Source organism: Streptomyces avicenniae (assembly GCF_000719135.1).
In the GTDB taxonomy this organism is placed as follows: Bacteria; Actinomycetota; Actinomycetes; order Streptomycetales; family Streptomycetaceae; genus Streptomyces; species Streptomyces avicenniae.
Genome location: NZ_JOEK01000001.1, coordinates 394,274 through 450,542, shown reverse-complemented (window position 1 = coordinate 450,542; position 56,269 = coordinate 394,274). Strand labels below are relative to the sequence as shown.

The following is a 56,269-nucleotide window of genomic DNA, read 5'->3' as shown; positions in this document are numbered from 1 at the left end:
GATCCACCCGTACATGGCTCAGCCACCCCTTCGATCACCACAGGATGCCCCAAGCGTACGACGCGCCGGTGCGGGGCCGGAGGCGATCGTCGTCATTCCGCGGGCTCGGCGTACCGGAGGCCGACGCCGCCCTCCCAGGCGGGCGCGGTGACGGACGCGTGCTCGGCCACCTCCCAGCCGAGGCCGTAGGCGGCGACGTACTGCTGGTAGGTGTCGAGGGCGGGGGACGCGTCGAGGGCGGCGCGCAGCGCGTCGGTGCCGCCGACCGCGGTGACCGTGTACGGCGGGGAGTAGAGGCGGCCCTGGAGGATCAGGGTGTTGCCGACGCAGCGGACGGCGCTGGTGGATATCAGGCGCTGGTCCATGACCTGGACCGCCTCGGCGCCCCCGGCCCACAGGGCGTTGACGACGGCCTGGAGGTCCTGCTGGTGGATCACCAGGTCGTTGGGCGAGGGGTCGGGCACCCCGGGGACGAGCGGACCGCCGTCGGCGGGCGCGTCGGTGAGGGTGACGGTGAGGCCGGGGCCGGTGACGGAGGTCAGCCCTGCGGCGGCCTCCTGCTCCGCGAGCCGGGCGAGGGCGGCGGCCTCCGCCGGGTCGTCGTCCGCCGCGGCGTCGCGCCGGGCGAGGGCCTCGACCTCGGCGCGGAGACGGGCGGTGGCGGACTCCAGCGTCTCGTTGTCCCGGGCGCGTTCCCTGATGAGATCGGACATCTGGAGCAGGGAGTCGTCGGTGCGGATGTTGTTGCCGCCCGAGACCTGGAAGCTGGACCAGAATATGAGCCCGGCGAGCGCGAAGACCCCTGTCGTGCGCAGCCGCGCCGGTCGCAACCGGATGCTGTTCACCGTACCCCTGGTCTCCTTAAACAGCGGTGGACGCACTACGCTAACGGACGTGTCCCGTGCTACGCGCTGAGAAGCGCATCGACAGGAGAGCGCTCGTGCCGAAGTCCAGGATTCGCAGGAAGAAGGACGACACCTACGCCCCGCCGGAGAAACGGCAGGTGACGACGAAGCTCGACATGGGCGGTCGTCGGTGGGTCGCCCCTCTGATGCTGGCGATGTTCGTGATCGGGCTCGCCTGGATCGTGGTGTACTACGTGACCCAGGCCGACCTGCCGGTCGAGGCGCTGGGGAACTGGAACATCGTGGTGGGCTTCGGATTCATCGCCCTGGGGTTCGTCGTCTCGACGCAGTGGAAATGACGCCCCGGCGGTGAGGCCGCCCGGCCGCGTCAAGTTATCCACCGAACATCACACGATCTGTGGATAACTGGTGGACGGGGGAACGCCCGTGCGGGCATCGGAAGATGTCCGCACCCCCGTTCGCCTGCGGATATGTGGACCGGTCGCGGTCCGGCCCGTGCTCTCCACACTGTGCACAGGGAGCCGCGCGGCCTGTGGATAAACTCCCGCCGCGACCGCCCGCCCAGGGCCCGCCCCTAGCCGCCGACCAGCTCCGACGTACGCAGCGCGAGGGTGGCGACGAGCACGGCGGTCATCAGCAGGCAGGTACCGGCCTGGACCAGGAGCCTGTTCCGGCGCGGCGCGTGGACCAGTCCGAAGGCGATGATCACACCGGCCACCAGGCCGCCGATGTGCGCCTGCCAGGAGATGTTCGGCAGCGTGAACGTGATCGCCATGTTGAGGCCGAGGAGCACGAGGATCGGCCGCATGTCGTACCGCATGCGCCGCGCGAGCACGGCGGTCGCGCCGAAGAGGCCGAAGATCGCGCCCGAGGCGCCCAGGGTCAGCGTGGTCTCGTCGGCCAGGACGTAGCACAGCGTGCTGCCCGCCAGCGCGGAGAGCACGTACAGGGCGAGAAAACGTATCCGGCCGAGTGCCGCCTCAAGCGGCGGGCCGAGGAACCACAGGCCCAGCATGTTGGACGCGATGTGCCACAGCTGCTCGTGCAGGAACGCCGAGGTCAGCAGCCGGTACCACTCGCCGTCCGCGACGCCGACCTCTTCGCCGGTCAGCGGGTTGAACGCGTGGCCCAGCATGCCGAGATCGACGACCATCGCGTCGCCCCGGGAGAGCACCGCGAAGAACATCCCCACGTTGAGGGCGATCAGCGCGACGGTGACGAGCCGCGGGTTCGCCGCGAGGGTGCCGCCCGCGAGGGTACGGGGGCGCGTGGCGCGGGTCGCACGCGTGGCCGCCGAGCCGCGGACGCACTCGGGGCACTGGTAGCCGACCGCCGCCGGGATCATGCACGACGGGCAGATGGGACGGTCGCACCGGGTGCAGCGCACGCCGGTCTCCTGGTCCTGGTGCCGGTAGCACCGCGCCAGCGCCGGCTGCTGCGGCGGCTGGCCGTAGGACTGCGCCATCGTCTCCGTCTCCCCTCGGTGACCGTCACCACCGACCGTACAGGCACGGGGAGCGTTCCGGTCCCCTGCGGCGAGGACGCACAGAGGACCGGAAAGGTTCCCGTCAGCCCTTCTGGGAGACGACGACCGACTCGATGACCACGTCCTCGACCGGCCGGTCGGTGCCGCGGTCGGTCGCGGTGGCCGCGATGGCGTCCACGACCTGCTGCGACGCCGGGTCGGTGACCTCGCCGAAGATGGTGTGCTTCCCGGTCAGCCAGGCGGTCGGCGAGACCGTGATGAAGAACTGCGACCCGTTGGTGCCGGGACCCGCGTTGGCCATCGCCAGCAGGTAGGGGCGGGTGAAGGCCAGATCCGGGTGGATCTCGTCCTGGAACTTGTACCCGGGACCACCGGTGCCGTTGCCCAGCGGGTCCCCGCCCTGGATCATGAAGCCGCTGATCACACGGTGGAACACGGTGCCGTCGTACAGCTTCTCGGTCAGGCGCTCCCCGGTGGCGGGGTGCACCCACTCGCGCGAGCCCTCCGCCAGCTCGACGAAGTTCTTGACCGTCTTCGGCGCGTGGTTCGGGAAGAGCCGGACCTCGATGTCGCCGCGGTTGGTCTTCAGGGTGGCATGAAGTTGCTCGGCCACGATCTACCTTCCGTCTACGTCAGTGACGGTCCCCGATCCTGCCACGACGGCACGACACGCGGTGACCCCGGATGGCCGTTACGCGTGCTGGATCGCATCGCAGCAGGAATGATTTCCGCACGAGTGGACAAACGCCACACGGTAAGCGCATGGAGGAGGAACAGTGAGTCACAACGGGAAGTCAGGTGTGCGCCATGCCACTGACATGGTGACCCCCTACGCCCTGGCGGCGAAGGACAACGCCGTGCACTACGCGCAGCAGGCGGGAGCCTATGTGGCACCGGCGGCCAGGAAGGCCGCCAGCCAGGCGAAGCAGCAGTACGCCTCCCAGGTGGTGCCGCGGATGGTCCGCGCGAAGGCGGCGGCGGGTCCCGCCCGTGAGGAAGCGGCGGTCCGCTCGCAGGCCGCCTTCGCCGCGCTGCGGGGCGACGTCTCGGCGCGTGACATCCGCGCGGCGGTACGCCGCAAGCGGCGCCGGGCGCGGACCGGCCGGGCGATCCGCAAGATGGGGATGATCGGCCTGGTGGCGGGCGGCGCCTACGCCGCCTGGAAGTGGTGGAGCGGGCAGAACAGCCCCGACTGGATGGACGAACCGGCCGATGCCACCGAGGTGCCGGAGAACAGCGAGCACTGAGTCGGCGTGCGCTGCCGGGCAGGGCGGTGGGGTGCGCGGGTGTACGACGGAGCGTGGGGCGCGAACCGGCTGATCGGTTCGCGCCCCACGCTCTGTGCTGTTACGGCTGGCCTGGTCGGCCGGGTCAGTCGCCCCCGCCGCCGTTGAAGAGGCCGCCGCCCTCGTCGTCGCCGCCACCGCCGCCGTTGTCCCCGCCGCCCGGGTCACCCGGGGGTGTGGGCTCCTGGAGCTGGAGGATGATGGCGGTGCCCTCCGGGACCTCCTGGCCCGGCGGGATGGACTGGCCGGCGACGACGGCCGTCGGGGTCTCCGCGCCGACCACCGTGATCTGGAGGCCCTCCAGCATCTGCCGGGCCGTCGCGATCGGCTGGTTGGTCAGGTCGGGCACCTGGATCTGCTCCGGCTGCGGGGCGGTGGCGACCGTCAGCGTGACCTGGCCGCCCGGCTGGATCGGGTCGCCCACGCCGGGATCGACGCCGATGACCGTGCCCTCCGGGTAGTCCCCGGTCTCCTGGGGCCGCTGGGCCGCCGAGAGGCCGTCCTGCTCCAGGCGGATGACCGCCTGGTCGTACTGCATGTTCATGACGTCGGGCACGGAGATGGTGTCGGGCTCCACCGCGACCGTGAGCGTCACGGTCTCGCCCGGGGCGACCATCGTGCCACCCTCGGGATCCTGCTCCAGGACGGTGCCGGGATCCGCGTCGCTGCCGTCGTCCTCCTCACGATCGACCGAGAGGCCCAGTTCCTCAAGCTCCGCCTCGGCGTCCTCGAACGAGGCGTCCGTCACGTCGGGGACCTCGATCTCGGCCGGGCCCGAGGAGAGGATCAGCGCGACCGTCGATCCCTCGTCGGCCCGGCTGCCTATCGGCGGGTCCGTGTCGCAGACGGTGCCCTCCTCGACGCCCTCCGTCTCGCAGACCTCGGTCCTGCTCGTGCCCAGCTCGAAGCCCGCGTCCGTCAGCGCCCGCCCGGCGTCCTCCTCGGACTGGCCCTGCACGTCGGGGATCGGGATGCGCTCCGTGCCCCCGGTGTTGGTCAGGACGCGGCCGATGAAGATCGCGCCGACCAGCACCAGGATGCCCGCGACGACCAGCAGGATCGTCGAGGTGTTGCGGCGGCGCTGGCGGCGGTCCGCCCGCCCCCCGTAGTCGTCGTAGTCGCCGTACCCGCCGTTGTCACCGGCGGGGGGCATCATGGACGTGCCCGGGTCGGTGGGGCGCAGGGCCGTGGTGGGCCGGTCGTCGTAGCCGTAGGGCACGGAGCCGTAGCCCGCCGCCGCGCCGACCGGGCGGCCGTCGAGGTACGCCTCGATGTCGGCGCGCATCTCGTCGGCGGACTGGTAGCGGTAGTCCGGGTCCTTGACGAGGGCCTTCAGCACGATGGCGTCGGTGTCCGGGGTGATCTCCGGGTCGAAGACGCTGGGCGGCTGCGGCTCCTCGCGTACGTGCTGGTACGCGACGGCCACCGGGGAGTCGCCGATGAACGGGGGCCTGACCGTGAGCAGCTCGTACAGCAGGCAGCCGGTCGAGTACAGGTCGGAGCGGGCGTCCACCGTCTCGCCCTTGGCCTGCTCGGGCGAGAGGTACTGCGCGGTGCCGATGACGGCGGCCGTCTGCGTCATGGTCATGCCCGCGTCGCCCATGGCGCGCGCGATGCCGAAGTCCATCACCTTCACCTGACCGGTGCGGGTGAGCATGACGTTCGCGGGCTTGATGTCGCGGTGGACGATCCCGTTGCGGTGCGAGTACTCCAGGGCCTGGAGGATGCCGATGCACATCTCCATGGTGCGTTCCGGCAGGAGCTTGCGGCCTGAGTGGAGCAGCTCGCGCAGCGTCGAGCCGTCCACGTACTCCATGACGATGTAGGGGATCGAGATCCCCTCGACGTAGTCCTCGCCCGTGTCGTAGACCGCGACGATCGCCGGGTGGTTCAGGGACGCCGCGGACTGTGCCTCGCGGCGGAAGCGGGCCTGGAACGTGGGGTCACGGGCGAGATCGACACGCAGCGTCTTGACGGCCACGGTACGGCCGAGGCGTGTGTCGTGTGCCAGGTAGACCTCGGCCATGCCCCCGCGGCCGAGCACCTGGCCCAGCTCGTACCGCCCGCCGAGGCGACGCGGCTCTTCCATGTTTCCAGCCCTCTCCGTTCGGTCCCGGTCCGCACCCCCTGGCCGGCCCGTGGGGCGAGGGGACCAAGCCCTGGCTTACGGTACCCGCCGGGCGTCGGCCCGCCGGACGGCGGTGGGCGGCCGATACGCAACCGGTATCGCCGCCCGCCGCGACCGGCCGCGAGGGCCGGTTCTCGTGTATGACGTGTGAGGGCCGACCGTGGTTGCCGGCCCTCGGAGTTCATCCGCCGTTCCCCCGGGGGCGGGCGGCGGTGCCCGGGTCAGTTGGCGCTGTCGAGGACCGCCTGCATCACGTCGTGCGCGATCGGGGCGGCCAGGCCGCTGCCGGAGATCTCGTTCCGCTCGACCTCGGCGTCCTCGACGACGACGGCCACGGCGACGGGCGACTCGTCGTCCAGCATCGCGTAGGAGATGAACCAGGCGTACGGGTTCTCCGAGTTGTTCTCGCCACGCTGCGCGGTGCCGGTCTTGCCGCCGACCCGGACGCCGTCGATCGCCGCGGCGGGACCCGACGGGCCCTCCTCCACGACGCTCTCCATCGCGGACTGGAGCTGCTGCGCCGTCTCCCGCGACATCGGGCGGCTCATCTCCTCCGGCTCGTGCTGCTCGACCACGTTGAGGTTCGGCGCGACGAGCCGATCGACCATGTACGGCTCCATGAGCGAACCGTTGTTGGCGACCGAGGCGGCGACCATGGCCATCTGGAGGGGCGTGGCCCGGTTGGACGCCTGGCCGAACCCGGCCTGGGCGTTCTGCGGGCGGTTGTCCTCGGGGTAGACGCTCTCCTCGACCCGGATCGGGACCTGGAGGTCCTGGCCCTGGTTGTAGCCGAAGGACTCGGCGGTGTCGATCATCTCCTCGTTGCCCACCTCGTCGCTGAGCGCGGCGAAGACGGTGTTGCAGGAGTCGATGAGGGCGACGCGGAGGGTGGCGTTCTCGCAGCGGCCGTCCAGCTGGTTGTCCACGCGCTCGCCGTTGGTGTCCGGCAGGTCGTACGGCGTGGGGGTGTCGGTCTCCGTGTCCACGTCGTCCACGACGCCGTTCTCCAGCGCCGCGGCGGCCGTGACGATCTTGAACGTGGAGCCGGGCGGGTAGGTCGCCCGCAGCGCCCGGTTGAGCGTCGGGTCGTCCGGGTTGTTCTCCCGCAGCAGGGCGTTCCACGCCTCGCCGTCGTTGCTGCCCGCGATGGTGGACGGGTCGTAGGACGGGGTGGACGCGAGGGCGAGGATCGCGCCGGTGCGCGGGTCGATGGCGGCCACGGCGCCCCTCGCGTCGCCGAGCCCCTCGACGGCGGCGCGCTGCGCGGCGGTGTTGAGGGTCGTCACGACGTTGCCGCCGCGCTGGTCCTCGCCGGTCAGCATGTCGATCGTGTTGTTGAAGAACAGGCGGTCGTCGTCGCCGGTGAGGAAGTCGTCCTCGACGCCCTCCAGCATCGTGCTGCCGTAGACCTGGGACGAGAAGCCGGTGACCGACGCCCACAGCTCGCCGTCGGTGTACGTGCGCTTGTAGCGGAAGTCCGTGTCGTCCGTCTCGGTGGAGCCGGTGATCGGCTCGCCGTCCACGATGATGTCGCCCCGCGGGTGGGCGAACCGCTCGATCAGGACCCGGCGGTTGTCGCTGTGGTTCTGGAGCTCGTCGGCCTGGACGAACTGGACCCAGTTGGCGCGCGCGAGCAGCGCGACGATCAGGAGGCCGCAGAAGACGGCGACCCTGCGCATCGGTTTGTTCATGCTCGGACCACCTGAGTCTCTTCCGCGTCGAGGGAGGGTGCCGGGGCGGGCGCGGGCCTGCGAGCAGTGTCGCTGATGCGCAGTAGGAGGGCGATAAGCGCCCAGTTCGCGATCACCGAGGAACCGCCCTGTGCCAGGAACGGCATGGTCATACCGGTCAGCGGGATCACGCCGAGCACGCCGCCCGCCACGACGAAGGTCTGGAGGGCGAAGACGGCGGTGAGGCCCATCGCCAGCAGCTTGCCGAACGGGTCGCGCGCCGCGAGGGCGGTGCGGAAGCCCCGCTCGATCAGCAGCGCGTACAGCAGGATGACCGCCATCAGACCGGCGAGGCCCAGCTCCTCGCCGACGGTGGCGAGGATGTAGTCGCTCTTGGGGGCGATGCCCTGGATCAGCCGGGTGTAGCCCTGGCCGAGCCCGGAACCGAGCAGACCGCCCGAGCCGAAGGAGAAGACGACCTGCGCGGTCTCGGTGACGTACCCCGGCTCGTACTCCAGGGGGTTCAGCCACTGGTCCACGCGCTCGCCGACATGGCTGTTGAAGCTCGCCACGAAGACCGCGCCGCCCGCCGACAGCAGCAGGCCGAAGACGATCCAGCTCGTCCGCTCCGTCGCCACGTACAGCATGATCACGAAGACGCCGAAGAACAGCAGCGAGGTGCCCAGGTCGGTCTCGAAGACCAGGATCATGAGGCTGATGCCCCAGATGACCAGGATCGGCCCGAGGTCACGGCCACGCGGCAGGTACAGGCCGAGCACGCGGCGGCTGGCGAGCGCGAGCGCGTCACGCTTCACCATCAGGTAGCCCGCGAAGAAGACGGCGATCACGATCTTGGCGAACTCGGCGGGCTGGAGCGAGCCGATGCCCGGCAGCGAGACCCAGATGCGGGCACCGTTCACCTGGCGGCCGATCCCCGGGATCAGCGGCATGACCAGCAGGAACAGCGCCACGACCATGGAGATGTACGTGTAGCGCTGGAGGATGCGGTGGTCCTTCAGGAACAGCAGCACCGCGAGGAACAGCGCGACGCCGACGGCTGACCACAGCAGCTGGTTCGGCGCCATCGGCCCGCCCAGCGCGGGCGTCGTGATCGTCGGCTCCTGGTCGAGGCGCCAGATGAGGACGAGCCCCAGGCCGTTCAGCAGCACCGCGATCGGCAGCATCAGCGGGTCCGCGTACGGCGCCCAGCGGCGCACCACCAGGTGCGTCACGCCCGCCAGCAGGCCGAGGCCGAGGCCGTAGCCCGCCATGCCCGCCGGGAGGCTGCCGTCCTTGGCCAGCCCGACGTTGGCGTACGCGAGGACGGGGACGAGCACGGCGAACACGAGCATCGCCAGCTCGGTGTTCCGGCGGCTCGGGAGGCCGCCGGTGGAGACTGTGGTGTTGCTCGTGCTGCTCATGGCCTGGTCTCTGAGTCGGCTCGGGGGCGGGGCGCTATGCCGAGGTGCACTGGCGGGCCAGCTCCTGCTGTCGCGGGGTGAGGGACGGCGTCGCCGGGGCGTTGTCGGTGGAGTCGTCCGGCTTGCCCGACTCGGCGGCGCGCTGGTCGGCGAGCAGCTGGCACGCCTCCGCCTGCTCGGCCAGCTCGGCGATGGTGTCCTCGGCGTCGCCGAGGCCGTTCGCCGAGATGCTGCCCTCCAGCTGGCTGCGCTGGTAGGGCGGCAGCAACTCCAACTCGATCTCCGGGTGGTCCCGCTGCACGCTGTTCAGGCTGAGCGGGCCGATGCTCTGGCTGAGCCCCTGGTAGAGCGCGACGTGGTCGCCGTTCGTCCCGACGTAGTACTGCGTCTGCGTCCAGCGGTACCCGGCGTACGCGCCGCCGCCGACGACCGCGAGGATCAGCAGGATCAGCGCGGTCCGCTTGAGCGCGCGGCGGCCCTGCGGGCGCTGGGAGACGTACTCGTCGTCGGTGAACGCGCCGAAGACGCCGGTCGCCGGGTCCTGGCCCGGCTGTGGCGGCGCGGGCTGCGGGCGTGCCAGCTCCGCGGCGCGGGAGGCGGGGGTCTGCGGCGTCTCGTGCGTGCGCTGCGCCTGGGCCTCGGCGACGGCGCCGACGATCTGCGGGGCGTCGTGCAGCTGGCGGGCGAGGGTGTCGCCGACCTGGGTGTCCATGTCGAGGACGTCCGCGACGATGCAGGTGATGTTGTCGGGCCCGCCGCCGCGCAGGGCCAGCTCGATCAGCTCGCGGACCGTGTCCTCCGGCGGGTGGAACGCGTCGAGGGTGTCCCGCATCGTCTCCGCGCTGACGACGCCGGACAGGCCGTCGGAACAGAGCAGGTAGCGGTCCCCCGCGCGCACCTCGCGGATCGACAGGTCGGCCTCGATGTGGTCGGCACTGCCCAGCGCGCGCATCAGCAGGGAGCGCTGCGGGTGGGTGGTGGCCTCCTCCTCGGTGATGCGGCCCTCGTCCACCAGCCGCTGCACCCAGGTGTGGTCCTGCGTGATCTGCGTCAGCTCGCCGCCGCGCAGGAGGTACGCGCGGGAGTCGCCGACGTGCACCAGGCCGAGGCGCTGGCCGGTCCACAGCAGCGCCGTGAGCGTGGTGCCCATGCCGTCGAGGCGCGGGTCCTCGGCGACCATCGAGCGCAGCTGGTGGTTCGCGCGCTGCACGGAGGCGTCGAGCGAGGTGAGGATGTCGGAGCCGGGGATGTCGTCGTCGAGCTGCACGAGGGTGGAGATGACCTCGCTGCTGGCGACCTCGCCGGCCGCCTGTCCCCCCATGCCGTCGGCGATGGCGAGCAGGCGGGGCCCGGCGTAGCCCGAGTCCTCGTTGTGCTCGCGGATCATCCCGGTGTGGGAGCCGGCCGCGAATCTCAGTGACAGGCTCATGCGCGCCTTTCCCACCCTCCGGTCGTCATGGGTCGGACCTACTTCCGCAGCTCGATGACCGTCTTGCCGATGCGGATCGGCGCGCCGGGCGGGATGGGGACGGGGGTGGTCAGCCGACCCCGGTCCAGGTAGGTGCCGTTGGTCGAGCCGAGGTCCTCGACGATCCACTGGCCGTCACGGTCGGGGTAGATCCTGGCGTGGCGACCCGAGGCGTAGTCGTCGTCCAGCACGATCGTCGAGTCGTGTGCCCGGCCGAGCGTAATCGTCTGCCCCTGGAGGGCGACAGTGGTTCCGGTGAGGGAGCCTTCGGTGATCACGAGTTTCGTCGGGGCGCCGCGGCGGGTCTTGCCGCGGCCACGGTCCTGGGCCGGGGGCCGTCCGCGTTCCGCCCTGCGCTGCGGCGCGGGCTGCTGGTCCGCCCGGCGGGCGACGGGCCGCTGGGTGACCCGGGTGCCGAACAGGTCGCTGCGGATGACCTGCACGGCGACGATCACGAACAGCCACAGGACGGCCAGGAACCCCAGCCTCATGACCGTCAGGGTCAGCTCTGACATTGCCCCCGCTTACCCTTCGGCTTGCCGGTAGATGACGGTGGTGCTGCCCACGACGATGCGCGAGCCGTCGCGGAGCGTAGCGCGTTTGGTGTGCTGGCCGTCCACCACGATCCCGTTCGTGGAACCGAGGTCCCGTACGGCGGGCGGGTCCGTGGCTTGGATCTCGCAGTGCCGACGGGAGACGCCGGGGTCGTCGATGCGCACGTCGGCCTCGGTGCTGCGGCCGATGACGAGGGTGGGGCGCGCGATCTGGTGCCGTGCCCCGTTGATCTCGATCCAGCGGCGTACCCGTCCACGCGCGGGCTGCTGGCCGTACGAGGGGGCGGCGGGCGGCGGGGACGACGCGGGGCGCGGCGGGTAGCCGGCGGGGTCGGGGGGCGGCGCGTACCCGGGCGTCTGGACGCCGCCCGGCCTGCTGTCGTAGCCGGGGCCAGCCGAGGCGGCCAGCGTCCGGCTGCGGATGCGGTACAGGCCGGTGTCGAGTGACTCGGCCTTCTCCAGGTGGACCTTGATGTCGCCCATGAACGTGTACCGCTGCTGCGCCGCGTAGTCGCGGACCATCCCGGCGAGTTCGTCGCCGAGGCGCCCGGCGAAGGGCGCGAGGCGCTGGTAGTCGCCGGTGCTCAGCTCGACGATGAAGTCGTTGGGGACGACCGTGCGGTCCCGGTTCCAGATCGTCGCGTTGTTGTCGCACTCACGTTGCAGGGCACCGGCGATCTCCACCGGCTGCACCTCGGACTTGAAGACCTTCGCGAAGGTGCCGTTGACGAGGCCTTCCAGACGCTGCTCGAAGCGCTTCAGTACTCCCATGTGTGCACCTCCTCCTCCGATGTCCCGGCGCGCGCCTGAAGTGGTAGTGCTTACTGATCGTATCCACGCGCGGGACGATCAGGTGGTTCCCCGGCACGCACCGCCCCACCCCCGGATCGTAGGGGGGAGCAAGCAACAGTGTCGCGCATGTGGGGAGGGAATGCGGAGGGGGCGGAGCGAACGCGGGCGGTGGGACGGGGGCCGGGCCACGAGGGTGAGACGGCTCCCCGATGCGTGTTAGCCTTCTGGATGTCGGCGGCTCGCCGGTCACTTGGACCGGAGGACGAGCAGCCGGTGGTGCACATGCGCGGGTGGCGGAATAGGCAGACGCGCTGGATTCAGGTTCCAGTGCCCGAAAGGGCGTGGGGGTTCAACTCCCCCCTCGCGCACCACAGTTGAGGGCCTTTGCTCCGGAGACGGGGCGAGGGCCCTTTTGCATGCCGTGGGTTGGGCGGCGGGGCTCGCGGCCGGTGTCCTGTCGCGCGGGCGGCGGGTGTGAGGCGTTTCACCTCGGGGCCGTGCCGCGGGGGACGGCCGCTGTGCGGCGGTGCGCGGCGGGTGTCGGCCGTCGTGGAGGGTGGCCGGGCCGTGGTGGGGGCGCCGGGGATTCCCCGAAATACTGTTCATATGAAAATCCCAGAATGACCTTGTGTGTCCGGGGCCGCGCGTTTTACGTGATTTCGCTTTTGTTCTCTGTCATGGTTTTCAACGCCTGCCGATAAAGGGTTTGGAGTGGGACCATGAAGCGCATCGTGCTGTACCTCCTTTCGGTTTTCGCGCTGGTGTTCGCGGGAGTGCCGACGGCCGCCGCTGCGGCCGGTGACGGGGATCCGCCGTTCGCCGAGCGCTACCGCGCCGTGCAGCACGGCGGCTTCGCCAGGGCCGCGAACGCCGTGATCACCTGCGGCACCACCGCCTCCGAGGGGGCGCCGGACTGCGCGCGTGCCCAGGACGGCGAGACCGCGCGTTCCGGTCAGTACGTGATGGCGTACATCGACACGGACAGCGACGCCAACACGTACAACTCCAGCAGCGCGGAACTCCGTATTCCGGCCGGGGCGCGGGTCACCTACGCCCGGCTGTACTGGAGCGCGAATCTCCGGGTCGGCGAGCTGAAGCCGTCCGCCGACAACGGCAGGGTCCTGATCGCCGAGCCCGGCGGCCGGTACAAGGAACTCCTCGCCGACTCCCCGGTCCAGGAACACGACACCGGCGCGGCGCTCGTCTTCTCCGCCTCGGCCGACGTCACCGACCTCGTCCGCTCCTCCCGCTCCGGCTCCTGGACGGTCGGCCAGATCAACACCGCGGGCGGCCACTCGCCCGAGGGCGGCTGGGGCGGGTGGACGCTCGTCGCCGCCTACGAGCACCCCGACGAGCCGCTGCGCGAGCTGGTCCTGTGGGACGGCCTGGGGGCGGTCGGCCAGGGCCGCGAGCTGAGCCTCGCCGCGGACGGGCTGGACATCCCCGCGGGGGCCGACGGCAGGCTCGGCCTCGTCGCCGGGGGCGGCGACCGGGGCGTGGACGGCGACCAGGTCACGGTCCGCGTGCCGGGCGGCCCCACCGTCGCGCTCGGCGACGCGGCGAACCCCACGGGGGACGTCCTGAACGGGACGGTCAGCGACCTCGGCGACCCGAGGACCGCCAGGACCCCCGCGTACGTCCACACCCTCGGCTACGACGCCGACGTCCTCGACCTCTCGCACGCCCTCCGCGACGGCGCCGACGGTCTCGGCATCGGGTTCGGCGGCGGCCGGGACGGCTACCACGTGGGCGCCGTCTTCCTTCAGGCCGCCGTCCGGCCCTGAACGGGAGAGGACGCGTGTCCACATCGAACGCCGCGCGCGGCATCCCGCGCGCGCTGACCGTCGCGCACCTCGTCCAGCCGGTCGAGGGCGGCGTGGCCCGGGTCGTCACGGATCTCGTGCGGGCGCAGACGGAGGCCGGGCTGCGGGCGGTCGTCCTGTGCCCGTCGGGCGGGCCGCTCACCCGGGCCGCCGAGGCGGCGGGGGCCGAGACGCGGCTGTGGCTGGCCGGGCGGAAGCCGGGGGCCGACCTGCCCTGGGAGGTCTTCTGCGCCGCCCGCCTCCTGCGGCGGCTGCGGCCCGACGTCGTGCACCTGCACAGCGCCAAGGCGGGGCTCGCGGGGCGGCTGGCGGTGCGCGGGCGGGTGCCGACCGTCCACCAGCCGCACGCCTGGTCGTTCCAGGCCGTCGGCGGGCCCACGGCGGCGTGGGCGCGGCGCTGGGAGCGTCACGCCGCCCGCTGGACGGCCCGCCTGCTGTGCGTCAGCGAGGCCGAGCGGGAGACGGGGCTGCGGGCCGGTATCGACGGCCGCTACGCCGTCGTGCCGAACGGCATCGAGACCGACCGCTATCCGCACGCGGGCGGCGTCGCCCGTCGGCAGGCGCGGGCGGCGCTGTCCGCCGTCCACGCGCTGCCGCAGCGCGTGCCGCTCGTCGTCTGCGTGGGGCGGCTGACCCGGCAGAAGGGCCAGGACCTGCTGCTGCGGGCCTGGCCCGAGGTCGCCGCGCGCGTGCCGGGCGCCAGGCTCGCGCTCATCGGCGACGGGCCGGAACGGGACGCGCTGCGCCGCGCCGCCGGGCCAGGCGTCCTGGTGGCCGGGCACTCCGACGACGTCCTGCCCTGGTACGTGGCGGCCGACGTGGTCGTCCAGCCGTCGCGCTGGGAGGGCATGGCACTGGCGCCGCTGGAGGCGATGGCCGTGGGGCGGCCCGTGGTCGTCACCGATGTGGGAGGGGCGCGCGAGTGCCTGCCGGACGGGCACCAGGCGCGCTGTCTCGTGCCGCCGGAGGACCCGGGCGCCTTGGCGGGGGCGCTGGCGGCGCTGCTCGGCGACGCGCATCTACGGCGTGTGCTCGGCGACGAGGCCGCGGCACACGTGCGGGCCGCGCATGACGTACGGCGCACGGCCGCCGCGTGCGTGCGGCTCTACCGCGAGCTGACCACGGTGGTCCCGCCGCGGGCGCCGGAGGCGAAGGAGTACACGCGGCGATGACCATCGAAGGCACGGCCCAGAGCCCGGCCGCCGTCATCAGGCCGCCGCGCGTGCCACAGGCAGCGCCCGTGGCGGTGGGCCGGGGGCGGCGTGACAGGCGCGGGAGCGCGTCGCGCGCGGGCCGCAGGCTGGCCGTCGCCGACGTGTGCGCGGTGGTGGGGACGGCGTGCTGGGCGCTGCCCGGTGGGCTGCCCGGTAGCGGCGCGCGGGCGCTGATCGCCCTGGTACTCGGGACGGCGCTGCTGCTGGCCCTGAACGCCGCCGCCGCGCTGTACCGCCCCCTGCTGGGCGTCGGGGTGCTCGACGAATGCCCCAGGCTGTTCGCGCACTGCGTCGTCTCCTGGTGCGTCGCCGACGCCGTGACGGGCGCCGCCCTTCCGCTCACCGCACTCCTCGCGCTGGTGGTGGGGCAGGGTGTGTCGATCGCCGTCTCCCGTACCGTGGCGCACGCCGCGCACCGGCGGTCCGTACGGCGTCGGCCTCGCTCCGCGCTGATCGTGGGCACGGGCCCGCTGGGGCAGCGCGTCGCCGCAGGGCTCGTGCAGCAGCCCGCGTACGGGCTGCGCCCCGTGGGGCTCGTCGGTCCTGTACCGCGCAGACTGCCCACCGCCGCCCCACTGCCCGTGCTGGCGGCGCCGGGCGACATCGTCCGCGCTGTCATCCAGAACACTGTGCGCGACGCAGTGTTCATGACTTCTCCACGCCCCGATCTGCTGCGGCTCTTCTGGGCGCGCGGCTGCGTGGTCTGGCAGGTGTGCACCGATCCCGTGACGGCGCGCGGTGCTTCGGGAAACCTCTTGGGCTTCCCCTGCCACCGCATCGACCCCCCGCGCGGGCACGCGGTGGCGCGGCCGGTGAAGCGCGCGCTGGACCTCGCCGTCGCCGCGTCCGCGCTCGCCCTGACGGCGCCGCTGATGGCCACGTGCGCGCTCGCCGTGCGGCTCACGGACGGGCCAGGCGTCCTGTTCCGGCAGGAGCGCGTGGGGCTGGACGGCCGCTCCTTCGTGATGCTGAAGTTCCGCACCCTGCGGCCCGCGGACGAGCGGGAGGCCGCGACCCGCTGGTCCATCGCCGACGACCCCCGCGTCTCGCCCGTGGGGCGGCTGCTGCGGCGCAGTTCGCTGGACGAGCTCCCGCAGTTGTGGAACGTGCTGCGCGGCGACATGAGCCTCGTCGGCCCCAGGCCGGAACGGCCCCACTTCGTCGAGCGCTTCAGCCGCGCGTACCCCGGCTACGCCGACCGGCACCGGATGCCCGCGGGCATCACCGGGCTCGCACAGGTCAGCGGCGCGCGGGGCGCCGCGTCGTCCATCGAGGACCGCACCCGTTTCGACAACTTCTACATCGAGACCTGGTCGCTGTGGCAGGACGTGCGGATCATGCTGCGCACCGCCGCCGAGTGCTGCCGGTTCGGAGGCAGCTGATGGCGACGCTCCTGCGGAGCACGGCCCCCGCCGCGGCCCGCCTCGGGGCGCACCGGCGGCTCGCGCCGCTGCTGGCGACCGTGCTGCTGCTGGCGGTGCCTGGGGGGCGCTGGGACGTCGGCGGCGGGCAGGTGGCGCTCGCCGACCTCGCGTCGCTCGTGCTGGTCGGCTCGTGTGCGGCGCTGCTGCTGCGCGGGGACGGGCCACGGCTCGGGCGGGTGGCGGGGGTGGTGCTCGGGGTGCCGACCGTGGCGTTCGCCGTGGTCACGCTCGCTTCCGGGGACCCGGGCGGGAGCGTGCCCGGTTTCCTGCGGCTGCTCCAGACGTTCGTGCTGGTGCCGCTCGCCGTGCTGGTGCTGCTGCGTGACGCGCGGGACGTACGGGCCGTGGCGTGGGCGATCGTGCTGGTCGCGCTGATGCAGGGCGGGGTGGGGACGTGGCAGTACGCCACGGGCGGTGGGGCGTCCTACATGGGGCAGAACGTGCGGGCCGTCGGGACGTTCGGCCCGCAGAACGTGATGAGCATGGCGACGGTCGTGGCGTACGGGCTCGTCGCCGCCCTGTGCCTCGCGCTGGCGCCCGCGCCCGGTGCGTCGCGCAGGTGGCGTGGCGTGGCGCTGGCCTGCGCGGGCGGGCTGGCCGTGCCGCTCATGGTGTCGTTCAGCCGAGGCGCCTGGCTGGCGACGGCCGTCGCGGTGCTCGTGGTGGTGCTGCTCGCCGCGTTCCTCGGCGGGCGGCTCGTGCGGCGCGTGCTGCTGGCCGCGCTGGGCGCGGGGCTGCTGCTCGGTGGCGGCGCGGCGCTCGGCTCCGGCATGGTCGGTGAACGGCTCAGCAGCATCGGCGAGGTGACGGACACTCCTGACCAGTCGGTGATCGACCGGTACGCGATGTGGGACGCCGCGCTGGGGATGTGGCGGGACGAGCCGTGGACCGGCGTCGGGCCGAAAGGTTTCGCCGGGCTGCGTGACACGCACGCGTCGGTCGCGCTGTCGGGCGGCAGCGACACGGCGGGCGCCGGGCAGGAGTTCGCCCGGCAGGAACTGCTGTCGCCGCACAACATGTACCTGCTGGTCCTGAGCGAGCAGGGCCTCCTCGGCGCCACCGCGCTGATCGGCTCCTGGGCGGCGCTGCTCGCGGCCGGTACCGCGCGGCTGCGGCGCCGGGGGATCGCGGCGGGCGGGCTGCTCGGGACGGGGCTGCTGGTGTGGCAGCTGGTCCACTTCCTGTACGGCGACATCGGGGGCCCGACGACGGTGCTGACCGCCGTCGCGTTCGGTCTGGCCGCGTGGTGGGCGGTCGGCCCCGCGGAGCGGGACGTCCGGGCATGACCCGCCTGCTGGACGCGCCCGCGCGGGAGACGCCGCCGGACGCGCCGACACGGGCGGAACGGTTCGTCGCCCGCGCCGCGGCCGTCACCGCGCTGCTGACGGCCGCCGGGGCGCTCTGCGGCCTGCTGCGTGACCAGATCCTCGCCCACCTCTTCGGGGCGGGGCGGGCGACCGACGCGTTCCTCGTCGCCTGGACCGTCCCCGAGTTCGCCGCGACCCTCCTGATCGAGGAGGCGATGGCCCTGGTGCTCGTGCCCGCGTTCAGCCTCGCGCTGGCGCGGGGCGGCGGCGCGGTGCGCGGAGTCGTGGCGGCGACGTTCCCCCGGCTGCTCGCGGTCCTGACCTGCGGCTGCGTCGCGCTGCTGGCCGGGGCGCCGCTGCTCGTACGGCTGCTGGCGCCGGGGCTCGACGACCCCGCGCTCGCCGTGGACTGCACACGACTGACGGCGGCGAGCGTCCTGACGTTCGGCGTCGCCGGGTACTTCAGCGCCGCGCTGCGCGCCCACCGCCGCTTCCTGCCCCCGGCCGCGATCTACGTCGCGTACAACGCCGGGATCATCACCACGGCGCTCGCGCTCCACGGCCTGTGGGGTGTGCGGGCGGCGGCGGCCGGGGTGGCCGTCGGGGGCGCGCTGATGGCCCTCACGCAACTGCCGTTCTTCCTACGGGTGGTGCCCCGCAGGCGCGCTGCGCAGCCGGTACGTGGGGACGCCGTCCCCGTCGCGCTCGCCGTGATCGCGCCGGTCGCCCTCTTCGCCGTGGGGCGCCAGGCGCAGGTCCTGGCCGAGCGCTTCCTCGCGTCCGACCTGCCCGCAGGGGCCATCTCGCACCTCAACTACGCGCAGAAGGTCGCCCAGATCCCGATGGTGCTCTCCCTCATGGTCTGCACCGTCACGCTGCCGCTGGTCGCCCGCGCGCTGGCCGACGGTGACGCCGAGGGGGCGCGGCGGCGGGTGGAGCGCGACCTCGCCCTCGCCGGGGTGGTCGTCCTGCTCGGCGCCGCGTACGTCGTCGCGTACGCCCCGCAGATCACCGGGCTGCTCTTCCAGCGCGGCGCCTTCGACGCGGAGGCGACGGCGGCCACCGCGCGCGTCATGCGGGTCTACGGGCTCGGGCTGCTGGGCCACGCGCTGACGGGGGCGCTCGTGCGGCCGTTCTTCTCCACCGCCCGCCCCGCGTGGTACCCGCTGGCCGCCATGGTCCCCGGGCTGCTGATCACCGTGGCGGGCGGGCTGCTGGTCGTCCCGTACTGGGGCGCGTCAGGCATCGCCGCAGCGAACGCCGTAGGCATCACCTTCACCGCGCTGCTCCTGCTGCGCGGTCTGGCCCGGCACGCCATCCCCATCGACGCCCGGCGCGTCCTCGGCACGCTGCTGCGCCTCTCCGTGGCCGCCGCGCTGGCCGCGGGCGCGGGGCTGGCCGCAGTGGCCGTACCCGGCGCCGCGTCCGCCCCCCTGCCCACCGCCGCCGCCGGGCTGCTCGTCGTCCCGGCCGCTTTCGCCGCCGCCGCCCACGCCCTGCGCGTGCCGGAGGCGGCACTGCTCGTCTCCGCACTCAAGCAAAGGCTTCCGCATGCACGCTGACGCAGCACGCCCCGAGCCCAGGACCGCCCAGCCCACCCCGCTGTGGGCGCTGATGTACCACTCCGTGGACTACGCCGAGTCCGATCCGTACCGCATCACCATCACCCCGGACCGCCTGCGCGAGCAGCTGGTCTGGCTCCGGCGGCGCGGGCTGCGCGGCGTCTCGATGAGCCGCCTGCTGCGAGCCCGCGCCGCCGGGCGGGCCGACCGGCTCGTCGGCCTCACCTTCGACGACGGCTACCGCGACTTCCTCGACTACGCCGTGCCGCTGCTGCGCGGCCACGGGTGCACGGCGACCGTGTTCGTCCTCCCAGGGCAGCTCGGCGGCAGCAACGCGTGGGACGCCGAAGGGCCCCGCAAGCGCCTGCTCAACGCGGACGGCATCCGCGCCGCCGCCGAGGCCGGGATGGAGATCGGCTCCCACGGCCTCGCCCACGTCTCGCTGCCCGCGCTGGCCGACGACGAGCTGACGCACGAGATCCGCCACAGCCGCGCGCTGCTGCGCGACATCACCGGCGAGGACGTCCCCGGCTTCTGCTACCCGTACGGCGACGTGGACCAGCGGGTAGCGGACGCCGTACGGGCCGCCGGGTACGCGTACGCCTGCGCCATCAGCCCCGGCGGGCTCACCGGCCGCTGGGCGCTGCCCCGCGTGCACGTCGGCGAGTCCGACACCGCGCGGCGCCTGCGGATCAAGCACTGGCTGCACCCGATCCGCCGCCGCTCCGTGCCGCTGGAACTCTCCGCCTCGGGCGGTGCGGCGCGGTGAGACGCGCCCTGCACGTCATCACCGGCCTCGGCGTCGGCGGGGCCGAGCGGCAGCTCCGCGCGCTGCTGCGGCGCCTGCCGTTCCGCTGCGACGTCGTGACGCTCACCAACCCGGGACAGGTCGCCCGCGACCTGCGCGCCGACGGCGTCCGCGTCACCCATCTCGGCATGCACGGCAACCGCGACCTCGCCGCGCTCCCCCGTCTCGCCGGGATCATCAGGGACGGCCGCTACGACCTCGTCCACACCCACCTCTACCGCGCCTGCGTCTACGGCCGCCTCGCCGCCCGCCTGGCCGGGGTCCGCGCCGTCGTCGCCACCGAGCACTCGCTCGGCGAGCGGCGCATCGAGGGCCGCCCGCTGACGCCGGGGACGCGCGCCCTCTACCTCGCCAGCGAACGGCTCGGGGCCGCCACCGTCGCCGTCTCGGCCGCCGTCGCCGGGCGGCTGCGTGCCTGGGGCGTCCCGCCAGGGCGTATCCACCTGGTGCACAACGGCATCGAGGCCGCCCGGTTCCGCTACGACCCGGCCGCGCGCCGCGCCGTCCGGGAGCGGCTCGGGGTGCCGCCGGGCGCGGTCGTGGTGGCCGGGGTGGGGCGGCTCGTGCCGGGCAAGGGCTTCGCGACGCTGCTGCGGGCGGTGGCGACGCTGCCGCCTGACGTGTGGCTCGTGCTGGCCGGGGACGGCCCCGAGCGTGAGCGGCTGCGGGCGCTGGCCGAGGGGCTCGGCGCGGCGGGGCGCGTGATCACGGCAGGGGAGTGCCCGGACGTGCCGGGGCTGCTGTCGGCGGCCGACGTGTTCGTGTCGCCGTCCACCGAGGAGACGTTCGGCCTCGCGGTGCTCGAAGCGCTGGCCGCCGGGCTGCCCGTCCTGCACGTGACCTGCCCCGCGGTGGACGAGTTGCCGCGCCAGGAGGCCCCGGGCGCCCGGCGGGTCGGTGCGGGGGCGACGGAGCTGGCGCGGGCGCTGCGGGCCGAGCTGGGGCTCGGCGTCCGGCGGCTGCCGGTGCCCCCCGCCGTACGCCGCTACGACATCGACCGCGCCGCCGACCAACTGCTGACCGTCTACGAAGGAGTGCGCCACCGATGATCGGCCTGAAGCGGTTGAACCTGCGGGGTCTGCGGACGGTGCCTGGGGCCTCGCGGGCGAAGGTGGCCGCCGGGGCGCGCGGCGCGGGGCGGTGGCTGCGCGGGGCGGGCCGGTTCGTGCCCGGCCTCGGGAGGCCCTGGGGCGTTCCGGCCCTCGGGCTGACGCTCGGCATGGCCGCCGGGGTGGGGTATGCGGCGGGGGCCGATCGTGAGTACGCGGCGAGCGGCTACGCCGTGGTCGCGGCCACCGAGGGCACCGCGCACGCCGAGGCGGTCGGGCTCGCCCAGTCCTACGGACGCCTGGCGACGAGCGACGCCGTGCTGCGTACCGCCCACACCGATGCCGGAGTGGACGCGGCGGCGCTGCGGACGCGCGTCAGCGCCGCGACCTCTCCGGACGCCCCTGTCATCGAGATCACCGGCCGCGCGCCCGACGCGGGTGACGCGGCCCGGGCCGCCAACGCGGTGGCGCGCGCGCTGGCCCTCTACGCGGACGCCGCCGAGGAGGCGACGGGCACGCAGGTGCGGCAGATCGCGGAGGCCGTCGCCCCGGCGGAGCCCGTGACGCCACGGCCGGTGGTCTCGGCCGCCGTCGGGGGCTGCGCGGGGGCGGTCGTCGGCTGCCTCGTCCCGCTGGTGCGGCGGAGCGGCGGCGGCCCGGGCGGCGGGGGCGGGACGGGTGCCGCGGGGCGGTCGCCCCTCCCGTCGCAGCCGGAGCAGCCCGCCGCCGCGCCGGACGCGTCGGAGGAGACGGCGCGTGTGACGGCCTGACGGCGGGTGCCCGGGCGGCGGCCGTGCGCGGTCAGCGCGGGACACGCCAGGTGAGCGTCGTCCCGTTCCCGTCGGGGCCTGGCCCGACCCAGGCGTCCCCGCCGAGGGACCTGGCGCGGTCCCGCAGGTTCCGCAGCCCGCTGCGCCGCGTCCGTCCGGGCGGGATGCCGACGCCGTCGTCCGTGACCGTGAGGGTCACGGCGGGCCGGTCGTCGGGCATCGGGGCGACGCCGTTGACCGTCACGTCCACCCGGGACGCGTGGGCGTGCCGGGCCGCGTTGGACAGCCCCTCGCGCAGTGCGGCGACGAGTTGTGCGGCCATCGACTCGGGCACCAGCGCGTCCACCGGGCCGGTGAAGGCGACGGACGGGGTGAAACCGAGGGTCGCCGACGCCGTTCCGGTCTCGCGCAGGACGCGGGTGCGCAGCCCGCTCGGCGCCGCGTCGGGCGACTGCTGGAGGGCGAAGATCGCGGTGCGGATCTCCTGGATGGTCGCGTCGAGTTCCTGGATCGCGGTCTCGACACGGTCGGCCGCCGCGGGCACGGCGCGGCTGGCGCTCTCCAGCACCATGCCCACCGCGAACAGGCGCTGGATCACGAGGTCGTGCAGGTCGCGGGCGATGCGGTTGCGGTCCTCCAGCACGGCCAGCTGTTCCCGGTCGCGGCGGGCGCGGGCGAGCAGCAGCGCCAGGGCGGCCTGCTGGGCGAACTGGGTGGTCATCGCGCGTTCGGGCACCGTGAAGGGTGGCGCGCCCGGTGTGCGGCACAGGGCGAGGGCGCCGAGGACCGCGCCCTCGCTGGCCAGGGGCAGCAGCAGCGTCGGGCCGATGCCGAGCGTGCGGTCGGTGTCGGTCCTCGGGTCGCTCGCCGGGTCCTCCAGATCGACGGGCTCGCCCGCCATGACCTGCCGTACGGCGAGGCTGTGGCCGGGGACGACGGCGCCGATCAGGCCGCGGGGCGCGTCGGCGCTGGCGGCGACGACCTGGAGGCCGCCGTCGTCGGCCGGTTCGAGGACGGCGCCGGTGGCCGCGGCGGAGAGTCTGCGGGCCTGTTCGGCGACGACGGTCAGGGCGTTGCCCTCGTCGTCGGACAGGAGGGAGGTGGACAGTTCGAGGCTGCTGTCCATCCAGCGGGACTGGGTGCGGATGGCCTCGTGGAGCCGCGCGTTGCCCAGCGCGATGCCCGCCTCGGTCGCGAGGATCCGCAGCATCTGCCGGTCTTCGGCGGTGAACGGGCGGCCGTCCGCGCGGTCCGCGACCTGGAGCGCGCCGAACTTGGCGCCGTGCACCAGGACCGGCACGTGGAGGATGCCGGGTGAGCGGGGCGACGTGCCGTCCAGCAGGGACCGGACGAGCCGTTCGGGGGACGGTCCGGTGCCGTGGGTGACGAGGTGGCCGATGCCGTTGCCGTCCTCGTTGAGGACCGCGAGGGCGGCGTACCGGGCGCCCGCCAGCTCGGCGGCCGTCCGTACCGTGTGGTCGAGGACGGCCGCGGGCTCGATGTCGCCGCCGATGAACTCCATGGCCCTGAGCAGCCTGGGGATCGGTATCCGCTGCCGCATGACAGCGAGCGTAATCAGTCGGACATGAGGGCGAAAGTCGGGATTTCCTCGATGTGTGTCGCATCCGGCTCGGCGGCTCGCTCCTGGAGCAGGAGACGGCGGAACGGGCCGTCGCCCTCCGCCAGGGCGGCGTACGGGCCGCGCTGGACGATCCGCCCGTGCTCCATGACCAGGATCTCGTCCACCGCGTCGAGACCGGTGAGCCGGTGGGTGATGAGGAGGGCGGCCCGCCCCTCGGTCGCGGCGAGCAGGTCGCGCGTCAGGGCGTCGGCGGTGGGGAGGTCGAGGTGTTCGGCCGGCTCGTCGAGGAGGAGGACGGGGAAGTCGGCCAGCAGGGCGCGTGCCAGGGCGAGGCGCTGCCGCTGGCCGCCGGAGAGACGCGCGCCGTGCTCGCCGACCGGGGTGTCGAGGCCGTCGGGCAACTCGTCCACCCACTCCAGCAGGCGGGCGGCGGCCAGCGCCTCGCGCAGCGTCGCGTCCTCGGCGCCTGGCGCGGCGAGCCGGAGGTTCTCGCGCAGGGAGCTGTCGAAGAGGTGGGCGTCCTGGGCGCAGAGGCCGACGAGGCGGCGTACGGCGTCGCCGTCCAGGTCGGCCGCGTCGGTCCCGGCCAGGGTGTAGCTGCCGCCGGTCCGGTCGAGGAAGCGCAGCAGACAGTGGGCGAGCGTGGTCTTGCCCGCGCCCGAGGGCCCGACCACGGCGATACGGCGGCCCGGTGTGAGGTCGAGGTCGATGCCCGCCAGGACGGGCGTGGGGCTGTCCGTGTGGCGTGCGGTCAGGGCGCGCACGGTGAGGGGGAACGGGCTGTCGGGCGCGGGTGCCGGGTGCTCCGGTTCGCGCACCGGCGCGGGGGCGTCGAGGACGGCGAGGAGCCGTTCGGCCGAACGGTGGGCGCGCTGCCGGTGGGCGATCGCGAGCGGCAGCCCGGAGACCGCCTCGAAGGCCGCGAGCGGAGTCAGCACCAGGGTGGCGAGCCAGACGCCCGGTTCCGCCGGGATCGCGGTCCAGGCGACCGCCGCGACGGTCAGGCCGCTGACCAGCGCGAGCAGGCCGCCGCCGACGGCCTGCGCGGTGGCCGAGCGGGCGGCCAGCCGCGTCAGGCGTCGGTCCGCGGTGGCGACGGCGGCCTGGCGGGCGGGCAGGGCGCCGGCCACGGTGAGTTCGTCCGTGCCGGTGAGCAGATCGACGGTCGCCGTCGCCAGGGCGCCGCGTGCGGGGGCGAGCCGGCGTTCCGTACGGCGGGCGATGAGGCCGGTGAGCAGGGGGACACCCGCGCCCGCCGCCAGGAGGCCGATGGCCAGGGCGACGCCCGCCGTGGGCAGCAGCCAGGCGGTGAACAGGACGGCCGCCGTGCTGACCGTGACGGCGCCGGTCAACGGCAGCAGCCAGCGCAGGAAGTAGTCCTGCAACTCGTCCACGTCGGCGACCAGGCGCGTCAGCAGGTCCCCGCGCCGCGTGCGGCCGAGACCGGCCGGAGCGAGCCGTTCCAGCCGCTGGTACACGGTCACCCGCAGGCCCGCGAGGATGCGCAGGACGGCATCGTGGCTGAGCAGCCGCTCGGCGTACCGGAACGCGGCCCGGCCGATGCCGAATGCGCGGGTCGCGGTGACGGCGATCATCAGGTAGAGGACGGGCGGCTGCTCCGAGGCCCGGGAGATGAGCCAGCCCGAGGTGGCCATGAGGCCGACGGCGCTGGCCAGTGCGAGCGCGCCCAGCAGGGCGGCGAGGCCGAGGCGCCCGGCGTGGGCGGTGCCCGCGACGCGTACCCAGCGGAGCGGTGAGACGTGCCGGGCGGGCCTGTCCGACGGCACCGTGTCCTCGGGCGCCCGGTCGGCCGTGGGGTGGGTGGCCGGGGCGGCGAGCGGGCCGGACGCGTCCGGCGTGCCCCGTTCGGCCGGTGGTTCGGTGGATATGGGGCCGTTCGGATGGGTTGGTTTCACGTGAAACACCCGATCGGCGGCGGCGAGCAGCGCGGGCCGGTGGGTGACCAGCACGGTCATGCGGCCCACGGCGAGCCGTTGGATGGCCGCCACGACGGCGGCCTCGGTGGCGCCGTCCAGCGCCGCGGTGGGCTCGTCCAGCAGCAGGATCGGCCGGTCGGCGAGGAATGCGCGGGCCAGTGCGACCCGGCGGCGCTGACCGGCGGAGAGGCCCGAGCCGCCCTCCCCCAGCCGCCGCGCCGGGTCGAGATCACCGGCCGCGGCCTCGCGTAGTGCCGCGGCCACGGCCGCGTCGTCGGCGTCCGGGCGGGCCAGCCGCACGTTCTCGGCGACCGTGCCCGCGAAGAGGTGCGGGTGCTGGGGCACCCAGGCGATGGTCCGGTGCCAGGCGGCGGGGTCGAGCGTCGCCAGGTCCTGGCCGTTGACCAGGACGCGGCCCGCCGTGGGCCGGACCAGACCGAGGACGGCGGCCAGCAGCGTGGACTTGCCGCCGCCCGACGGGCCGGTCAGGGCGACCGTCTCCCCGGGGGCGAGGCGGAGGCTGACGGGCGCCAGCGCGTCGGTGGCCCGGCCCGCGTGGCGGACGGTCAGCCGGTCGAGCGTGAGCGTCGGGTTGTCCGGGACCGGCGCCGTGCCGGGGGCGGGGGGTTCGGTCTCCAGCAGGGTGAAGACCTCGTCCGCCGCCGACAGCCCCTCCTGCGCGGCGTGGAACTGGGCCCCCACCTGGCGCAGCGGCAGGTACGCCTCCGGCGCCAGGATCAGCACGACGAGCCCGGTGAACAGGTCCATCTCGCCCGCCACCAGGCGCATGCCGATGCTCACCGCCACCAGGGCGACCGAGATCGTGGCCAGGAGTTCGAGGGCGAAGGAGGAGAGGAACGCGATCCGCAGCGTCCGGAGGGTGGAGCGCCGGTAGTCGTCGGTGATCGACCGGATGTTGGCGGCCTGGGCCTTGGCGCGGCCGAAGACCTTGAGCGTGCCCAGCCCGCCGACGACGTCGAGGAAGTGCCCGGCCAGCCGGGTGAGCTGCCGCCACTGCCGGTCGGTCTGCGCCTGGGTGGCCCAGCCGATCAGGGCCATGAACAGGGGGATCAGCGGCAGCGTGGCGGCGATGGTGGCCGCCGACACCCAGTCGTCGGTGACGATCCTGGCCAGGACGGCGACCGGCACCACGGCCGCCAGGCCGAGCTGCGGTAGGTAGCGGGCGAAGTAGCCGTCCAGCGCGTCGATCCCCCGGGTGGCCAGCGTCGCCAGCTCGCCGGTGGACCGGCCGCCCCGGTCGGGGAGCCGTGTCGCGTGGGCCAGCAGCCGCAGCCGCAGCTCGGACTTCACGGCGGCGGCCGAACGGTGGGCGGCCAGCTCCGTCAGGTAGGCCACCAGCGCGCGCCCGGCGGCCGTGGCGGCGAGCAGGAGCAGCGGGGTCCGCAGCTCGCCGAGGTCGAGACCCCGGGTGAACGCGTCGGTGACGACGCCGGCGATCAGCACGGCCTGGCCGATGACCAGGCCCGCGCCCGCCAGCCCGAGCAGCACCGACGCGGCCAGGAAGCCACGGGTGGCGCGGGCGTACCGCAGGAGACGGGGGTCGATGGGCTTCATGTCCGGTCAGCCTCCGGTGAGGTGAGCAGGGACTACGAGGCGAGGTGCTGGGTGCCGACGCGCTTGCGGAAGACCCAGTAGGTCCAGCCCTGGTAGACGAGGACCAGCGGCGTGGCCAGGGCGGCGCACCAGGTCATGATCCGCAGGGTGTAGGGCGCGGAGGCCGAGTTCTCCACCGTCAGGCTCCAGGCCGGGTCGGTCGAGGAGGGCATGACGTCGGGGAAGAGCGCGAGGAAGAGCATCACCACCGAGGCGACGACCAGCAGTCCCGAGAAGACGAACGCCCATCCCTCGCGGCCCGCCGCGTTCGCCGCCAGCGCGGCGGCCAGGGCCGCGAAGGCGACCGCCACCGCGACGAGGCTGCGGACGTTGCCGCTGTCGCCCTGGGTCCACAGCAGGTAGGCGCCCGCGACCACGGCGGTCGCGATGCCGAGACCGCCCGCCGCGCGCCGTGCCCGCAGCCGGATGTCGCCGGTGGTCTTGAGCGCGGCGAAGACGGCGCCGTGGAAGGTGAAGAGGATCACGGTCGCGACGCCGCCCAACAGCGCGTGCGGGCCCAGCAGGTCGGTGAGGCCGCCGGTCATCTCGTGGTCGGCGTCGATCGGCACGCCGCGCACGATGTTGGCGAAGGCCACGCCCCACAGGAACGCGACGCCGAGCGAGCACCAGAAGATGGCGCGTTCCCAGTTGCGCTGCCATGCCTCGGACGACCGCTTCACCCGGTACTCGAAGGCCACGCCGCGCACGATCAGTCCGACGAGGATGAGGAGCAGCGGCAGGTAGAAGCCGGAGAAGAGCGTCGCGTACCAGTCGGGGAAGGCGGCGAACGTGGCGCCGCCCGCCGAGATCAGCCAGACCTCGTTCCCGTCCCAGACGGGGCCGATGGTGTTGATCAGCACGCGCCGTTCGGCCCGGTCGCGGGCCAGGGTGCCGGTGAGCACGCCGATGCCGAAGTCGAAGCCCTCCAGGAAGAAGTAGCCGACCCACAGCACGGCGATGATGACGAACCAGATGTCGTGGAGTTCCATCGTGCGCTCCTAGTACGAGAACGCCATCGGGCGGTCGGCGGTGTCGTCCCCGCCGATCCGGGTGGGCGGGTTCAGGTCGGACTCGGTCAGCTCCGGTGGGCCCGCCTTGGCGTACTTGACCATCAGCCGGACCTCGATGACGGCGAGGATCGCGTACAGCGTGGTGAAGGTGACGAGCGAGATGATCACCTCGGCCTGCGACACCCCGGGCGAGACGGCGTCCTCGGTGCGGAGCAGCCCGAAGACGGCCCAGGGCTGGCGGCCGGTCTCGGTGAAGATCCAGCCCCAGGCGTTGGCGGCGAGCGGGAAGAGCATGGTCAGCAGCGCGAGCCGCCAGTAGCAGCGGGTCAGCAGGGGGCTCAGCTCGCGGTCCCGGGTGAGGGCGAGCCGGGGCCGTTCGTCCGCGCCGGTGCGCAGCCGCTCGGACAGCCACAGCTTCCGCCGGGTGAGCCAGAGCCCGGCGGCGCCGAGGGCGGCCGAGGTCATCCCGAAACCGATCATCCAGCGGAAGCTCCAGTAGGCCACCGGGATGTTGGGCCGGTAGTCGCCGGGGCCGTACAGCTCCTGCATGGCCTCGTTCGTGTCGTTGATGCCGGGCACGGCCTCGCTGAAGTTGTCATGGGCGAGGAAGGACAGCAGTCCTGGCACCTCGATGGCGACGGTGTTGTGGCCCCGGTCCACGTCCCCGACCGCGAAGAGCGAGAACGGCGCCGGTGCCTCGGTGTCCCACAGGGCCTCGGCCGCGGCCATCTTCATGGGCTGCTGCTCGTACATGATCTTGCCGAGCCGGTCGCCGGTGAACGCGGTCAGCATCCCGGCCGCGACCATGGTGACGAGTCCGAGCCGCAGCGACGTGCGCATGACGGCGACGTGCTTGCGGCGCATGAGGTGGTAGGCGGCGATGCCCACCATGAACGCGCCGCCGGTGAGGAAGGCGGCGGTGATCGTGTGGAAGAACTGGGCGACGGCGGTGTTCTGCGTGAGGACCGCGACGAAGTCGGTGAGCTGCGCGCGTCCCGTCTCCTCGTCGATGCGGTAGCCCACCGGGTGCTGCATCCAGGAGTTCGCGGCGAGGATGAAGTACGCCGACAGCACGGTGCCGACCGCGACGGTCCAGATCGTGGCCAGGTGGAGCTTGGGCGGCAGCTTGTCCCAGCCGAAGATCCACAGGCCGATGAACGTGGACTCGAAGAAGAAGGCGATCAGCGCCTCGAAGGCCAGCGGAGCCCCGAAGACGTCGCCCACGAAGCGGGAGTAGTCCGACCAGTTCATGCCGAACTGGAACTCCTGCACGATGCCGGTGACCACGCCCATGGCGATGTTGATCAGGAACAGCTTGCCCCAGAACTTGGTCGCCTTGAGGTACTTCTCGTCCTGCGTGCGCACCCAGGCGGTCTGGAGCCCCGCCGTCAGGGCGGCGAGGGAGATCGTCAGGGGGACGAAGAGGAAGTGGTAGACGGTCGTGATGCCGAACTGCCACCGCGCCAGGGTCTCCGGTGCGAGTGCGAGGTCCACGTGGGTGCTCCCTCCGCGGTCTGCGGGAAGATCTTGTGAACGTATTCACATTCACAAGCTCCATTATGGACCACGTCCCCCGCGTCCGATTCGCGGGGGGTGCACCCCTCTCGTCCCGGCCCTCCCGTCAGGCCCGCAGCCCCGGGTGGGCGGCCAGGAACGCCTCCGCCACCCGCAGCACGAGGTCGTTCGCCTCCGGCTCCCCGACCGTCACGCGGACGCCCTCGCCGAAGAACGGCCGCACCGTCACCCCCGCCGCCTCGCACGCCCCGGCGAACGCCGCCGTCTCCCCGCCCAGCCGCAGCCAGACGAAGTTCGCCTGCGACTCCGGCACCCGCCAGCCCTGCGCGCGCAGCGCGTCCGACACCCGGGTCCGCTCCGCGACCAGCGCCTCCACCCGCTCCAGCAGCGCCGCCTCGCTCCGCAGGGAGGCGATGGCGGCGTTCTGTGCGATCTGGCTCACACCGAACGGCACGGCCGTCTTCCGCAGCGCCGCGGCCACCGGCTCGTGCGCCACGGCGAAGCCGATCCGCAGCCCGGCCAGCCCGTACGCCTTGGAGAACGTCCGCAGGACGCAGACGTTGGGCCGCTCCCGGTAGACGTCGATCCCGTCGGCCACCTCCGGGTCACGGCTGAACTCGCGGTACGCCTCGTCGAGCACGACCAGGACGTCGCCCGGCACCCGGTCGAGGAAGCTGTCGAGAGCGGCCCGGCGCACGGGGGTGCCCGTGGGGTTGTTCGGCGTGCAGACGAAGATCAGGCGCGTCCGCGGCGTGATCGCGTCCGCCATGGCGGGGAGGTCGTGCTCCTCGTCCGCGGTCAGCGGCACGCGCACCGAGGTCGCTCCGGAGATCTGCGTGATGATCGGATAGGCCTCGAAGGACCGCCACGGGTAGATCACCTCGTCGCCCGGCCCGGCCGTGGACTGCACCAGCTGCTGGGCCACGCCCACCGAGCCGGTGCCGGTCGCGAGATGGCCGACCGGGACGCCGAACCGCCCGGCCAGCTCGGCCGTCAGCGCGGCGCAGGCGAGGTCCGGGTAGCGGTTGAGCGCCTCGGCCGAGGCCACCGCGCTCTCCAGCACGCCGGGCAGCGGCGGGTACGGGTTCTCGTTCGAGGACAGCTTGAACGTCACCGGGCCGCCGTCGGCGGGCTTGCCCGGCACGTAGGCCGGAATGCCGTCCAGCGCGGGGCGCAGCCGGGGGCCGCTGCCCGGCCGCGCGAGGGGCTCCTGAGAAGATGAGGTCGTCACCCGGCCCACCCTAAGAGGGCGGTGCCCCCTCCTCCGTCGGGGCGTACGCCGGTGCGACGGGGGCGCGTGGCCGGGCCGTGCGCCGGTGGTGTGTGCCGTGGCGCGCCACACCCGTGAGGGTGAGGGCGGCGACGTTGAAATCTCCCTTGCCTCCTAGACAAAGAGCGATCCAGCCTTCCGAAGCAAAGCCGTCGGGTGATCCGGGCCACGAATCCGCAGGTCGATGGGGTGGTGTGGCATGCAGAAACGTGACGCCGCCCCGCCGTCCACCTGCCGCCCCGCACCTCCCCGTCCGGGCCTACCATCAGGTCGCCATGACAGCAGCGAAGCATCAGGTGACCCGGACCGCCGGCCGCAGGATGAGCGGACAACGGGCGGGCATCCGGGACGTCGCCGCAGCCGCCGGTGTCTCGATCACCACCGTGTCCGACGCCCTCAACGGCAAGGGCCGCCTCCCCGACGCGACCCGCCGCCACGTGCGCTCCGTCGCCGACCGGCTCGGCTACCGCCCGTCGGCCGCCGCCCGCACCCTCCGCACCGGCAAATCGGGACTGATCGGGCTCACCGTCACCACCTACGGCGAAGAACCGTTCACCTTCACCGAGTTCGCCTACTTCGCGGAGATGGCGCGCGCCGCGACCTCCGCCGCGCTGGCCCGCGGGTACGCGCTGGTGATCCTCCCGGCGACCTCCCAGCACCGTGAGTTCGACGTCTGGTCCAACGTCGCCCTCGACGGCACCGTCGTCATCGACCCCTCCGACCACGACCCCGTCGTCACCGAACTGGTCCGCCAGGGCATCCCGGTCGTCTCCGACGGCCGTCCGGGCGGCAGCCTCCCCGTCACCGCCTGGGTGGACAACGACCACGAGGCGGCCGTCGCCGGGCTCCTCGACCACCTCGCCTCGGGCGGCGCCCGCCGTATCGGCCTGCTGACCGGCACGAGCACCGACACCTACACCCGCCTGTCCACCACCGCGTACCTCAACTGGTGCGAACGCAACGGCCAGGCACCCGTCTACGAGGCGTACCCCGCCCACGACCCCTGCGCCGGAGCCGTCGCCGCCGACCGGCTCCTCGCCCGCCCCGACCGGCCCGACGCGGTCTACGGCCTGTTCGACCCGAACGGCACCGACCTGCTGGCCGCCGCCCGCCGCTACGGCCTGCGCGTCCCCGAGGACCTGCTCATCGTCTGCTGCAGCGAGTCCAGCGTCTACGCGGGCACCGAACCCTCCATCACCACGCTCTCCCTCAAGCCGGGACGCATCGGCACCACTGTCATCCAACTGCTCATCGACGCCATCGAGAACGCCGACGGCCGCTCCGCCGCGCCCGTCCCCGCCCCCGAGGCGCTGCACCAGGTCATGCCGACCGAGCTGATCGTCCGCACCTCGTCGCAGCGCCCGCCGCTCACCGCGGGCGCCGGGCACGGACGCCTCGCGCACGCCCGGGTGGCGGCCCCGCGGCAGGCCCCCGCCGCCGACCAGTAGATTCCCCGGTACAGGTGTGTCACATCCGGGCACCGGCATTCCTATGATGGGCGAACGGCACCGGGATCGGCTGGTCGGCAGGTCCCCCAGGTGGAGGCGGCGCGTAGTGGTGGAGGGGTCGATGACTCAGGGGGCCGGCGAGGGACCGGACGGGCTGCAGGGCGGGGACGGACCGGCCGCGCCCGTGCCCCGGTACACGCCGACGGAGCGCGACCTGCCGGTGATCGAGGGCGCCGGACCGCTGTACGTGGTCGGCGACGTCCACGGCTACCTCGACGAACTACGGGCCGCGCTCCACGAGGCGGGCCTCACGGACGCCTCGGACAACTGGGCCGCGGGCAACGCCCGCCTCTGGTTCCTCGGCGACTTCACCGACCGCGGCCCCGACGGGGTCGGCGTGCTCGACCTCGTCATGCGGCTCTCGGCGGAGGCGGCGGCGGCCGGCGGCTACTGCAAGGCCATCCTCGGCAATCACGAGCTGCTGCTCCTCGGCGCGTCCCGCTTCGGCGACGCACCGGTCGAATCGGCGGCGGGCACCGCGTCGTTCTCCACCGTCTGGCTGCTCAACGGCGGCCAGCGCTCCGACATGGAGCGCCTCCAGGACCACCATGTGCAGTGGATGTCCCGGCTGGACTCGATGGCCGTCGCCGACGGCTACCTGCTGATGCACTCCGACACGACGGCGTACCTGGACTACGGCGGCACCGTCGAGGACGTGAACGACGCCATCTGGCAGGCGTTGCAGCGCAACGACGTCGAGGAGACCTGGGACCTCTTCCGCAAGTTCACGAAGCGCTTCGCGTTCCGGGACGACGACGGGCCGCAGGCGGCGCGTGAGCTGCTCGACACGTTCGGCGGACGCTGCGTCGTCCACGGCCACAGCCCCATCCCCTATCTGACGGGGGAGAACGGCGGCGACGCGGAGAGCGCCGACGGGGAGGAGGGCGCCGGGCCGCGCGTGACGGGCCCTTACGTGTACGCCGACTCCCTCGCCATCGCGATGGACGGCGGCGTCACCATGGCAGGAAAGCTGCTCATCACCCCGCTGCCGCTGCCGCAGTAGGCGCCCGCCTCCCCCGTCCTGGCCGGTGGACGCCCCGCGCGCGACACGCGGGGCGGCGGCGCCCACCTGCGGTTTGCCTACCGGTCCGTAAGGATTTCGGGCACGTGCCTGTCGCGGACGGCCTGTCCGCTCTACGATCGGGCACCCATCCGCTCGCCCTTACGGCAGGGGGACGCCCATGAACAGCGCGGACGGTCTGCCGCCCGAGGACGAGGCCGAGGTCGAGCGCGTCCTCGAAGAGGCGCTGCGCACGGCCCGGTTCACCGCCTGGAGCGAGCCCGCCGAGGCCGAACGGCTGCGGGCCGCGCTCCACGCCGCGCTGCCAGCCGTCACGGCGGCGGCCGACGAGGAGTATCAGCGGTACGTCGCCCTGCGCCGCGCGCACGGGCGCGCGGACGGTGCGGGCGGCGCGGGGACGGGGACGTGGGCCGTCGTCGTCACGCTGGTGCCGGTGCTCGCGGCGGTCGCGGGGGTCGTCTTCCTGCTGCTGGGCTACACGCTGGGCCTCGTCGATCCCGAGCCTGAGGTGGCGGCCGGGATGCGGGGCGTGGGCTGGGTGTTCGCGCTGGTCGCGGCGGGCGGGATGCTGATCGCCGTGTCCGGTCTCGTGGTCGCGGCGGTGCGCAACGGGTCGGCGACGGCGATCCGGGCCTCGTCCTCCGGCGGCGGGGCTGCCGAGGTGGCGCGGGCGCGCGGGGAGTGGCGGCGTGCGCTGGTCGAGCGGGGTGTGGCGCCCGTGCTGCTGGCCGCGCGGCGGGAGGACGACGGCGCCGCGGCAGTGGCGCATCCGCCGCAGGAGAGCGGGCCCAGGATGCGTTTCTCCAGCCCGGACTTCTCAAGCCCCCGCTTCTCCAGCCCGACGTTCCACGGGCCGGGCGGCGCCGCGGCGCGGGGGGACGGCGGCGGCGCGGCGCCCGAGCCGCGCTACCTGCATCCGGGCTTCTCCAGCCCCGACTTCACGAGCCCGGCCGAGGGCGGCGACGACGCCTGAGCGGCGCGCTCGCGCACGTCCCGGCCGGTCAGCGGACGGCGGGACGGTGCGTGCCGAGCAGCGCCTCGACGACCCGCGCGACGCCGTCCTCCTCGTTGGAGGCCGTGTGCCGCTCGGTGGCGGCGAGGACGGCCGGGTGCGCGTTGGCCATGGCGTAGGCGGTCCCGGCCCAGCCGAGCATGTCGAGGTCGTTGGGCATGTCGCCGAAGGCCATGACCTCCGCGGGGGAGATGCCGTGCCGCGCGCAGTGCCGGGCGAGCGTGCTGGCCTTGCTGACGCCGGGGGCGCTGATCTCCAGGAGCGCCGAGGGGCTGGACCTGGTGACCTCGCCGCGTCCGCCGGTGGCGTCGCGGGCGAGGGTGAGGAAGGTGTCGGGGGCGAGCGTGGGGTGGAAGGCGAGCAGCTTGAGGACCGGCAGGCCGGTGCGGGCGCCGTCGTGGGCCAGCAGGAGTTCCACCGGTGCCACCTCGAACGCGGGCTCGAATTCGAGGCGCGGATAGTCCGGTTCGTGGTGGAAGCCCGCGGTGCGCTCCACGGCGAAGACGGCGCCGGGCGCCGCCGCCCGTACCGCGTCGGCGACGGCCAGCGCGTTCTCGCGCGGCAGGGGGTACGTCTCCACGAGTTCTCCGCCGCGGTGGAGGTCCACGACGGCCGCGCCGTTGCCGCAGATGGCCATCCCGTGGCCGTGGACGTGGTCGCTCACCACGTTCATCCAGCGCGCGGGACGGCCCGTCACGAAGATCACCTCGACACCGGCCTCCTCGGCGGCGGCGAGGGCCGCGACGGTCCGCGCGGAGACCGTCTTGTCGTCGCGCAGCAGGGTGCCGTCGAGGTCGGTGGCGATCAGGCGGGGGAGATCCTCGGGAAGTGACACAGTTGTCGAGCATATGCGCGCACATCCGTGCGAGAGACCACGAGGATGCGGACGGACCCGGTCGTTGTCGGGAAGGGGCGCTCCGTCCCGCCGGATAGGGCATACGCTTGCTGGTCATGGCTGTCACATCCGAGCTGCCGCTCCGGCTGTCCACTGTCATCCTGCCGGTCCACCGCTGGTCGGACGGTGGCCGGCGGACCTGGCAGCATGCCGAGGAGCTGGGCTTCCACACCGCCTACACCTACGACCACCTCTCGTGGCGCACCTTCAGGGACCGCACGTGGTTCGGTGCCCTGCCGACGCTCACGGCCGCCGCCGCGGTGACCGAACGCCTGCGGCTCGGCACTCTCGTCACCTCACCCAACTTCCGCCACCCGGTGACGCTCGCCAAGGAACTCATCACGCTCGACGACATCAGCGGCGGGCGGATCACCCTCGGCGTCGGCGCTGGCGGCACCGGGTACGACGCGACGGCGCTGGGCGAGGAGGCGTGGTCGCCGCGTGAGCGCGCGCAGCGGTTCGCCGAGTTCGTGCGGCTGCTCGACCGGCTGCTGAGCGAGGGGGGCGCGGGCGGTCCGGCGCGTGGCGTCTCGTACCAGGGCGACTTCTACTCGGCGCACGAGGTCCGCACGGTCCCCGGGTGCGTGCAGCGTCCCCGGCTGCCGTTCGCGGTCGCGGCGACCGGGCCGCGGGGGATGCGGCTCGCCGCGCGGCACGGGCAGGCGTGGGTGACGGTCGGTGACCCGGCGGGGTTCGACGGCGGCCGGACGCCGGACGCGCTCGGCGCGCTGCGCCGTCAGGTGGACCGCCTGGACGCGGTGTGCGAGGAGACGGGCCGCGAGCCGGCGACCCTGGGGCGGGTGCTGCTGCACTCGGGCTCGGGGGACGGCGGGGACGCGCTGTCGTCGGTCGGCGCGTTCGTGGACTACGCCGGGGCGGTGGCGGAGCTGGGGTTCACCGAGCTGGTGCTCCACTGGCCGGTGGAGAACTCGGTCTTCGCGGGCGACCTCGCCGTCTTCGAGCGGATCGCCACCGAGGGGCTCGCCCAGCTGACGGCCTGACCTGACCGGCGGGCCGTCCCCTAGGGGGCCGACCGGCGGGGCGAGGGACGAAAGAGAGCACGTCTTGAGACCAAAGTGGGACGCGGGGCCTGCCCGCGGGGCACTAGCGTCTCGTGGGTGAGCGCAGACAGCACGTATCCAAGCGTGATTCAGACCAGGGGCCTGACGAAGCGGTATCCACGGGTGACCGCGCTCGACGGGCTGACGGTGGACATAGGCCCGGGTGTCACGGGGCTGATCGGCTCGAACGGCGCGGGCAAGTCCACGCTGATCAAGCTCCTGCTGGGGCTGGCCCCGGCCACCGAGGGCAGTGCCGCCGTGCTCGGCCTCGACGCCGCCAGGGAGGGCGACGCGATCCGCGCGCGCGTCGGCTACATGCCGGAGCACGACTGCCTGCCCGCCGACGTGTCGGCCACCGAGTTCGTCGTCCACATGGCCAGGATGTCCGGTCTGCCGGTCACGGCGGCGCGTGAGCGGACCGCCGACACCCTGCGGCACGTCGGCCTGCGCGAGGAGCGGTACCGCCCGATGGGCGGCTACTCGACCGGCATGAAGCAGCGCGTCAAGCTCGCCCAGGCCCTGGTGCACGACCCGAGCCTCGTCCTGCTCGACGAGCCGACCAACGGCCTCGACCCGGCCGGGCGCGACGAGATGCTCTCCCTGATCCGCCGGGTGCACGCCGACTTCGGGATATCGGTGCTGGTCACCTCACACCTGCTGGGCGAGCTGGAGCGCACCTGCGACCACATCGTCGTCATCGACGGCGGCCGTCTCCTGCGCTCGCAGTCCACGGCCAGCTTCACGGAGGTCACCGCAGCCCTGGCGATCGAGGTCACCGACAGCGACGCGCACCCGCGCGGTTCCGACGCGGTACGCGCCGCCCTGGCGGCGGCCGGGGTGACCGCCGCGCCCACCGTGGGGCAGCTGCTGGAGATCGAGGTCACCGGCGCCGAGGTGTACGACATCGTCCGTGACACCGTCGCCGACCTCGGCCTCGGCCTGGTCCGCATGGAACAGCGCCGCCACCGCATCGCCGAGGTCTTCGAGGAGGCGCAGTCATGACGATCCCCCGGCAGACGGCCGACGCCCGTATCCACGACATCGGGTACCGCCGGTACGAGGGCGCACGCCTCGGCGCGCGCTACGCCCGGTACTCGCTCTTCGTCCACTCCCTGCGCGGCGCCTTCGGCCTCGGCCGCCCGGCCCGCTCGAAGGTGCTGCCGTGGGGGCTGTTCGCCGTGATGGCGCTGCCCGCGGTCATCATGGTCGCGGTCGCCTCGACCACCGGCACGGACGAGCTGCTCATCGACCACACGCGGTACGCCCTGTCGATGGAGCCCATCGTCGTCCTCTTCCTGGCGATGGCCGCGCCCCAACTGGTCTCGCTCGACCTGCGGTACAAGACGATGCCGCTCTACTTCTCCCGGCCCATCACGCGCGCGGACTACGTGACGGCCAAGTTCGCCGCCCTCGTCGGCGCGCTCTTCCTGTTCACCGGGCTGCCGCTGACCATCTCGTACGTGGGCGGGCTGCTCGCCGAGCTGGGCTTCGCCGACCAGACGACCGGATACCTCCAGGGCCTGGTCGCCACGGCCGTCCTGTCGGTGCTGTACGCGGGCATCGCCCTGCTGGTCGCGTCGTTCACCCCCCGACGAGGCTTCGGCGTCGCCGCCGTCATCGCGGTGCTGACCATCCCCGGCTTCGCCGTGTACCCCCTCCAAGCGCTCATGGAGACGCAGGACTCCGAGGGCGCGATCGGCTGGTTCGGCCTCTTCTCGCCCGCCTCGCTGGTGGACGGCATCCAGGCCGCGTTCCTGGGCGGCACCACCGGGTTCCCCGCGGGCGTCCAGCCGACGACACTCCAGGGCATCGCCTCTCTGCTCGCCGTCGCGGGGCTCGTCGCCCTGTGCCTGGCGCTCCTGCTGCGCCGTTACCGGAAGGCCGGGATCTGACCCATGACCACCATCGAGATCACCCAGGTCTCCCGCTGGTTCGGCAACGTGGTCGCCGTCAACGACATCAGCATGGCCATAGGCCCGGGCGTGACCGGTCTGCTGGGCCCCAACGGCGCGGGCAAGTCCACGCTCATCCACATGATGAGCGGCTTCCTCGCCCCCTCGGCCGGGACGGTCACGCTGGACGGCGCGTCCATCTGGCGCAACGAGTCCGTCTACCGCCACATCGGGCTCGTCCCCGAACGTGAGGGGATGTACGACTACCTGACCGGCGGCGAGTTCGTGCTCGCCAACGCCGAGCTGCACCGGTTGCCCGATCCGAAGGCCGCCGCGCGGGACGCCCTCGCCACCGTGGAGATGACCGACGCGGCGGACCGCCGCATCTCCACCTACAGCAAGGGCATGCGGCAGCGGGTCAAGATGGCCTCCGCCCTCGTGCACCAGCCGTCCGTGCTGCTGCTCGACGAGCCGTTCAACGGCATGGACCCCCGGCAGCGGATGCAGCTGATGACGCTGCTCCGCAGGATGGGCGACGAGGGCCGTACCGTCCTGTTCTCCTCCCACATCCTGGAGGAGGTCGAGCAACTGGCCGGGCACATCGAGGTGATCGTCGCGGGGCGGCACGCCGCGTCCGGTGACTTCCGGCGCATCCGGCGTCTCATGACCGACCGGCCGCACCAGTACCTGATCCGCTCCAGCGACGACCGCGCGCTGGCCGCCGCGCTGATCGGCGACCCGTCCACGACGTCCATCGAGGTGGACACCGCCGAGCGTGCCCTGCGGGTGCAGGCGCACGACTTCGGCCGCTTCACCACCGAACTGCCCAGGCTCGCCAGGGACCACGGGATCAGGCTGCTCGCGGTCTCCCCGTCGGACGAGTCCCTGGAAAGCGTCTTCTCCTACCTGATCAGCGCGTAAGGAGCCCTGCCGTGTACAACGAGACCGTCGCCCGGCTCACCTACCGGGCGCTGCTGGGCCGCAGGCGCGCCATCCTCCTCAGCATCCTCCCCGGGCTGCTGATCCTGATCGCGATCGCGGTCCGGGCCATCGGCGGGGCCGACGACCGGGTGACCGAGGAGGTGCTCGGCGGCTTCGGCCTGGCCGCCATGGTGCCGCTGATCGGCGTCATCGCCGGAACGGGCGCCATCGCCCCGGAGATCGACGACGGATCGATCGTCTACCTGCTGTCGAAGCCGCTGCCCCGGCGCACCATCATCCTGACGAAGCTGTGGGTCGCGATCGCGGTCACCATGCTCTTCACCACCGTCCCGGTCCTGCTGGCCGGGATGATCATGAACGGGAACAGCCAGCAGATAGCCGGGGCCTACACGCTGGCGGCCGCCGTCGCCTCGATCGCCTACAGCGCGGTGTTCCTCCTGCTGGGCACCGTCTCGCGGAACGCGGTGGTCTTCGGCCTCATCTACTCGCTCATCTGGGAGACGCTCTTCGGCAGCATCGTGTCGGGCGCGCGGACGCTGAGCGTCCAGCAGTGGTCCCTCTCCCTGGCGGAGCGGGTCGCGGCCGACGGCACCGGGGTCACCTCGGACGTGGCCCTGCCGACGGCCGTGATCCTCTTGGCCGCCGTCACCGTCGCCGGTACCTGGTACGCGATCCGCCGCCTCACCGTCCTCACCGTGGCGGCCGACGACTGAGGCCCGTCTTCACAGGGGTCGCCCTGCTCGCGGCGCCTTGCGCTCGCACGCACCGGACGCCGCGAGCGGCCGGACGCCCCCTTCGAAGACGGACCCCAGGCCCGGTCCGGCACCTCCGGCGGGCGCGCGGGGGCGGGGCGACGCCCCCGCCGCTCACCCGTCCAGGACGGCGATGTCGAGCCGCCGGAGGCGTGCGGGGTCCGCGATCACCTCGTACGCCGCGACCCGGCCGTCCTCGACGGCGAAGGTGAGCGCGATCAGCAGCCGCCCGCCCGGCGCGACGACGGCTCCCACCGAGCCGTCGATCAGGGCCGGTTCCGCGATTCGTGACCTGTAGGCGAGGAACACGGTGCCCTCCGCCACGGCCCGCGCGCCGCGGACCTCGGCGGCGGCGCCGGGCGGGAGCAGCAGGGGGTCGCTGCGGCGCACCACGTCGGGGGCCAGCACCGCCAGGACCGCGTCGAGGTCGCCGGCCCGCGCGGCGGCGAGGAAGGCCGAGACGGCCGTGTGACGACGGGCCAGCTCGTCCGCCGACACCACCGGAGCGCCCCGCACCTTGCCCCGCGCGCGGCTGGCGAGCTTCTTGGTGGTGACGGGGGTGCGTCCGACGAGGGGCGCGATCTGGTCGAAGGGCACGGCGAACATGTCGTGCAGCACGAAGGCGACGCGTTCGGCGGGCGCGAGCCGGTCCAGGACGACGAGCAGCGCGCGGCTGACGGAGTCGGCCAGCAGGGCCTCGTCCTCAGGACGGCCGCCCGCGGCGGGTTCCGCGACCTGGTCGAGCACCTCCTGCCCGGTCAGGTCCTCCCGGCGGGAGCGGCGGGCGCGCAGGACGTCCAGGCAGATGCGGGTGATCACCGTACGCAGCCAGCCCGGCAGGTTCTCCACGGCCCCGGCGTCGGACCGGCTCAGACGCAGCCAGGTCTCCTGCACGGCGTCCTCCGCCTCGCCGACGGAACCGAGCAGCCGGTAGGCGACCGACAGGAGCGTCCCGCGCTGGGCGTCGAAGCGTTCTGCCAGGTCATCCAGCTCACGCGGCTCGTCCAGCTCACCCGGGTCGTCCGGGCCGTCCAGCTCTTCCACCGGTCACCTTTCCTCACCCCCGGGCGTCAGCCTCCTTGACGAACGCAACCACACCGAGGTGACAGGCTCCGCCATGACAACACCGATGAAGCCGGCGCAACCGACACAGCCGACACAGCCGACACAGCCGACACAGGGGACGGTACCGGCGGCCCGGACACGGCTGCTGCATCTGGATTCGAGTGCCCACCGCTCCGACGAGTCGGTCAGCAGGCGGCTCACCGCACTGTTCGCGCGGGACTGGCGGGCCCTGCACGGCGCGGACGGCTACCGGTACCACGACCTCGCCGCCGCGCCCGTGCCCCCGCTCGGCACCGCCTACTGCGCGCTGGGGCGGCGGCAGGAGCGGGAGGGCCTGACCGCCCTGTCCGGCGTCGCCGCGCGCGTCCGGGGCCCCGAGGAGGAGCGGGAGTGGGCGCTGACGCACCCGCTGATCACCGAACTGCTGGAGGCCGACACCGTCCTGATCGGCGCGCCGATGTACAACTTCTCCGTGTCCGCCCTGCTGAAGGCGTGGATCGACCGGGTCGGCTTCCCCGGCGTCTTCACCGATCCGGCCACCGGGGACAGCCTCCTGCGCCGCACGCGGCTGGTCGTGGTCTCCGCGCGCGGCGGCGCCTACGGCCCCGGGACGCCCCGGGAAGCCTGGGACTTCCAGACGCCCTGGCTGCGGGCGTACTTCGGCGGGCTCGGCGTGCCGGAGGAGAACATGAGCTTCGTCGCCGCCGAGATGACCCTCGCCGGATTCGCGCCGCACCTGGCCGCGTACCGCGGTCTGGCGGACGAGTCGCTGGCGGCGGCCGAGGCGGAGGTCGTCGCGCTCGCCGAGGCGCGCGGACAGGTGGTCTGACCCGGCGCCGCGCCCTCACCGCCCCCGCGCGAGCCCGTCGATCAGCGCGACGGCCCGGTCCAGTTCGTCCTCCGTCGTGAAGTAGTGCGGCGAGAGACGGACGAGGGGGTGGACGTCCCTGACCTCCGCGTCGAACTGCGTGTGCGACGGATCGGTCGTCGAGACGTTCACCCCCTGCCCGGCGAGCGCCGCGGCCACCGCACGCGCCGGGACGTCCCCCACCCGGGCCGTCACGATGGCGCACCGGTCGAGCCCCAGGTCGTGGGTGGTGACGCCCGGCAGCGCGTCCAGGGCGTCCCGCAGCCGCGCGCCCAGGGCGACGGCGCGCGCCCCCGTCACCGCAGGGTCCAGTTCGAGCGCCTGGCGGACGGCCGAGCCGAGGCCCAGCACCGCCGCGTAGTTCATCTCCCACGACGCGAAGCGCTCGGCCCCCGCCCGCCAGGTGAAGCCGCGCGCGCCGTCCCACTCGGCCGACTTGATCTCCGGCATGACCGGCTCGACCCGCCCCAGCATGGCCTCGGCCACCCAGAGGAAGCCGGTGCCGCGCGGCCCGCGCAGGAACTTGCGGCCCGTCGCCGTCAGCATGTCGCAGCCCAACGCGCGCACGTCCACCGGGAACTGGCCCACCGACTGCGTGGCGTCCAGCAGGAAGGGCACCCCGGCCGCACGCGTGATCCGGCCGATCTCCGCCGCCGGATTGACGAGTCCGCCGCCGGTCGGCACATGGCTGACGCCGACCAGCCGCGTCCGCTCGTCGATCAGCCCGGCGAGCGCCTCGGTGTCGAGCCGCCCGTGCGCGTCGTCCGGGACGACGACGACCTCGACCCCGAACCGCCGGGCGGCGTGCAGGTACATCAGCACGTTGCTGCCGTACTCGGCGCGCCCGGTGAGGATCCGGTCGCCCGGCCCGAAGGTGTGGGTGAGCGAGAGGAAGGCGGCCTGCCAGGCGTGCGTCGAGTTGTCGAACAGCGCGACCTCGGCGGCCCGGCCGCCGATCAGCGTCGCGATGTCCGCGTACGTACGGCCGATGCGCTCCTGTTCACGGTCGGCCGCCTCGTACCCGCCGATGGCCGCCTCCAGTTCGAGATGCCCGGTCACGGCACGCAGCGTGCGCCGGGAGAGCAACCCCGCGCCCGCGTTGTTGAGATGGACGCGCTCGGAACAGCCGGGCGTCCCGGCGCGGACGCTGTCAACGTCGAGAGTGGTGTGGTTCATGGGACCAACGGTGCAGGTCCTTCCCCGTGTTGTACAGCGTGACGGGTGCGCCGTCCCGACGTGCCGAAATGCGGTGTCCCCCACGCGCCGACCTACGGCACCCTGACCGCATGGACGACAGACGGCGCATACGCGTCTCGAAGTACCTCTCCCGCCACCTCAGACACGACCCGGCCCGCATCGGCATCACGCTCGACGCCCAGGGCTGGACCCCGGTCGCCGCCCTTCTCGACGCGGCCCGCCGCCACGGCTTCCCGATCACCCCCGACGAACTCGCCGAGGTCGTCGCGACGAACGACAAACGCCGCTACGCCCTCGACGGCACGGGCGACGACCTGCGCATCCGCGCCAGCCAGGGCCACACGGTGGAGGTGGACCTCGGGCTGCCACCGGCGGAGCCGCCCGCCCACCTCTTCCACGGCACGACCGCGCGTCACGTGTCCGCCATCCTCGACGAGGGGCTGCGCCCCATGGGCCGCCACCACGTCCACCTCTCGCCCGACCGCGAGACGGCGACCCGCGTCGGCGCCCGGCGCGGCAGACCCGTGGTCCTCACGGTGGACAGCGGGGCGATGCACCGGGACGGCGGGACGTTCCACCTCAGCGACAACGGTGTGTGGCTGACGGACGCGGTGCCGCCCGCGTATCTCCGTGTCCGTGAATGATCGGATCCTGCTGCCGACGGACCGTCAAACCGGCTTTTCCACAGGCGTGTTGCACAGCCTGTGGATAACTTCCCTCAAGGGGAGGCCGCGAGCAGCGCCTCGATGACGGTCGCGATGCCGTCCTCGTCGTTGCTGCCCGTCACCTCGTCGGCCACCGCGAGGACTTCCGGGTGCGCGTTGCCCATCGCCACGCCGTGCGCGGCCCAGCCGAGCATCGTCACGTCGTTGGGCATGTCGCCGAACGCGATGGTGTCCGAGGCCCGTACGCCCAGCCGCCGCGCGGCCAGGGACAGCCCGGTGGCCTTCGAGAGCCCGAGCGGCAGCATCTCCACCAGCCCGGGGCCCGACACGACGAAGTCCACCACCCCGCCCAGCCGTTCCCGCGCCGCCGCCGCGAACGCGTCGTCCCTCAGCGAAGGATGCTGGAGGTACAGCTTGATGACCGGCTCGGCGAACAGCCCTTCCCGGTCCGGCGCGACGTCCTGCGGCTCGCTCACCTCGTCGGTGACGTTGTCCCCGTCCACCGGCCGGAAGTGGGCGTCCATCCTGATGTCGCCGTCCACCCCGTCCGCCGCCGCGCCGACCGCCAGCGGCCCGAGGGCGTCCTCCAGCAGCTCGACCGCCCGGCGCGCGACGGCCCGGTCGAGGGTGATGGACGTCAACAGCCGGTCCTCGCCCGCGTGGTAGAGCTGCGCGCCCTGGCCGCAGACGGCGATGCCCCGGTAGCCGAGCGCGCGCAGGATGTCCCGCGTCCACGCGACGCTGCGGCCGGTGGCCACGAGATGCTCCGCGCCCGCCGCCTGCGCGGCGGCGAGCGCGTCACGCGTGCGCTGCGAGATCGTGCCGTCCCCGCGCAGCAGCGTGCCGTCCAGGTCGGTGGCGACCAGCCGGTACGGGAACCGCTGCGGCAGGCTGACGCGAGCGCTCAACGTGCGTCGGCCGGGGTGAGCAGCTCACGGCCGCCGAGGTACGGGCGCAGCACCTCGGGCACGCGCACCGACCCGTCGGCCAGCTGGTGGTTCTCCAGCAGCGCGACGATGGTGCGCGGCACGGCGCACAGCGTCCCGTTCAGCGTGGCGAGCGGCCGGATGCCCTTGTCCTTGGTGCGCATCCTGATCTGGAGGCGGCGCGCCTGGAACTCCAGGCAGTTGGACGCGGACGTCAGCTCGCGGTATCTGCCCTGCGTCGGGATCCACGCCTCGCAGTCGAACTTCCGGGACGCCGACGCGCCCAGGTCGCCGCTGGCCACGTCGATCACGCGGAACGGCAGCTCAAGCGCGGTCAGCCACTCCTTCTCCCACTCCAGCAGCCGCCGGTGCTCGGCCTCCGCCTCGTCGGGCGCGACGTAGGAGAACATCTCGACCTTGTCGAACTGGTGGACGCGGAAGATGCCCTTGGTGTCCTTGCCGTACGTCCCGGCCTCGCGCCGGAAGCACGGCGAGAAGCCCGCGTAGCGCAGCGGCAGCTGCTCGGCCGGGATGATCTCGTCCATGTGGTACGCGGCGAGCGGCACCTCGGAGGTGCCGACGAGGTAGAAGTCGTCCTTCTCCAGGTGGTAGACGTCCTGCGCCGCCTGCCCGAGGAAGCCGGTGCCCTCCATGGCGCGCGGCTTGACCAGCGCGGGCGTCAGCATGGGGACGAACCCGGCCTCGGTCGCGCGGGCGATCGCCGCGTTGACGAGGGCCAGCTCCAGCAGCGCGCCGATGCCGGTGAGGTAGTAGAAACGCGAGCCGGACACCTTGGCGCCGCGTTCGGTGTCGATGGCGCCGAGCGCCTGGCCCAGCTCCAGGTGGTCGCGGGGGGTGAAGCCCTCGGCCGCGAAGTCGCGGACCGTGCCGTGCGTCTCCAGGAGGGCGAAGTCCTCCTCGCCGCCGACCGGGACGTCCGGGTGCACGAGGTTGCCGAGCGCCAGCAGGTGGCGCTGGGCGTCGGCGGCGGCCTCGTCCCGTGCGGCGTCGGCGGCCTTGACGGCAGCGGCCAGCTCGGCGGCCTTCCGCAGCAGCGCGGCCTTCTCCTCGCCCTCGGCGCGCGGGACGCGCTTGCCGAGCTGCCTCTGCTCCGCCCGCAGCTCGTCGAAGCGGGACGCGGAGGACCGGCGCCGCTCGTCGGCGGTCAGGAGGGCATCGACGGCGGCGACGTCCTCCCCTCGGGCGCGCTGGGAGGCGCGCACGCGGTCGGGGTCCTCACGGAGCAGGCGAAGGTCAATCACGGGACAAGGCTACCGGGGTGCCCGCGGGTGGGGTGAACAGCGGTCCGAGGGGAAAACACGGCAGGGTTTTTGCCCGTTTTGCCGGGAAAGGCGTTGCGGGAAATCCACAGGTCAGGGCGGTTGTCCACGGAGTTATCCACAGGTTGGAGTGGGCGCCTGTGGATACTCGGCGGGATTCTTCCGGGGCGCACGAGGCGTGGTGGAATTCCCGATTCAAACGCCGTTCACGCTCTCTTCCGGGGGAATCCCGCACGAATTGCCTCACTCCGCAGAGTTAGGGGTACGCGACACGGTGACGAAAGTGGATTCGACCCCTCGTGCCCGCCTTCGCGGCTCACTGACCGCTATGTCGAGAATGTCCGAGTGGCCGTATCGACTTGTACACAGCCGCCGGGGCTCCCCTGTGGATAACTCGGCCGTTCATCCACAGGTCCGTCCCCAGGCCGTCCCCCACCGCACGGAAAAGGGGCGCGGGCACGCGTCACGCGCCGCCGTGCCGCCCGTCGAGACAGCGCGTCAGCCAGTCCGCCGAGGTCAGGAAATCCTCGTCCGTCGTGCCCGCCCTGATCGTCGGCTCGACGTGGTCGGCCCTCGGGTACGACCCCAGGTACCTGATGTCGGCGCACAGCCGCCGCAGGCCCATCAGCACCTCCCCGACCCGCCGGTCCTCGACATGCCCCTCGCAGTCGGCCGAGAAGCTGTACTGCCCGATGCCCTTGCCGGTCGGCCGCGACTCGATGCGCATCAGGTTCACGCCGGACGACGCGTACTCCTGGAGCACGTCGAGCAGCGCGCCGGGACGGTCGGCCCGCAGCCACAGCACCACCGACGTCTTGTCCGCCCCGGTCGGCGCCGCCGGGCGCGCCGGGCGCCCGACGAGCACGAACCGCGTCGTCGCGTTGTGCGCGTCGTGGATGTCCGTCACGAGCGGTTCGAGCCCGTAGATCGACGCCGCGAACTCACCGGCGAACGCCGCGTCGTACCGCCCGTCCCGCACCAGCCGCGCGCCGTCCGCGTTGGACGCCGCCGACTCCCACTGCGCGTCCGGCAGGAAACGGGCCAGCCAGTCCCGCACCTGCGGCTGCGCCACCGGGTGCCCGGTGACCGTCTTGATCGCGTCGATCGCCGTCCCCGGCCGCACGAGCAGGGCGAACGCGATCGGCAGCAGCACCTCGCGGTAGATCATCAGCTGCTTGCCCGACGCCAGTTCGTCCACCGTCGCCGTGACGCCGCCCTCCACCGAGTTCTCGATCGGCACGAGCGCCGCCGCCGCCTCCCCCGTCCGCACGGCGTCCAGGGCCGCGGGCACCGAGATCATCGGCACCAGCTCGCGGGTGGCCGCCTCGGGCAGCGTGCGCAGCGCCGCCTCGGTGAAGGTGCCCTCGGGACCGAGATACGCGTAGCGGCTCGAAGCTGTCATGACGCCACGTTAGCGGCGCGCCCGCCGCCCCTGCGCCCCGGTCTCAGCCTTCGAGCAGCCGTTGACCCACGTACTCACCCTGTGCAGCGCCCCCCGGCACGGCGAACAGCGCGCTCGCCTCGTGCCGGACGAACTCCGACAGCGCGTCCCCCCGGTCGAGCTTGCGCTGCACCGGCACGAACCCCCGCAGCGGGTCGGCCTGCCAGCAGATGAACAGCAGCCCGGCGTCCGGGCTCCCGTCGTCCAGGAAGCCGTCGTGGTAGGAGAACGGGCGCCGCAGCATCGCCGCTCCCCCGTTGGTGTCGGGCGAGGTCACGCGGACGTGGGCGTTCGCCGCGATGACGGGACGCCCCTCGCCGTCGGTCGCGTCCAGATCGACGGGCGACGTCTCCGAGCCGCCGGTCAGCGGCGCGCCGTCGGACGTACGGCGTCCGATCACGCGCTCGCGCGTGTCCGTCGGCAGCGCGTCCCAGGTGTCGAGCAGCATCCGGATGCGGCGCACCACGGCGTAGGAGCCGTGCGCCATCCACGCGGGGTCGCCGTCCGCCGGGACGAAGACGCGGGCGTCGAAGTCGTCGTCCGCCGGGTCGGGGTTGTTGGTGCCGTCCACCTGCCCCATGAGGTTGCGCGTCGTCATGGGGCGGGCGGTCGCCCCCGGGCTCCGGTTGAAGCCGCCCATGGTCCAGCGGACCTCGGCCGTGCCCGCAGCCGCGCGCTGGAGCGTCCGCAGGGCGCGGAACGCCACCAGCCCGTCGTCCGCGCCGATCTGGACCCACAGGTGGCCGCCGGAGCGTGCCGGGTCCAGGGCGTCCGCGGAGAAGGCGGGCAGCGGGTCGAGGGCGGCGGGGCGCGCGGACGCCAGGCCGGTCGCGTCGAAGAAGCCGTGGCCGAGGCCGAACGTGACGGTCAGCGAGGCGGGTCCGGCGTCGAGCGCGATGCCCGTGTCGTCCCGCGGCCCCTCGCCCGCCATCAGGTCGGCGGACAGGGCCGACCAGTGGCGCAGCAGCGCGGCGGCCTCCCGCCGCCCGGCGGCCGGGAGGAGGTCGAAGGCGGCGAGGTGGCCGTGCGCCTGCATCGGTGTCGTGATGCCGGGCTGGCGCGTGCCGTGGAACGGGACGGCCGTCGCGCCGACCGTGGCCAGCGCGGGCGCGGCGTCGCCCTCGGTGTCGGCGGTGGCGTGGCCGAGGGCGCCGCCACCGGCCGCGCCCAGGGCGAGGCCGGCGGCGCCCGCGGCACCTGTCGTGGTGAGGAGGCGGCGGCGTGAGATGTCGGGCATGTCGGGTCTCGCGGAGTTCTGTTGTGCGGTACGGGGGGTCAGCCGATGGGGACGGTGGTGGTCACCGTCACCTGGTCGATGTCGGAGGTGCGGATCGTGAGCGCCAGCTCCCAGTCGCCCGGGCGCGGGAACTGGACGTCGGGGACGGTCCAGTGGCCGACGTCCACGTGCAGCGCCTCGTGGCGCAGCGGGCCGATCTCCTCGGCCGGGAGCGTGAGCGCGACGCCGATCTCCTCGGCGTCCGAGACGGCGCCCGACGGGTCGGTGAGCAGGACGTGCAGCGTGTTGCCGCCGGTGCGGGCGGGGGACAGCTCGACACCGGCCGTGCCCGCGCCCCCCTCGCCGCCGGCGTCGTACGGCACGGACACCGAGACGGGGCCCGCCGGTTCCGGGGCGGCCTGCCCGTCGCCCGCGCCGCCCGTCGCGCTCGTCCCCGTCTCCTCGGCCGTGTGGGCGGGCGTGGCGGCGGTGAGCGCGGTCGTGACGGCGAGCAGCACGGCGGCTATGCCCGTCTCGACGAGGACGGAACGGCGCAGCCCGGCCCGTTCCGTGTCGGCGTCGCGCGCCTTGCGGCGGGCGGTCCTGTCGAGGGCGGCCCGCTGCCGCGCGAGCTGCCTGGCGCGCTCGGTGTCGGGGGCGTCGGCGGTGTCGGGGGTGTCGGCCGCGCCGACCGGCACCGGACGGGGCGCCTCGTCCGCCGTACGGTCGGCCAGCCGCGCCGTCCAGCGGCGCGAGAGACCGGCGACGGCCACCAGCACCGCCACCAGCGCCACCTTGACGAGCAGCAGCTGCCCGTACGTCGTCCCGGTCAGGCCGTCCCACGACAGGCCGACCTGCCGCCACGACTGGTAGAGCCCGGTCACCGCCAGGACGGCGACCGCGCCGAGCGCGATCGCGGAGAAGCGGCGTACGGCGTCGCGCGGCACGGGGACCGGCGCCCGCGCGAGCAGCACCAGCAGCGAGACCAGCCCGCCGAGCCATGCGCCGACGGCCAGCAGGTGCACGATGTCGGCCGGGACGGCGAGGCCGGTCTGCCGCCCGGTGGACGCGTGTTCCGACATGGCCCAGGTCGCGGCGATGCCGACGGCCAGGATGGCGCCGCTCAGCGCGAGGCCGAACGTCAGGTCGCGTACCCGCTGCGCGTGCGCCTCCGCCAGGTAGGCGGCCTCGTCCGCGTCGTCCTCGTCCAGTTCCTCGCCGTCACCCGGAAGAGGTACCGCGTCCGCGGTACGCAGCCGCGCGTAGCGGCCGTACAGCAGCGCGATGAACGCCCCGGCCGCGGCGGCCAGCAGCAGCCGGGTGACCAGGGCCGTGCCGGTACGCGTCTCCACCACGTCGCGCAGCCCACCGAGGTCGAGTACATCTGTGAGGTCACCCGTGCCGGTGTAGGGGGTGCGCAGCAGCAGGAGCGCCACAGTCCCGGCCGTCAGTGCGCTCCACCCCACGAGGGTCACGCGCTGGAGCGCGCGCAGTGCGGACGCGGCGGGCCAGCACGCCAGCGCGAAGACGCAGGAGCCGACCAGCAGCGTGAAGCCCCCGTAGGAGACGTACCTGCCGATGTCGTACAGCAGGCCGACGGCGCCGTCGTCACCCGTGGCGGAGACCGCCGCCAGATCGACGCTGCTCGCGGACGGGGCGCCGATGGAGAAGGTGAACGCCCCGGAGATCGGGTGGCTGTCGGCGGAGACGACGTGCCAGGTCACGGTGTACGTGCCGTCGTCCAGGCCGTCGCGCAGGGCGACGCCGTGCTCCGTGCCGCTGCCGCTCGCGTCGCCCGTGTCCGCGCGTTCGCCGTCGGGGGCGAGGACGCGGATGCCGTCGGCGGCGGCCGACACGCTCTCGGAGAAGGTGAGGCCGACCGAGGCGGGCGCCCCGGCGACCACCGCGCCGTCCTCCGGGTCCGTGCCGGTGAGCACGGCGTGCGCGCCCGCCGGTGGGGCGGCGAGCAGCAGCGCCGCGAACGCGGCGGCGGCCGTCAGCAGCAGGGCACGTACGGCGCGGCGCGCGGGGGCGCGGGGCCCGGTGGGACGGCGTGGTGTGGTCATGGCGGTGCTCTCACTCCCCGGTGTGGTTCGCGGCTTCGACCGGCACGTCGAGGGTGATCGGCGCGGAGGTCTCGAAGTGGAGTTCGATCGGTACGGTGTCGCCCTCGGCGGGGCGGTCGCGCAGTTCCATGAGCATCAGGTGGTTGCCACCCCGGTCGAGGGCGAGGCTGCCGCCCGCAGGGACGGTGAGGGACGACACCTGCCGCATGGCGTTGTCCACCGTCTCGTGGATCTCGACGGATCCGGCGGCCTCGCTGGTGACGGAGGTGAGGGTGTCGTCGGCGCCGCCCGCGTTCTCGATGACGAGGAACGCGCCCGCGACGTCGGCGGTCGGCGGCCGGGGCACGTACGCGCCGGAGACGGTCAGCTCCGGCGCGCCGCCCGAGCCGTCCCCGCCTCCGTCCCCCTCGCCGCCGCAGCCGGTCAGGCCGAGGGGCAGGGCGAGCGCGAGCAGGAGGGCGGCGGCGCCCGCGGGCCTCACGGCAGCTCCCCTTCGATGAGCTTCGGCAGGTCACGTTCGAACGTCCGGGCCGTCACGCCCTCGGAGTACAGGACGTGGCCGAGGTCGTCGGTCGGCAGGAAGCCGACCACCTGCGTGCCGTGCGTGGAGACGATGCTCCCGTCGTCGTCCTCGAAGGACGGCTCGATGTAGACGCCCACCGACTCGGCGGCCTCCTGGACGGCGGTGAAGTCGCCCGTCAGGCCGGTGAAGTCGGGGTCCTGGGCGTCGAGCCAGGTGCCGAGCGACTCGGGGGTGTCCCGCTCGGGGTCGGTCGTGACGAAGACGACGCGCAGGTCGGCGCGCTGCTCGTCGGTGAGCCCCGCGGTCGCGACGGCGATGTTGCTCATCGTCAGCGGGCAGATGTCGGGGCAGTTGGTGTAGCCGAAGTAGAGCAGCGTGGCGTGCCCTGCCGTCTCGGCCCGCAGGTCGTACGGCTGCCCGTCGGTGTCGGTGAGGACCAGGTCGGGCTTGTCGAACGGGGTGTCGAGCACGGTGCCCTCGTCGGGCGCCTGGCCGCCGGAGATCTCGGCGGCGGGTGTGCCGTCGCCGCCGTCCCCTCCGTCGTCGCTGCCGCAGGAGGCGAGGGCGAGGACGGTGGTGGCGGCGACGGCCGCGGTGGTGATTCTGCGCAGGTGCATGAGGAACGTTTCTGTGGACGGTGCGAGGAGAAGGGGGGAAGGCGCGGGACGGGCGCTCGCCCGTCCCGCGCGGGACCCGGGGGTCCTACGGTCAGGCGCCGGTACGGCGGCGGCCCGCCAGGACGCCGAACGCGACGCCCGCCAGGCCGACGACGATGCCCGCGACACCGAGCACCCGTGCCATGGTGTCCGCCGAGTCCTCGTCGGACGCGGCGGCGGCCTCCCCGTGCGTGTCGGAGGCGGCGGCCTCGGCGTCCTCGCCGTTCGCGGCGTCGTCCGCCTCGTCGTCGTGCCCGTGGCCCCCTTCACCGGGGACCAGCGTCAGGACGGGCGAGGGGCTCTCCACCTCGGCGCCGTCCGCGCCCGGCTCCTCGATCCACCGGACGATCTCGTCGTTGTCGTACGTCTGGACCGCGTCGAACACCAGCTGGTCCGCGTCCTCGGGCAGCGGCCCGACCGACAGCGGGAACTCCTGGAACTCGCCGGGCCCGATCTCCCCGCCGGTCCAGGTGATGACGCTCGGCGCCTCGGTGAGCGGGCTGCCGTGCACCTCGATCGGCTCGTCCAGGGGAGCGGTCTCCACCGTCACCTCCCAGCCAGGCACCGGCTGCGGCATGACGGACGCCAGCGGGTGCTCGGGGTCGAGGTGCAGTTCGAGCCGGATGGTCGAGGCGTCGTCCCGCTCGTTGGGGACCTTGACGCCGATGGTGCTGTAGCCGCCCTGCGAGGCTTCGGCGGGGTCGATGCTGACGTGCGCCGAGGCGGTGGGCGCGGTGGCCGCGAGGACGGTGGCCGTGGCCGCTGCCACGAGGGTGAGGGCGGCCAGACGTGTGCGCTGCATGAAGGCACTCCGTGGAGGAAGAAGGACGGACGGAAGGGGATTTCTGGGCGCGCGGCCATGGCGCACCCGTCCCGTCCGGTGTCCGGGGGAGTGCGTCAGGCCGGGAGCGCGAAGAGGCGCGCCGTCCGTACGGGAGGCCCGCGCCGCGTCACGGTGTCGGGCAGCGGCGTCCCGCGGGTCGCGGGCGTCGGGTGGTGCGCGGTACGCGCGGGGCGTACGGGGGACGGGGCGTCCGGCAGCAGCCCGGCGTACAGGGAGACGGCGAGCACCATGGCGCGCCGTAGCGGAAGGGGGCCATGCGCGGCGAGGCGCACGAGGCGCCACAGCGCCGCTTCCCCACTGCGCAGCAGCCATCCGGCTGCCAGGGCGGCGAGGAGGTGGGCGAGCAGCATGCCGCCGGTGGGCAGCAGTCCGTGGGCCCCAGCGCTGGACGCGGGGGCGACGGGGTCCAGTCCGGCGGCGCGCACGATCCGGGTCGCGGAGGCGTCGGTCAGCGTGAGCGCGTGGTCGTTGCACAGCAGCAGCCGGGCCTGGGCGACGGGGCCGCTGTCGCCGTGGTGCTGCGTGGTGGCGGACGTACCGGCGCCGAGGGTGTAGAGGCTGTGCAGGGCGAGCTGCCCGATGCCGAGGAACGCGGCGAACGCGGCGACCGAGCGGCGTTCGCGCCCGGCCAGCGGGACCGCGACGGCGAACGCGGCGGCCCATCCGGCGGCCAGCGCCCACGGACTGACGGAGGTCCCGCTCGCGGACAGGTGCCCGGCCGCGGCCAGCGTGGCGCACGCCGCGGCGAGTACCGCGGCTCGCAGCAGTCGCAGATCGGCTCCGGCACGCATGGCGCGGCCATCATCTCATCGGGATGTCGGGGGAGCACCGGTGGGGAGGCACCGGGCGGAAACCGGAACAGCCGCCCACTCCGGGACACTCCGTCACCTTTTGCCATGATTCGTGGTGATTCGTCCGCCGAACGGGGGTGTTGCGTCCCCCGCGCGCTTACGGCACGCGCCGGTAGGCAATACCTACAGACATGTCGGAGCGCGACCGGAAGGAGGCTGGAGCATGAGCATCTGGTGGTCTCTCCAACTGCGGCGGGAAGCGGCCAGCGTCCCGCTCGCGCGCCGGCTGCTGCTCGGCGCGATGGAGGCGGCGGGGGTGGACGCCGAGATCTCCCACGAACTGTCGGTCGCCCTCTCCGAGGCCTGCTCCAACGCCGTGCGGCACGCCGGTGAGCGGTCCGGTGTCTACCGGGTGACCGCGTCGATCAGCGGCGACGTCTGCCGTATCGAGGTCACCGACAGCGGGCCGGGCTTCCCGGCCGGTGGCTGGCTCCCCCCGGTGTCGGGACCGGCCCGTGAACCGGCCCTCGGCGGGCGTGGCCTGGGGCTGATCGAGGCCCTGTCCGACCGCGTACGGTTCGGCAACCAGCCGGGCAGCGGCGGCGCGGTGATCACGTTCGACAAGGTACTCAAATGGCGCGAGGGCGCGCTGCTGCGCGTCTCCTGAGCACGGGAATCCCCTGGTCCGGGAACAGATGTGCGGAGGACTCCTGTTTTCTTCCGGTCCGCCGGGTTACCGTGGCGCAAGGGTGAGGGACGCGCGGACGCGTCCCCCCGTTCCGCGGAGGTGGACTCATGGGCCAGATCGGACCCAGGGAACTGGTACTTCTGGCAATCGTCGTGCTGCTGGTCTTCGGTGCGAAGCGGCTGCCCGACATCGCCAGGTCCCTCGGCAAGTCGGCGCGCATCCTGAAGAGCGAGACCGCCGCCATGCGCGCCGAGGGGAAGACCGCGGAGCCCGCCAAGGGCGACGGACCGGCGCCGCAGCCGGTCGTGCCGCGCACCATCCAGGCCGCGCCGGGTGACGTCACCTCGGCCCAGCCGGTGACGGAGAAGCACACCGCGCAGAGCTGAGCGGCCGACCGCTCAGCGCTTCGCGTGCCGCCCGTGGGCCGGTGCGGCCTCGGCCGCGCCGGTCGCAGGGGAGCGCCGCGCGCGCAGGTACTCGACGGCGATCGGCGCGACGGACAGCAGCACGATCGCGACGAGCATCAGCTCGATGTGGTCCCGCACCGCGCCGATCTGCCCGAGCGCGGCGCCCAGCAGCGTCACGCCTGCGCCCCACAGCACGCCGCCGATGACGTTGAAGACGACGAACGAGCGGTAGTCCATGCGGCTCACGCCCGCGACGATCGGCGTGAACGTCCGCACGATCGGGACGAAGCGGGCCAGCACCAGGGACTTCGCCCCGTGCCGCGCGAAGAAGACGCTCGCCTTCTCGACGTTCTCCTGCTTGAACAGCCGCGAGTCCGGCCGCCGGAACAGCGAGGGCCCCACCTTGCGGCCGAAGAGGTAGCCGACCTGGTCGCCGAGCACGGCCGCGACCACCACCAGGACGCACACCAGCCACAGCGGATGGTGCAGGTACTGGCCGGTGGAGACGAGCATCCCCGAGGTGAACAGCAGCGAGTCGCCCGGCAGGAAGAAGCCGATGAGCAGGCCCGACTCGGCGAACACGACGATCAGGATGCCGATCAGCCCGAAGGACTGGATCAGGGATTCCGGGTCGAGCCAGCTGGGGCCGAGGGCCAGAGTGTCCATGGGAAAACCTCGGGTGCACCGCCGGAGGTGGTCCTCCGGCCTTCCGGCCAGGCTACCAACGCGGCCTCCCGCCGCCCGGCGCCTCGCCACGCGCCCGGCCGGTGCCGCCCCGGGGATATCCGCTGGCACGCGGCGCGGCCACCTGTGAGAGTCGCCGGATGCCCAGTGAGCCCGTTCCTGCGCCGGGGCCGCCGCCCGGCTCCGTCGTCCTCGTCACCGGCGTCATGGCGGCGGGGAAGTCCACCGTCGCGCAGGCCCTCGCCGCGCGGCTGCCGAAGGCGGTCCACGTACGGGGCGACACGTTCCGCCGCATGATCGTCTCCGGTCGCGCCGAGCCGCTGCCGGGCGAGGGCTCCGCGCTGTCGGGGGAGGCCGCCGCGCAGTTGCGGCTGCGCCACCGGATCACCGCCGCCGTGGCCGTGGAGTACGCGGCGGCGGGGTTCACGGCGATCGCGCAGGACGTCGTGCTGGGGGACGACCTCACCCACTGGACCCGGCTCGTGCGCGACCGGCCGCTCCACGTCGTCGTGCTCGCCCCCGATCCTGCCGTGGTCGCGGCGCGGGAGGCGGGCCGGGCGAAGACGGGGTACGGCGCGTGGACCGTGGCGGATCTGGACCGTGCGCTGCGCGCCGGGACGCCGCGCGTCGGGCTGTGGCTCGACACGTCGGCGCAGACGCCGGAGGAGACGGTGGACGCCGTGCTCGGACGGTTGGCGGAGTCCCGCGTCGGCGACGGCGCGCGCCCGGAGTGACGTTCCGGAACGCGGGCCGTTGTTCCGGTGGTCACCGGGGGGAGGCGTCCGGGAACACTGTGGTGCATGATGTGAGGTCGGATCCTCATCTCATCTGACTTTTGGAAGGCGTCTTCATGATCCGCTCCCGACGGCGGCTGGCGACCGCGCTGCCGACCGCGCTTCTCTGCTTCGGCCTGGTGACCGCCTGCGGTTCCGAATCCTCGTCGGGCGACGACGGGGGCGACGACAGCACTCCTACGGTGCCCGCGCCCGAGGAACCCACCGATCCGGTGCCCCCCGCGGACACCCCGCCCGAGTCCGCCTTCGGCGGCCCCGCGAGCGTCGATCCGTCGGACGCGACCGCCGCGACCATCCACACCAGCGAGGGCGACATCGCGGTGACGCTCTTCCCCGAGCAGTCCCCCCTCGCGGTCACCAACTTCGCCGGTCTCGCGGACGGTTCGCTGCCCTTCGAGGGCCAGGAGGACGGGGAGCCGCTCTACGACGGCACGATCTTCCACCGCGTCATCGACGGTTTCATGATCCAGGGCGGCGACCCCGAGGGCACCGGGATGGGCGGCCCCGGCTACCAGTTCC

The 56,269-nt window shown here is 73.5% G+C and carries 52 protein-coding genes and 1 tRNA gene (2 of these 53 cut by a window edge); 25 read left to right on the top strand and 28 right to left on the bottom strand.

Annotated features, from left to right (window positions below):
* Both IF27_RS30790 and IF27_RS02075 read right to left on the bottom strand, forming a co-directional pair.
* Positions 1 to 15 carry the 5' portion of a hypothetical protein gene (locus IF27_RS30790; RefSeq protein ID WP_190232766.1) on the bottom strand. Its footprint begins 141 nt before the window's first position, so 15 of the gene's 156 nt are visible here — the first part of the coding sequence; it begins with the start codon at positions 13 to 15; its stop codon lies off the left edge, out of view.
* Positions 16 to 92: 77 nt separating this feature from the next.
* Positions 93 to 845, bottom strand: a complete 753-nt coding sequence (locus IF27_RS02075; RefSeq protein ID WP_223290876.1) for a DUF881 domain-containing protein — start codon at positions 843 to 845, stop codon at positions 93 to 95.
* A gap of 95 nt (positions 846 to 940) precedes the next feature.
* Between IF27_RS02075 and crgA the strand changes: the two genes are divergently transcribed.
* Positions 941 to 1,204, top strand: coding sequence for a cell division protein CrgA (gene crgA, locus IF27_RS02070; RefSeq protein ID WP_052847481.1), 264 nt, complete (start codon positions 941 to 943; stop codon positions 1,202 to 1,204).
* Between the two features lie 236 nt (positions 1,205 to 1,440).
* Here crgA and IF27_RS02065 read toward each other — a convergent pair whose 3' ends face one another.
* Both IF27_RS02065 and IF27_RS02060 read right to left on the bottom strand, forming a co-directional pair.
* Positions 1,441 to 2,331 carry a rhomboid family intramembrane serine protease gene (locus IF27_RS02065; RefSeq protein WP_052847480.1) on the bottom strand — a complete coding sequence of 297 codons (891 nt, stop codon included), beginning with the start codon at positions 2,329 to 2,331 and terminating at the stop codon, positions 1,441 to 1,443.
* A gap of 103 nt (positions 2,332 to 2,434) precedes the next feature.
* Positions 2,435 to 2,965, bottom strand: coding sequence for a peptidylprolyl isomerase (locus IF27_RS02060; RefSeq protein ID WP_052847479.1), 531 nt, complete (start codon positions 2,963 to 2,965; stop codon positions 2,435 to 2,437).
* A 163-nt stretch (positions 2,966 to 3,128) separates the two neighbouring features.
* On the opposite strand from IF27_RS02060, the gene IF27_RS02055 reads away from it, so the two are divergent.
* The gene (locus tag IF27_RS02055; RefSeq protein ID WP_223290875.1) at positions 3,129 to 3,599 is read left to right on the top strand and encodes a DUF5324 family protein; all 471 of its coding nucleotides are present in this window, start codon (positions 3,129 to 3,131) and stop codon (positions 3,597 to 3,599) included.
* A gap of 124 nt (positions 3,600 to 3,723) precedes the next feature.
* Here the strand turns inward: IF27_RS02055 and pknB are convergent, their stop codons facing one another.
* The 6 genes from pknB to IF27_RS02025 form a co-directional block, all read right to left on the bottom strand.
* The gene (gene pknB / locus IF27_RS02050) at positions 3,724 to 5,727 is read right to left on the bottom strand and encodes a Stk1 family PASTA domain-containing Ser/Thr kinase (protein ID WP_052847477.1); all 2,004 of its coding nucleotides are present in this window, start codon (positions 5,725 to 5,727) and stop codon (positions 3,724 to 3,726) included.
* 260 nt (positions 5,728 to 5,987) lie between these two features.
* A complete protein-coding gene (locus tag IF27_RS02045) occupies positions 5,988 to 7,457 on the bottom strand; it encodes a peptidoglycan D,D-transpeptidase FtsI family protein (RefSeq protein ID WP_052847476.1) in 1,470 nt (489 codons plus the stop codon).
* Positions 7,454 to 8,857: an FtsW/RodA/SpoVE family cell cycle protein gene (locus IF27_RS02040; protein WP_052847475.1), complete on the bottom strand. Its 1,404-nt coding sequence runs from the start codon at positions 8,855 to 8,857 to the stop codon at positions 7,454 to 7,456. The genes IF27_RS02045 and IF27_RS02040 overlap by 4 nt, the downstream gene beginning before the upstream one ends.
* A gap of 34 nt (positions 8,858 to 8,891) precedes the next feature.
* On the bottom strand, positions 8,892 to 10,286 hold the full coding sequence (locus IF27_RS02035; RefSeq protein WP_052847474.1) for a Stp1/IreP family PP2C-type Ser/Thr phosphatase: 1,395 nt from the start codon (positions 10,284 to 10,286) through the stop codon (positions 8,892 to 8,894).
* Positions 10,287 to 10,324: 38 nt separating this feature from the next.
* The gene (locus IF27_RS02030; RefSeq protein ID WP_052847473.1) at positions 10,325 to 10,840 is read right to left on the bottom strand and encodes an FHA domain-containing protein FhaB/FipA; all 516 of its coding nucleotides are present in this window, start codon (positions 10,838 to 10,840) and stop codon (positions 10,325 to 10,327) included.
* 9 nt (positions 10,841 to 10,849) lie between these two features.
* Positions 10,850 to 11,650 (bottom strand): FhaA domain-containing protein, encoded by an 801-nt coding sequence (locus IF27_RS02025; protein ID WP_052847472.1) that lies wholly within the window; start codon positions 11,648 to 11,650, stop codon positions 10,850 to 10,852.
* A gap of 305 nt (positions 11,651 to 11,955) precedes the next feature.
* Between IF27_RS02025 and IF27_RS02020 the strand changes: the two genes are divergently transcribed.
* The 9 genes from IF27_RS02020 (at position 11,956) to IF27_RS01980 (ending at position 21,628) form a co-directional block, all read left to right on the top strand.
* Positions 11,956 to 12,042, top strand: a tRNA-Leu gene (locus IF27_RS02020).
* Between the two features lie 348 nt (positions 12,043 to 12,390).
* Positions 12,391 to 13,455 carry a DUF3344 domain-containing protein gene (locus IF27_RS02015; RefSeq protein ID WP_052847471.1) on the top strand — a complete coding sequence of 355 codons (1,065 nt, stop codon included), beginning with the start codon at positions 12,391 to 12,393 and terminating at the stop codon, positions 13,453 to 13,455.
* Positions 13,456 to 13,469: 14 nt separating this feature from the next.
* On the top strand, positions 13,470 to 14,666 hold the full coding sequence (locus IF27_RS02010) for a glycosyltransferase (protein ID WP_190232765.1): 1,197 nt from the start codon (positions 13,470 to 13,472) through the stop codon (positions 14,664 to 14,666).
* Positions 14,663 to 16,090: an exopolysaccharide biosynthesis polyprenyl glycosylphosphotransferase gene (locus IF27_RS02005; RefSeq protein WP_052847470.1), complete on the top strand. Its 1,428-nt coding sequence runs from the start codon at positions 14,663 to 14,665 to the stop codon at positions 16,088 to 16,090. Before IF27_RS02010 ends, IF27_RS02005 begins: the two co-directional genes overlap by 4 nt.
* Positions 16,090 to 17,418 (top strand): O-antigen ligase family protein, encoded by a 1,329-nt coding sequence (locus tag IF27_RS02000; RefSeq protein WP_052847469.1) that lies wholly within the window; start codon positions 16,090 to 16,092, stop codon positions 17,416 to 17,418. The genes IF27_RS02005 and IF27_RS02000 overlap by 1 nt, the downstream gene beginning before the upstream one ends.
* Entirely contained in the window at positions 17,415 to 19,001 is a 1,587-nt protein-coding gene (locus IF27_RS01995) for a lipid II flippase MurJ (protein ID WP_052847468.1), read from the top strand. Before IF27_RS02000 ends, IF27_RS01995 begins: the two co-directional genes overlap by 4 nt.
* The gene (locus IF27_RS01990; protein WP_110945435.1) at positions 18,991 to 19,770 is read left to right on the top strand and encodes a polysaccharide deacetylase family protein; all 780 of its coding nucleotides are present in this window, start codon (positions 18,991 to 18,993) and stop codon (positions 19,768 to 19,770) included. Before IF27_RS01995 ends, IF27_RS01990 begins: the two co-directional genes overlap by 11 nt.
* Positions 19,767 to 20,858, top strand: a complete 1,092-nt coding sequence (locus IF27_RS01985; RefSeq protein WP_052847466.1) for a glycosyltransferase — start codon at positions 19,767 to 19,769, stop codon at positions 20,856 to 20,858. Before IF27_RS01990 ends, IF27_RS01985 begins: the two co-directional genes overlap by 4 nt.
* Complete coding sequence (locus IF27_RS01980; RefSeq protein WP_052847465.1) at positions 20,855 to 21,628, top strand: YveK family protein; 774 nt, start codon at positions 20,855 to 20,857, stop codon at positions 21,626 to 21,628. Before IF27_RS01985 ends, IF27_RS01980 begins: the two co-directional genes overlap by 4 nt.
* Before the next feature lie 31 nt (positions 21,629 to 21,659).
* Here IF27_RS01980 and IF27_RS01975 read toward each other — a convergent pair whose 3' ends face one another.
* The 5 genes from IF27_RS01975 to hisC form a co-directional block, all read right to left on the bottom strand.
* Entirely contained in the window at positions 21,660 to 23,189 is a 1,530-nt protein-coding gene (locus IF27_RS01975; RefSeq protein WP_052847464.1) for a sensor histidine kinase, read from the bottom strand.
* Between the two features lie 14 nt (positions 23,190 to 23,203).
* Positions 23,204 to 26,722, bottom strand: a complete 3,519-nt coding sequence (gene cydD, locus IF27_RS01970; RefSeq protein WP_052847463.1) for a thiol reductant ABC exporter subunit CydD — start codon at positions 26,720 to 26,722, stop codon at positions 23,204 to 23,206.
* Between the two features lie 32 nt (positions 26,723 to 26,754).
* The gene (gene cydB / locus IF27_RS01965; RefSeq protein ID WP_052847462.1) at positions 26,755 to 27,750 is read right to left on the bottom strand and encodes a cytochrome d ubiquinol oxidase subunit II; all 996 of its coding nucleotides are present in this window, start codon (positions 27,748 to 27,750) and stop codon (positions 26,755 to 26,757) included.
* A gap of 9 nt (positions 27,751 to 27,759) precedes the next feature.
* A complete protein-coding gene (locus IF27_RS01960) occupies positions 27,760 to 29,265 on the bottom strand; it encodes a cytochrome ubiquinol oxidase subunit I (protein ID WP_052847461.1) in 1,506 nt (501 codons plus the stop codon).
* A 127-nt stretch (positions 29,266 to 29,392) separates the two neighbouring features.
* Positions 29,393 to 30,517 (bottom strand): histidinol-phosphate transaminase, encoded by a 1,125-nt coding sequence (gene hisC / locus IF27_RS01955; protein WP_052847460.1) that lies wholly within the window; start codon positions 30,515 to 30,517, stop codon positions 29,393 to 29,395.
* A 314-nt stretch (positions 30,518 to 30,831) separates the two neighbouring features.
* Here hisC and IF27_RS01950 point away from each other — a divergent pair, with 314 nt between their 5' ends.
* The 3 genes from IF27_RS01950 to IF27_RS01940 all read left to right on the top strand — a co-directional run bounded on the left by IF27_RS01950 (position 30,832) and on the right by IF27_RS01940 (position 34,058).
* Positions 30,832 to 32,004: a LacI family DNA-binding transcriptional regulator gene (locus IF27_RS01950; RefSeq protein WP_223290874.1), complete on the top strand. Its 1,173-nt coding sequence runs from the start codon at positions 30,832 to 30,834 to the stop codon at positions 32,002 to 32,004.
* Positions 32,005 to 32,125: 121 nt separating this feature from the next.
* Positions 32,126 to 33,067: a metallophosphoesterase gene (locus tag IF27_RS01945; protein WP_052847459.1), complete on the top strand. Its 942-nt coding sequence runs from the start codon at positions 32,126 to 32,128 to the stop codon at positions 33,065 to 33,067.
* A gap of 178 nt (positions 33,068 to 33,245) precedes the next feature.
* The gene (locus tag IF27_RS01940) at positions 33,246 to 34,058 is read left to right on the top strand and encodes a hypothetical protein (protein ID WP_052847458.1); all 813 of its coding nucleotides are present in this window, start codon (positions 33,246 to 33,248) and stop codon (positions 34,056 to 34,058) included.
* 28 nt (positions 34,059 to 34,086) lie between these two features.
* Here the strand turns inward: IF27_RS01940 and IF27_RS01935 are convergent, their stop codons facing one another.
* Entirely contained in the window at positions 34,087 to 34,932 is an 846-nt protein-coding gene (locus tag IF27_RS01935) for an HAD family hydrolase (protein ID WP_223290873.1), read from the bottom strand.
* A 134-nt stretch (positions 34,933 to 35,066) separates the two neighbouring features.
* On the opposite strand from IF27_RS01935, the gene IF27_RS01930 reads away from it, so the two are divergent.
* From IF27_RS01930 to IF27_RS01910, 5 genes are all read left to right on the top strand, one after another.
* Entirely contained in the window at positions 35,067 to 35,993 is a 927-nt protein-coding gene (locus IF27_RS01930) for an LLM class flavin-dependent oxidoreductase (RefSeq protein ID WP_052847893.1), read from the top strand.
* A 144-nt stretch (positions 35,994 to 36,137) separates the two neighbouring features.
* A complete protein-coding gene (locus tag IF27_RS01925) occupies positions 36,138 to 37,055 on the top strand; it encodes an ABC transporter ATP-binding protein (RefSeq protein ID WP_052847456.1) in 918 nt (305 codons plus the stop codon).
* Positions 37,052 to 37,945: an ABC transporter permease gene (locus IF27_RS01920; protein WP_052847455.1), complete on the top strand. Its 894-nt coding sequence runs from the start codon at positions 37,052 to 37,054 to the stop codon at positions 37,943 to 37,945. Before IF27_RS01925 ends, IF27_RS01920 begins: the two co-directional genes overlap by 4 nt.
* A gap of 3 nt (positions 37,946 to 37,948) precedes the next feature.
* Complete coding sequence (locus IF27_RS01915; protein WP_052847454.1) at positions 37,949 to 38,866, top strand: ABC transporter ATP-binding protein; 918 nt, start codon at positions 37,949 to 37,951, stop codon at positions 38,864 to 38,866.
* A gap of 11 nt (positions 38,867 to 38,877) precedes the next feature.
* Complete coding sequence (locus IF27_RS01910; protein ID WP_052847453.1) at positions 38,878 to 39,600, top strand: ABC transporter permease; 723 nt, start codon at positions 38,878 to 38,880, stop codon at positions 39,598 to 39,600.
* 153 nt (positions 39,601 to 39,753) lie between these two features.
* Here IF27_RS01910 and IF27_RS01905 read toward each other — a convergent pair whose 3' ends face one another.
* Entirely contained in the window at positions 39,754 to 40,674 is a 921-nt protein-coding gene (locus tag IF27_RS01905) for a sigma-70 family RNA polymerase sigma factor (RefSeq protein WP_420821974.1), read from the bottom strand.
* Positions 40,675 to 40,768: 94 nt separating this feature from the next.
* Between IF27_RS01905 and IF27_RS01900 the strand changes: the two genes are divergently transcribed.
* Positions 40,769 to 41,533 carry an FMN-dependent NADH-azoreductase gene (locus IF27_RS01900; RefSeq protein ID WP_110945433.1) on the top strand — a complete coding sequence of 255 codons (765 nt, stop codon included), beginning with the start codon at positions 40,769 to 40,771 and terminating at the stop codon, positions 41,531 to 41,533.
* A 15-nt stretch (positions 41,534 to 41,548) separates the two neighbouring features.
* On the opposite strand, the gene IF27_RS01895 is transcribed toward IF27_RS01900, so the two are convergent.
* Positions 41,549 to 42,748: an aminotransferase class V-fold PLP-dependent enzyme gene (locus IF27_RS01895; RefSeq protein WP_052847452.1), complete on the bottom strand. Its 1,200-nt coding sequence runs from the start codon at positions 42,746 to 42,748 to the stop codon at positions 41,549 to 41,551.
* Between the two features lie 110 nt (positions 42,749 to 42,858).
* Between IF27_RS01895 and IF27_RS01890 the strand changes: the two genes are divergently transcribed.
* Positions 42,859 to 43,413: an RNA 2'-phosphotransferase gene (locus IF27_RS01890; protein WP_052847451.1), complete on the top strand. Its 555-nt coding sequence runs from the start codon at positions 42,859 to 42,861 to the stop codon at positions 43,411 to 43,413.
* A 74-nt stretch (positions 43,414 to 43,487) separates the two neighbouring features.
* Here IF27_RS01890 and IF27_RS01885 read toward each other — a convergent pair whose 3' ends face one another.
* The 9 genes from IF27_RS01885 to IF27_RS01845 form a co-directional block, all read right to left on the bottom strand.
* Complete coding sequence (locus IF27_RS01885) at positions 43,488 to 44,342, bottom strand: HAD family hydrolase (RefSeq protein WP_223290871.1); 855 nt, start codon at positions 44,340 to 44,342, stop codon at positions 43,488 to 43,490.
* Positions 44,339 to 45,622, bottom strand: coding sequence for a serine--tRNA ligase (gene serS, locus IF27_RS01880; RefSeq protein ID WP_052847450.1), 1,284 nt, complete (start codon positions 45,620 to 45,622; stop codon positions 44,339 to 44,341). The genes IF27_RS01885 and serS overlap by 4 nt, the downstream gene beginning before the upstream one ends.
* Positions 45,623 to 46,103: 481 nt before the next feature.
* On the bottom strand, positions 46,104 to 47,042 hold the full coding sequence (pheA, locus tag IF27_RS01875) for a prephenate dehydratase (protein WP_052847449.1): 939 nt from the start codon (positions 47,040 to 47,042) through the stop codon (positions 46,104 to 46,106).
* A gap of 43 nt (positions 47,043 to 47,085) precedes the next feature.
* A complete protein-coding gene (efeB, locus tag IF27_RS01870) occupies positions 47,086 to 48,318 on the bottom strand; it encodes an iron uptake transporter deferrochelatase/peroxidase subunit (protein WP_052847448.1) in 1,233 nt (410 codons plus the stop codon).
* 38 nt (positions 48,319 to 48,356) lie between these two features.
* Positions 48,357 to 50,363, bottom strand: a complete 2,007-nt coding sequence (locus IF27_RS01865) for a copper resistance CopC/CopD family protein (RefSeq protein ID WP_052847447.1) — start codon at positions 50,361 to 50,363, stop codon at positions 48,357 to 48,359.
* Positions 50,364 to 50,373: 10 nt separating this feature from the next.
* The gene (locus tag IF27_RS01860; RefSeq protein ID WP_052847446.1) at positions 50,374 to 50,844 is read right to left on the bottom strand and encodes a copper chaperone PCu(A)C; all 471 of its coding nucleotides are present in this window, start codon (positions 50,842 to 50,844) and stop codon (positions 50,374 to 50,376) included.
* Positions 50,841 to 51,503 (bottom strand): SCO family protein, encoded by a 663-nt coding sequence (locus IF27_RS01855; protein WP_052847445.1) that lies wholly within the window; start codon positions 51,501 to 51,503, stop codon positions 50,841 to 50,843. Before IF27_RS01855 ends, IF27_RS01860 begins: the two co-directional genes overlap by 4 nt.
* Before the next feature lie 91 nt (positions 51,504 to 51,594).
* Complete coding sequence (locus tag IF27_RS01850) at positions 51,595 to 52,344, bottom strand: YcnI family copper-binding membrane protein (RefSeq protein WP_052847444.1); 750 nt, start codon at positions 52,342 to 52,344, stop codon at positions 51,595 to 51,597.
* 95 nt (positions 52,345 to 52,439) lie between these two features.
* The gene (locus tag IF27_RS01845; protein ID WP_052847443.1) at positions 52,440 to 53,177 is read right to left on the bottom strand and encodes a hypothetical protein; all 738 of its coding nucleotides are present in this window, start codon (positions 53,175 to 53,177) and stop codon (positions 52,440 to 52,442) included.
* Between the two features lie 223 nt (positions 53,178 to 53,400).
* Here IF27_RS01845 and IF27_RS01840 point away from each other — a divergent pair, with 223 nt between their 5' ends.
* Together IF27_RS01840 and tatA are read left to right on the top strand one after the other, a co-directional pair.
* Positions 53,401 to 53,844, top strand: a complete 444-nt coding sequence (locus IF27_RS01840; protein ID WP_052847442.1) for an ATP-binding protein — start codon at positions 53,401 to 53,403, stop codon at positions 53,842 to 53,844.
* A gap of 128 nt (positions 53,845 to 53,972) precedes the next feature.
* Complete coding sequence (tatA, locus tag IF27_RS01835; RefSeq protein ID WP_052847441.1) at positions 53,973 to 54,251, top strand: Sec-independent protein translocase subunit TatA; 279 nt, start codon at positions 53,973 to 53,975, stop codon at positions 54,249 to 54,251.
* Positions 54,252 to 54,263: 12 nt separating this feature from the next.
* Here tatA and IF27_RS01830 read toward each other — a convergent pair whose 3' ends face one another.
* Positions 54,264 to 54,938, bottom strand: coding sequence for a DedA family protein (locus IF27_RS01830; RefSeq protein ID WP_052847440.1), 675 nt, complete (start codon positions 54,936 to 54,938; stop codon positions 54,264 to 54,266).
* Between the two features lie 158 nt (positions 54,939 to 55,096).
* Between IF27_RS01830 and IF27_RS01825 the strand changes: the two genes are divergently transcribed.
* The gene (locus tag IF27_RS01825; protein ID WP_052847439.1) at positions 55,097 to 55,690 is read left to right on the top strand and encodes an AAA family ATPase; all 594 of its coding nucleotides are present in this window, start codon (positions 55,097 to 55,099) and stop codon (positions 55,688 to 55,690) included.
* A gap of 353 nt (positions 55,691 to 56,043) precedes the next feature.
* Positions 56,044 to 56,269, top strand: the beginning of a protein-coding gene (locus IF27_RS01820; protein ID WP_052847889.1) for a peptidylprolyl isomerase. It continues 257 nt past the right edge of the window; only the first 226 of its 483 coding nucleotides appear in the window; its start codon is at positions 56,044 to 56,046; the stop codon falls past the right edge of the window.

Bases quoted from the DNA above. Each gene is read 5' to 3' on its own strand.
- IF27_RS02065 (WP_052847480.1), bottom strand. From the start codon at position 2,331: ATGGCGCAGTCCTACGGCCAGCCGCCGCAGCAGCCGGCGCTGGCGCGG.
- pknB (WP_052847477.1), bottom strand. From the start codon at position 5,727: ATGGAAGAGCCGCGTCGCCTCGGCGGGCGGTACGAGCTGGGCCAGGTG.
- IF27_RS02045 (WP_052847476.1), bottom strand. From the start codon at position 7,457: ATGAACAAACCGATGCGCAGGGTCGCCGTCTTCTGCGGCCTCCTGATC.
- IF27_RS02040 (WP_052847475.1), bottom strand. From the start codon at position 8,857: ATGAGCAGCACGAGCAACACCACAGTCTCCACCGGCGGCCTCCCGAGC.
- IF27_RS02035 (WP_052847474.1), bottom strand. From the start codon at position 10,286: ATGAGCCTGTCACTGAGATTCGCGGCCGGCTCCCACACCGGGATGATC.
- IF27_RS02030 (WP_052847473.1), bottom strand. From the start codon at position 10,840: ATGTCAGAGCTGACCCTGACGGTCATGAGGCTGGGGTTCCTGGCCGTC.
- IF27_RS02025 (WP_052847472.1), bottom strand. From the start codon at position 11,650: ATGGGAGTACTGAAGCGCTTCGAGCAGCGTCTGGAAGGCCTCGTCAAC.
- IF27_RS02015 (WP_052847471.1), top strand. From the start codon at position 12,391: ATGAAGCGCATCGTGCTGTACCTCCTTTCGGTTTTCGCGCTGGTGTTC.
- IF27_RS02005 (WP_052847470.1), top strand. From the start codon at position 14,663: ATGACCATCGAAGGCACGGCCCAGAGCCCGGCCGCCGTCATCAGGCCG.
- IF27_RS02000 (WP_052847469.1), top strand. From the start codon at position 16,090: ATGGCGACGCTCCTGCGGAGCACGGCCCCCGCCGCGGCCCGCCTCGGG.
- IF27_RS01995 (WP_052847468.1), top strand. From the start codon at position 17,415: ATGACCCGCCTGCTGGACGCGCCCGCGCGGGAGACGCCGCCGGACGCG.
- IF27_RS01990 (WP_110945435.1), top strand. From the start codon at position 18,991: ATGCACGCTGACGCAGCACGCCCCGAGCCCAGGACCGCCCAGCCCACC.
- IF27_RS01980 (WP_052847465.1), top strand. From the start codon at position 20,855: ATGATCGGCCTGAAGCGGTTGAACCTGCGGGGTCTGCGGACGGTGCCT.
- IF27_RS01975 (WP_052847464.1), bottom strand. From the start codon at position 23,189: ATGCGGCAGCGGATACCGATCCCCAGGCTGCTCAGGGCCATGGAGTTC.
- cydD (WP_052847463.1), bottom strand. From the start codon at position 26,722: ATGAAGCCCATCGACCCCCGTCTCCTGCGGTACGCCCGCGCCACCCGT.
- cydB (WP_052847462.1), bottom strand. From the start codon at position 27,750: ATGGAACTCCACGACATCTGGTTCGTCATCATCGCCGTGCTGTGGGTC.
- IF27_RS01950 (WP_223290874.1), top strand. From the start codon at position 30,832: ATGACAGCAGCGAAGCATCAGGTGACCCGGACCGCCGGCCGCAGGATG.
- IF27_RS01945 (WP_052847459.1), top strand. From the start codon at position 32,126: ATGACTCAGGGGGCCGGCGAGGGACCGGACGGGCTGCAGGGCGGGGAC.
- IF27_RS01940 (WP_052847458.1), top strand. From the start codon at position 33,246: ATGAACAGCGCGGACGGTCTGCCGCCCGAGGACGAGGCCGAGGTCGAG.
- IF27_RS01920 (WP_052847455.1), top strand. From the start codon at position 37,052: ATGACGATCCCCCGGCAGACGGCCGACGCCCGTATCCACGACATCGGG.
- IF27_RS01915 (WP_052847454.1), top strand. From the start codon at position 37,949: ATGACCACCATCGAGATCACCCAGGTCTCCCGCTGGTTCGGCAACGTG.
- IF27_RS01900 (WP_110945433.1), top strand. From the start codon at position 40,769: ATGAAGCCGGCGCAACCGACACAGCCGACACAGCCGACACAGCCGACA.
- IF27_RS01895 (WP_052847452.1), bottom strand. From the start codon at position 42,748: ATGAACCACACCACTCTCGACGTTGACAGCGTCCGCGCCGGGACGCCC.
- IF27_RS01890 (WP_052847451.1), top strand. From the start codon at position 42,859: ATGGACGACAGACGGCGCATACGCGTCTCGAAGTACCTCTCCCGCCAC.
- pheA (WP_052847449.1), bottom strand. From the start codon at position 47,042: ATGACAGCTTCGAGCCGCTACGCGTATCTCGGTCCCGAGGGCACCTTC.
- efeB (WP_052847448.1), bottom strand. From the start codon at position 48,318: ATGCCCGACATCTCACGCCGCCGCCTCCTCACCACGACAGGTGCCGCG.
- IF27_RS01865 (WP_052847447.1), bottom strand. From the start codon at position 50,363: ATGACCACACCACGCCGTCCCACCGGGCCCCGCGCCCCCGCGCGCCGC.
- IF27_RS01855 (WP_052847445.1), bottom strand. From the start codon at position 51,503: ATGCACCTGCGCAGAATCACCACCGCGGCCGTCGCCGCCACCACCGTC.
- IF27_RS01850 (WP_052847444.1), bottom strand. From the start codon at position 52,344: ATGCAGCGCACACGTCTGGCCGCCCTCACCCTCGTGGCAGCGGCCACG.
- IF27_RS01845 (WP_052847443.1), bottom strand. From the start codon at position 53,177: ATGCGTGCCGGAGCCGATCTGCGACTGCTGCGAGCCGCGGTACTCGCC.
- IF27_RS01840 (WP_052847442.1), top strand. From the start codon at position 53,401: ATGAGCATCTGGTGGTCTCTCCAACTGCGGCGGGAAGCGGCCAGCGTC.
- tatA (WP_052847441.1), top strand. From the start codon at position 53,973: ATGGGCCAGATCGGACCCAGGGAACTGGTACTTCTGGCAATCGTCGTG.
- IF27_RS01830 (WP_052847440.1), bottom strand. From the start codon at position 54,938: ATGGACACTCTGGCCCTCGGCCCCAGCTGGCTCGACCCGGAATCCCTG.
- IF27_RS01825 (WP_052847439.1), top strand. From the start codon at position 55,097: ATGCCCAGTGAGCCCGTTCCTGCGCCGGGGCCGCCGCCCGGCTCCGTC.